We start from the raw sequence: 57,671 nt of genomic DNA on the forward strand, positions 1-57,671 counted from the left end.
CAACTCCAGTTCTCTCTGCTATCTTCTTTATCTGTTCACAGACGTATTCCAATTTTTTCGGGTCGGTTCCTGTGAGTTTGATCCGTGCCTTCTGCATTTACATCCTCCAAAAAAAAAAAAAAAATATAATATTGTGGGGGGGTTTATTTTGCTGGTACTAGGTCTATGCACATTCCAGCTGCGACTGTCTGTCCCATGTCCCTTATGGCGAATCTTCCCATGTGTGGGATGTCCTTGATCTTTTCTATTACGAGTGGCTTGGTTGGTTGTATCTTGACCACGGCAGCGTCTCCAGTTTTGAGGTAGTCTGGGTTTTCTTCTTGCACTTCACCAGTTGCTGGGTTTATCTTCTGGACGAGTTCTGTGAAGGTGCATGCGACCTGGGCTGTGTGGCAGTGGAATACTGGTGTGTATCCTACTGTTATGACCCCTGGGTGTTGTAGTACAACTACCTGGGCTGTGAATTGTTTGGCGACTGTTGGTGGCGTGTCAGGGTGCCCTGCGACGTCACCCCTTCTTATATCATTCTTTCCAACACCTCTCACATTAAATCCTATGTTGTCGCCTGGTTCGGCTTTTTCTATACGTTCATGGTGCATTTCAATGGATTTGACTTCACCACCCACACCTGGTGGCTCGAATATGACATTGTCACCTGTCTTTAGGACTCCTGTTTCGACTCTACCAACAGGTACTGTGCCCACTCCTGTAATAGAGTACACGTCCTGGATTGGTATCCTTAATGGTAAGTCCACTGGCTTTTCTGGTGGTTTTAGTTGGTCTAATGCCTCGACTATTGTGGGGCCCTTGTACCATGGTGTTTTATCACTCTTCTGGGTTATGTTGTCTCCTACGAATGCTGAGACTGCGACGAATGGAACTTCCTTAGGCTTGTAACCTACCGTCTTGATGAGTTCGCTCACCTCATCTTTAACTTCCTCGTATCTGTCTTCACTGTAATCTACCAGGTCCATCTTGTTTATTGCGACGATTAACTGGTCTATGCCGAGCGTCCTTGCGAGGAATACGTGTTCCTTTGTCTGTGGCATCACACCATCATCTGCTGCCACGACCAGCACAGCAGCATCTGCTTGGGATGCTCCTGTTATCATGTTCTTAACGAAGTCGCGGTGTCCTGGACAATCCACGATGGTGAATTCATATTTTTTTGTCTCGAACTTTGTATGTGCGAGGTCTATTGTCAGTCCTCTTTCCCTTTCCTCTGCCAGTCTATCCATAACATATCTGAATTTGTCTTCTCCTTCAGCTAGTTGCTGTTCGCTGATGACTCCTGCTTGTAGGAGAAGGTGACCTACAAGTGTGGATTTCCCATGGTCTACGTGTCCAATAAATGCCAAGTTTATGTGTTCTTTTGCTTTAGCCATAATATTACCTCCAATATTCTGTGATGATCTGAAGTTTGACCTTATCTATGATTGGGTTAAATCTCCTATATTTATTATCTTATTATATAATGTTTATGTACTTTTTTTAGCTGAGGTAATGGTCAGCACCATATGGTTCAGGTGATAGTCCTTTCCTGGTTCTTATCTCTCTTATGATCGTCTTTTGAAGTTCATCTGGTAATTTTTCAAATCCTGCATTTTCGGTAGACCAGAGGCATCTACCCTCTGTGGCTGATCTAATGTCACCTGCGAATCCGAACATTTCAGCCACTGGAACCTTAGCCTCCACCGTCACCATATCACCCTCTTGGCTCATATCTAGGATTTGACCGCGCCTGTTCTGGATTTCCCTTGTAGCATTACCCATGTACTCTTGGGGGACGTTTATGAAAACCTTCTGTATTGGTTCGAGGATCTTGGGCTCGGCCATCATCATAGCCGCGTATATAGCCCTCCTAACCGCTGGGAGAACCTGTGCAGGGCCCCTATGGACGGCGTCCTCGTGGATTTTAGCATCCATTAACTTTACTTTAACCCCCATCACCTTTTCCTTTGCAATTGGACCATTATCCACCGCACTTTCGAAACCGTCTAATATGAGTTCTTTTATCTCATCAAGGTATTGTATACCCCTGGTCATGTTTATGAAGAGGTTCTTCTCATACACATCCCACACTCTTCTAGCCTCTTCTTTGCCTAGGCCGGCTTCTATGAATTTATTCGCCATCTCTTTCCCTTTTATCCTACCCTCTTTGATCTGACCCTCCTGTATGGCCTTGAATACTGACTCTTCCAATGGTTCTATGGTTATATAGAATCTGTTATGTTTGTTGGGTGATTTGCCCTCAACCGGTCCTGCGGTGTCCATGACAGTCTCCCTGTAGACTACAATGGGCTCTGAAGTTTCTATTTCAACACCCTTTTCGTTTATCCTATAAGCGATTATCTCAAGGTGTAATTCACCCATACCAGAGACGAGGTGTTCACCTGTTTCCTCGTTTATCTCAACCTTTACTGTAGGGTCTTCTTTCGCTATCTGCCTCAGAACCTCTATAAGTTTTGGAAGATCCTTGGTATTCTTCGCTTCAACAGCTACTGTGACAACAGGCTCTGAAATGTGTTCCAGGCTCTCAAATGCTTCTATCTTCCTCTCGGTATCGCATACAGTTTCGCCTGCAACAACGTTCCTGGCGCCGGTTATAGCGACAATGTTACCAGCCGGGACAGTATCAGTGTTTATCCTCTCCGGGCCCATGTAGACTCCAACCTGTTGAACCCTGGAGGTTCCATGGGATCCTACGAGGAATATCCCATCACCCTTTTTGATGGTCCCCCCGAATATACGGCCAGTCGCCACTTCACCAGCGTGCTTATCTATCCTAACATCTGTTACCATGACTGCTAGTGGCCCATTAGGGTCTGTTTTGAGCATTGACTGGCCTTCTTCACTTTCCAGGTCTCCTTGCCATATTATAGGTACTCTGTAGGTTTGGGCTTCTGATGGGCTTGGAAGGTGTTCCACAACCATCCCAAGGAGTACCTTGTGTAGGGGGACTTTCTGGGCTAGTTCTTTTTGCCTGTCTTCTTTACAGTATTGGTATATGTCCTTGAAGGTTATGCCAGTCTCCTGCATTATAGGGACGTTTATCGCCCAGTTGTAGTAGGCTGATCCGAAGGCCACGCTCCCGTCTTCTACCCTCACCTGCCATTTTTCTTTGAATTCTTTGGGTGCCATGCTCTTGATTAGCTTGTTGACTTGGCTTATTATCTTTATGAATCTTTCCTGGAGTTCTTCTGGTTTGAGTTTTAGTTCGTTTATTAGACGATCTACCTTGTTTATGAAGAGTACAGGTTTCACGTGTTCTTTGAGGGCTTGTCTTAGTACTGTTTCTGTCTGGGGCATCACGCCTTCGACTGCGCAGACCACGACCACCGCCCCGTCAACGGCTCTCATAGCCCTCGTAACATCCCCTCCAAAGTCTACGTGTCCTGGGGTGTCTATAAGGTTTATGAGGTATTCTTTGCCATTGTAAGGGTGGACCATGGATACGTTAGCCGCGTCGATGGTTATCCCCCTTGCCTGTTCTTGTTCATCAAAATCTAGGAATAGTTGGTCGCCTGCTAGTTCTGCTGATATCATCCCTGCACCGGCTAGTAGGTTGTCTGATAGTGTTGTTTTTCCATGGTCTATATGGGCGACTATGCCTATGTTGCGGATGTAATCTGGTTTGTACATTAATTCCTTGATCTTGCTAATCATCTTAGCACGTCTACTCACTAAAATCACCTTAATGCGCTGATCTGGCTATTCTCTCTTTTTCTTCTTTCTTTTGGATTGCGAAGCTCCTTGTATCATACTCTGAGGCTAATATGATCTCCTGGGCCAGGCATTCTTCTATTGATTTTTTGGTTTTGAAGGCTGCTTGCATGGCACCCTTTGTGAGGAAGTTCAAGGATAAATCGAGTCTCCTTTGTGGGGATACGTCAACAGCGACTTGATAAGCTATACCCCCATATTTTATCCTTGTTGTCTCCTCACGTGGGGATGTGTTCTCTATGGCCTTAACTAGGACTTCTATCGGGTTCTTCTTTGTCCGCTGGTTTATTATCTCGAATGCCCTTTTAACGATCTTGTATGCCTTATTCTTTTTCCCAGTGTTCTTTTCTGTTCTCATAACCTTGTTTATTAGTCTTTCAATTATTGAAACCTTTGATTTTGCGAATTGTCTTTTCACGTGTCTTCCCATTGTATGTGGGACGAGCACCTCTTCCAGGGAAATGTATTTGGCCAGTCCCCTGTCCTCGACTTTCACCTCTTTTATCTCCCATTTGTCAAAGACTAAACTCATAAATATTACCTCACTGGTTTCTCTATCTTACCTTTAACCATTTCCTGGAGTGATACATTATTGACCTTGGTGACCTTCCAGCGGACGCCTGGAATGTCACCCATCGCCCTCCCTGCTGGGCCTCCTATACCCTCCACGATTACTTCATCGTGTTCGTCGATGAAACCGATCGCACCATCTCCAGGGGCGAATGCGGTTATCTGTTTACCGTTCTTGATCAACTGGACCCTTACACATTTTCTTATAGCTGAGTTTGGCTGTTTTGCCTCTATACCAACCTTTTCTATTACTATACCCCTTGCTTGTGGCGCTCCTTCAAGGGGGTCTGCTTTAACATCTAAGCGTAATGCTCTTCTCTTATATTGCGGGTCCTTCCATCTAAACTTTTGTCTGTCCTTTTTGAGTTTTTTTGCTGCGAAAAGTCCTGGCAAGTGTGATTCCCTCCCGAAAGATTATTTAATTATGATATTATTTATGTTATGCTGCCTCTTTGCTAATATCCTGGCCCTTTCAATATTCTGGCCCCCTCTACCTATCACTGCCCTTCTATCCTTTGGGTTTACTTCTATAGTGGCTATTTTCTCTCCGTTGTCTCTTTGGAGTATTCTTATGCTCCTCAGTTTTATGGGGGCGAATAGGTTAGCTATGAATTCAACCGGATCATCGGAGTGCTCAATCACTTCAACTCCCTTGTCAACGGCCTTCTGGACCTTGGCCACGTTACTGCCTCTTCTCCCAATCGCGAGGCCAATGTCCCCCTTTTTAACAAGGAATGTTATCTTCCCATTTTTATCATCCACTATACAATCTTTCACCATTGCACCTGTCATGCTTTCAAAGAGTGCAATGTATCTTATCTCGTTTGTAGTGAATTTTATATTCACGGAATCTACCCCACTATTTCTAGTATTGTTGAGTCACCAGGATCTTGTATGAGGAGAGTAGTGACAGTGAAGGGTTTACCACATACTGAGCCTAATTCAACGCTACTCCCATTATAAACATAGACGGGAATATTGGAAAGTTTAGCATAATATTCCACATCATCTTTTATATCCTCTGGGGCGTTTTCAGCTATTATTACCAGTTTGCCTTTACCTAGTTTCAGGTTTTGGATGGATTTCTTCGAGCCTAATATAACGTTACCTGTATCCACAGCTACTCTTATCCCTCTATCTATGTCCATTTACTTCCCCCTATCCTCTTGTTTCATTATAATGCTCACGGAGCCCGTGCCTAATGGTATGGGTTGGCCTATGATGATATTCTCTATGATACCGTTGAGGTTATCTACTTCTCCCCTTATACTGGCTCTTAGAAGGTGTTTTCCTGTTTCTTCGAAGGATGCTCTTGCAAGGACGCTCGCCTTCTCGCCGCTGACACCATGTCTTCCAATGGATTTCACCGTACCATCTGCCGTCATCATATCAGCTACTAGCATGATGTGTCTTATATCCACTGTCAGTCCCTGTTCTTCCATTGTCTTCTTTGCCTCGTGTATTATAGCGTTCCTCGCTGCTTCTATCCCTAGAACCTTCTCTATCTCATGTATGTCATTTGTCATTGTCCTGACTTTGTCAACACCATCTATTTTGGGAACAGCTCCAAGGTTCGAACCTTCAGTATGTATTACCCATTCATCTTCTTCTTTTCTGACAACCACTTTACCTATGTTTTTAACTCCACTTATTTGGTGATTGCGTACTTTATCAGCTAGAAGTCTAAGATCCCTTATGGTACGCTTTGAAGGTTCAAGTTCAAATATTAGTATATTATCATTTATTTCTACTTCCTTAAAAGCTTTTTTTACACGTTGTATTATATCCTCATAATTAAGCCGCTTTTCCTTGATTTTTTCCTCGTCCAATTCAACAACAATGTTCATCTCAGCATAATTGATATTGAAATTTTTCAGGACATCATTCAGGGTGCTTTTACCAATCTCGTTAGCAATTTTTCTCACAAATTCTTCATCATCCCTCTTATCCTCCTCAAAGTATATGTCCATTGTAGGTGTTGAAATCTTTTTACGGGCATCAACAATCTCTATAAGCCTTGGGAGGCCAAGTGTAACATTAAGCTCAGCCACCCCAGCATAGTGGAAGGTACGCATTGTCATCTGAGTACCGGGTTCGCCCACAGACTGCGCTGCAACAGTACCTACAGCCTCCCCCTCCTCTACCTTAGCCCTCTCATATGCTCGATGAGCCTTTTCTATCAATTCGCTGAGTTCATCATCATCCAACTGTTTATCCTCGGCCACCCTAGCCATCTCTGATATAAGTTTTTCTGGGAATTCAAAGTCCTTTTTTTCCACGATTTTTTTAACCTTCTCTAATGTTTCCACAAAATCACCCACACTGGGATTTTATTTACCCGCTCTAATCTCATCCACTAGTTTTTCAAGGTCCACTATTTCACCATAATCGCTTTTTGCCGGGTCGACACCATCTTCCCCATAAAGTCTCTGGACCACAATCCCCCTATTGTCGATTACCATACCATCGTCCGTCACCGTCAAGTCTTGGAGAGCGTTTACAAGTCTTCTTTGCATGTAACCGCTCTGGGCTGTTCTGATAGCAGTGTCAACAAGACCTTCTCTCCCACCCATTGCATGGAAGAAAAACTCCAAGGGGTCTAGGCCTTCCTTGTAACTTGAATGTACGAAGCCCCTCGCCTTAGCACCTAATTCACCCTTTTTGAAGTGTGGTAGGGTTCTCTTAGTGTATCCTCTTGTGATCCTGCTTCCACGCACGGATTGCTGGCCTACACATGCTGTTATCTGTGTCAAGTTGAGCATGGACCCCCTTGCACCGGTGAGGGCCATTATAACTGCATGGTTTTCTTCCATGTCAAGATATTCTTCTGCGATTTCCCCTGACTTGTCCCTGGCCTCTCCCAGAACTTGCATTATCTTCATTTCAAGGGTTTCCTCAAGTGTTCTACCAGGTAATGGTTCAAGTTCTTTGTTTTCATAGGCTTCGATTAGTCTGTCAACCCTTTTTTCAGCATTCTTTAAGTGGGCTTCTATCCTTTCTTTGGCTTCTTCTGGTATTTCCTCGTCTCTGATGCTTGTTGTGAATCCTACTTTCATTATGGCGGCTATGGCCAATCTTGTAGCCGTATCTAGGAATTCGCGGGCTTTATCAGTACCGTATTCCTTCACAATATGATCCAGTATTTTGCCTGAGAAGGCACCATACGCTTTCTCGTCTATTACCCCAGATTTTAGTTGTCCGTCTTCTATTACAACATATGCATCATATTCGCATTCTTCTTTGAGGCAATCTTCACATTTTCTACAGATTTCTGCCTTGTATGTTATGTTAAGATCATCAGGAAGTACCATGCTGAATATCTCTTTTCCAGTCCATTTTCTCCCTTTTCTGTCGGGTAATGATATTCCCGCCCTTTTCAAGAGTTGGAATGCGTCTCCTTCCTCAAATTCTGTACCTTTTCTTGTTAGGAGGTATGCTCCTGAAATGTGGTCGTGTATGCCCCCGATTATGGGTCCGCCGAATCTTGGTGAGAGTATGTGTTCTTGTACGCGCATGAGTGTCTTGGCTTCTGCGCGGGCTTCTTCTGTCTGCAGAACGTGCAAGTTCATCTCGTCCCCGTCAAAGTCGGCGTTATATGGTGGGCAGACACAAAGGTTTAAACGGAATGTCTTGTATGGTAGTACGCGGACTTCATGTGCCATCATTGACATTCTATGCAATGATGGTTGCCTATTAAATAATACTATGTCGCCGTCTTTGAGGTGTCTTTCGACGATGTAGCCTGGTTCTATTTTTTCGAGTATGGCCTCCTTTGTCTCCTCATAGATCCTTATCTTGCGGTTATCTGGTCTTATAACATAATTTGCTCCTGGATGTTTATCCGGTCCATTTTTAATATACTCTTTGACCTCATCTATGTTCCATTCGGTCACATGTACTGGTACTGTGACCTCCTTGGCTATTATCTCAGGCACGCCCACCTCATTAATGCTTATATTAGGATCAGGGGATATTACTGTACGTGCAGAGAAGTTAACCCTTTTCCCTGAAAGATTGCCCCTGAATCGTCCTTCCTTGCCCTTTAATCGTTGAGCTAATGTTTTGAGGGGTCTTCCCGACCTGTGCCTTGCTGGTGGCACGCCTGATGCTTCATTATCAAAGTATGTTGTCACATGGTATTGTAAAAGTTCCCATAGGTCTTCAACGATAAGTTGGGGCGCTCCAGCTTCCATGTTCTCCTTAAGGCGTTGATTAATCCTTAGTATGTCAACGAGCTTGTGTGTGAGATCATCCTCTGAACGTTCACCAGTCTCTAGGGTGATTGAAGGCCTTACAGTTACAGGAGGAACAGGTAATACCGTTAGAACCATCCATTCTGGCCTTGCAACCTCAGGGTTCACCCCAAGTAGCAGGGAGTCCTCATCAGTTATTCTTTCCAGCCTTTCCCTAACTTCGCTTGGAGTCAACTTATAATCGATCACGTCAAGGAGCTCCCTAAGACCCCTAATCTCCTCCAAAACTTCCATGGGCCTCATTATCTCCTTTAACTCCACCTTAAGATCTGATATTTTCTCCGGGTTCTCTTCAACTTCCCTAATTACTTTAAGAAGTTTTCCAATCTCGTCCCCGATTTCTGGTTCATCTTTCAAGGTTTTACCAAATTCTTCTAATATTTCCGTCTTTTCCTTGAGGTTCTCCAATCCAGTTACCGGGTTATCTGACCCTTCCTCTGACTCTTCGTTTAACTTTTCCAGGGATTCTATGATCTCGTCGAATGTTGATTTTCTACCGGTTTTTTCAAAGATTCTCCTGAAATTCTTAACTTCCTCTAGGGATACTCTGATCCTCTCTAGGCTCTCTTCAAGTTCTCTAGTTAACCTTTTAATCTCCGTTGATGTTAATCTGTACCTTCTTTCTAGTAATTCTATTAGTTCGGGTGATTCGAGCGTGTAACCTTCATCTAACATTTCAATTATATCTTCTAGAAGTTCTATGGTTTCATCGACTGTTAATTTGTGATCTTTTTCTACTATGGATACTGGTTTGTCTATTTTGATGTCTCCCTGGTCTTCATCACAGTGTGGGCATCTTTCACGCCTTGCAACATCATAAACTTCCTTTATAATATCTGTGAGGTTCTCCTCCCTCTCCATAGCTTCATTGAATAAGAGCGTATAATATTCTATCTCATCATCGCCTAGGAGTATCCTTCCACATTTTCTGCATGTGGATCTAAGGATCTTATGTATAGTATCAGCGAATCCGACGTGTATTACCGGCCTTGCCAAGTTTATGTGGCCGAAGTGACCTGGACAGTCCCCTCCCTTGGCGCCGCATGTTTTACATCTCAGTCCGGGGTCTATGACGCCAAGGCGTCGGTCCATCAGACCATTTTCGATAGGATACCCGTCCTCGTCATATGTGTCGGGTGTTATGATCTGAGCTACTGACATTTTCCTTATCTCATCTGGTGAAAGCAGCCCAAAGTTTATCTTGGAAATCTTTTTAAGAATGCCTTTCAAGTTTGGTCTCTCCCCTTCCATCTTTTTTTATGCCTTATCTTCTAGGATGAGCTTTGGGAATATGCAGAGGCTTTTAAGCTCGTCTAATAATAGTTTGAATGCATAGGATATCTCAACTGGGAATGATTCCGAATCTTCACAGATTGGACAATATGTTTTACCCCTTATACGATCGTATATAGCCAACATACCACACTCAGAACAGACAAGAGCCTCATACTTATCCGATTCATCCAACAGCCTCTCCTTGAGCGTTAATGCCGCGCCATGGGCTATTAGGCAGTCCCTTTCCATTTCACCAAATCTCAGACCACCTTCTCTGGCCCGGCCTTCTGTTGGTTGTCTTGTAAGTACCTGTACAGGACCCCTTGATCGTGCATATACCTTATCGGTTGTCATATGATGGAGTTTCTGATAATATGCCACTCCTATGAATATCTCTGCTTGAAGTTTTTCACCTGTAACACCATCATATAATGCTTCAACCCCGGCAGTTTCGAACCCATTGGCCTTGAGGGCCTCCTTTATATCCTCCTCTTTTTCACCAGTGAATGGTGTCCCATCAACCCTCCTAGCATCCATGCAAGCTGCTTTACCAGCCATCATCTCCAGCACCTGTCCAACAGACATCCTAGAGGGTATCGCATGGGGGTTTATGATAAGATCAGGTATTATCCCATCCTCTGTGAATGGCATGTCCTCCTCAGGTACTATGAGCCCAACAACACCCTTCTGCCCGTGCCTTGAAGCGAACTTATCACCTAACTCGGGTTGTCTCTGATCCCTTAAACGTATCTTAACCAGCCTATTACCCTCAACAGTTTCTGTGAGGAGAACAGCATCAACCACGCCCTTTTCACCATGTCTCACGGTGACTGAGGTCTCCCTCCTCCTCTCCGCAACAGTACCGAACTCATCTATCTCTTCGAGGAAACGTGGAGGGGATGTTTTACCGATTAGAACATCACCAGAGAAGACCTTTGATTCAGGGTTCACTATCCCATCCTCGTCAAGATGCCTGTAAGCACTCTCTGAACGATAACCCCTCACACCCTTCTCAGGTATTTCGAAACGATCCTCCTGGCCTCCAGGATATTTCCTCTCAGAAGCTTCATAGGATCTGAAGAATGTTGACCTTGCAAGTCCCCTTTCAAGTGAGGCCCTATTTAGGATGAGAGCATCCTCCATATTGTAGCCCTCATAGGACATCACCGCAACTACGAAATTTTGCCCTGAGGGCCTATTATCATATCCTATAACATCTATTATCCTGGTTTTCACTATGGGCTCCTGTGGATAGTGAAGTAAATGCGCCCTCGTATCTGTCCTAAGCTTATAATTGGACGCGTAAAAGCCCAAGGCCTGTTTGGTCATGCCCGCTTCCATTGTATTCCTTGGTGATGAATTATGGTTTGCGAAGGGTATGATACCGGCGCATATGCCGAGCATCGTTGAAGGGTCTATTTCAAGGTGTGTGTGCTCCTTTGTCAGTTCATCCTCTGAGATTGCAATATAAGCGTTTTCCTCCTCCTCTGCGTCTAAGTATTCTACCACACCCTCTTTTACAAGGTCGTCCCATCCGATTTCACCTTCTCTTAAAAGTTCTAGGTGTTCTTCTGTGAGGAGTGGTTTACCATCTTTTACTATTATGAGGGGTCTTCTAGCTCTCCCAGGGTCTGTGAAAATGTAAATTTCATTATTCTCAGGATAATATGTGATGTTCATCTCATGGGAGACTTCTCCTTGCCTCCTCTTTTCCCTCATCTCCTCAACAAACTCTTCAGGCTCATCACAAGTGCCTATAAGTTCTCCGTTAATATAAATCTTGGCCATTTAATGGACCCCCCATTCTAGTTTATGATCCCCATTTTTTTGATCACATCTTTTATCTCGTCTGGCTCCGCGCCCTCTGAGATTTTAACCATTAATGCAAGGTTTTTTACCAGGCCACAGTTGGGACCTTCTGGGGTTTCATTTGGGCATATTTTCCCGAATTGTGTTGGGTGGAGGTCCCTGGCTTCGAAGTGTGGCTGGCTCCGGCTTAATGGGGATACTACCCTTCGAAGGTGTGATAGCGTGCCCATGTAACTTGTACGGTCGAGCAACTGGCTTATACCTGCTCTGCCACCCACCCAGTTTCCTGTGGCGATCGCATGTTTTATATTCTCTGTGAGGACGTCTGAACGGACTGCTTGTTTCACTGAGGGCTCCTTGCCCCTTGCAAGGCTCCTTTCTAACTGGTAGGTCATGTCCCTTGTTAAACTTGTGAACGCTACCCTGAAAAGATCCTCCATAAGATCCCCCGAGACTCTTAATCTCTTGTTGGTGTAATGGTCCTTGTCGTGGGGTTCTCTTTCACCGGATATGACCTGTAATAACATTTCAGTCATCTCAGCGAGGTAAATTGCTTTATCAATCCTCTTTTCGGGTTCTGTGCCAATATGGGGTAACAAGTAACGGTCTATCACATCTTCTGCTCTTCTTATCCTGTAATCTTCTGTCATACCCTTGGCGACCCTGTTACCAATATATTTGATGGCGCTTAATATCAGGTATTCTCTACGTTCTTCCTCTTCCAATTTCTCTAATTTCTCATAGTCTATTTTGAGTTTATCAGAGGAAACTTCTATATCATCGGTGGCCACCATCTGATAGTTCAAGTCATCAGAGATGCTTGTTATGATTTCCTCGTCTGTGGCCAATCCAAGGGCCCTTAATAATATTACGAGGGGTATTTCTCCCGGGACGTATGGGAATGATATACGGAGGTACACCCCTTTCCTCCTGGGCTTTTTATATTCAACCGATATACGAGCCCTGAAACCGCTTTTTATCGATGTTACAATAGCCCTGGCCCTGTTCTCTTCGATTTCACCCATCCTTTCTAGGATGATCTTGTTTGGGGCTATCTCTTCTGTGGTTACGAGTGATCTCTCGGATCCGTTGACTATGAAGTATCCTCCAGGGTCTTGTGGATCTTCCCCTTTCTCTATGAGTTCCTTCTCATTGAGCCCGTGGAGATGACATATTTCCGATTTTAACATCACTGGTAATTCTCCAATGTAGACTTTCTCGAAATCTGGCTCTGGAGCACCCTCTTTTAAAAGTCGCATTTCAAGGCTCATATGCGCTGAATAGGTTAAGTTTCTAAGCCTGGCCTCCATTGGGAATATTTTAGTGGTGGATCCGTCAGCTTCCTTGATGAAGGGTTTCTCTATCTCAAGGGCTCCAGTCTCCACTCTATATTTTCCCTCTTCGAATTCGATGGGCTCGCTAGTATCTATTATCTCCTGTATCCTGTTATTTACAAAATCGTTGTAGGATTCAAGGTGGTGGTCTACCAGATTGTATTTGTCAAAAAACGCATCTACCAATTCCCATGCACTTTCTCTCATGGACTTCCTCCAAAAAAATATAATCTTGATCAATCTTGAACTATCCTATATGTTACAAATCTGCCCGCGGTTGGACTTTCCCTTATTATCTTCAGTATATCCCCCTCTTTCGCCCCTATAGCCTTCACTACAGGGTCGTCAGTCCTTATCCTAGGTAGTTGTTCGGCGTGGATTTTCATCTCCTCGAGGATTTTCTCGGCCTCCTCTTCGGATAAAATAACATGTTCCGGTACCAGTTGATGTTTTAATATATCCTTCTTCACAATTCATCCTCCACATGAAAAATATGGCCTAAAATCAGGGGAACGGGCCCGACGGGAATTGAACCCGCGACCACTTGGTTAAAAGCCAAGCGCTCTTCCAGACTGAGCTACGGGCCCTATGGGGACGCCCTGGCCGGGAATTGAACCCGAGTCGCGGGCTCGACAGGCCCGCATGATAGCCCCTACACCACCAGGGCAGTCTTCTAAAATGAGATTATCCCAATCTATCCATCTCACTCCCTTAAATATTTTACCCTCCATTCTATTCAGATTAAACATTTTTGATGAGACCCTAGGCACACTAACTCGGAGTGTGATTATATCTACTCCCTAGAAACGTTGAATGTTATATATTTTCTATTACGACTTATAAATATTTTCCCATTATAAAATATTTGTGGGGGGAGGTGGGGAAAAATCCCGCCTGCCGGACTTGAACCGGCAACCCTCGGATCTACAGTCCGATGCTCTGCCAAATTGAGCTAAGGCGGGTACAATAGTATATGGGACCACCCGGATTTGAACCGGGGTCTCAGGCTCCCAAAGCCCAAAGGATCGACCAGGCTACCCTATGGTCCCATTGGGATTATATGAAGCCCCGGACGGGAATTGAACCCGCGACCACGAGATTACAAGTCTCGCGCTCCACCAGACTGAGCTACCGAGGCATTCATCATATTAGGCTATTAATATTTAAATATTTTACGGTAAACACGCAATATAAAAATCTTCACTATATATACTTATGTGAGATAATATGATATAAATTTAAATATTCGGGGGATTACAGAGCACCTTAACGGCTGGTAATTCCTCACCAGCCAATAAACTTATAGCAGCCCCGCCCCCACTACTTATATGATCTATACCATCTTGGAGGCCCATTTGAACCGCTGCAGCGGCTAAATGGCCGCCGCCGACTATGGAAAAACCTGATGATGATGATATGGCATTAAGCAAGTCCTCGGTGCCTATACTAAACTCCGGGTTCTCGAAAACCCCCGCAGGACCATTTGCAACTATCATCTTAGCGTTCCTTATCTTCTCTGCATAAACCTTTATGGTTTCCAGGCCAATATCATAAATGGGAAGATCCGGGATATCCTCTATGGGCACATCCAACCTTTTATCATCTTTGCATACTGCCACGTCAACTGGTATGAGTATTTTATCCCTGAATTTTTTCATAAGCTTCTTAGCCACTTTTATAAGGTTCTTGTAGCCTCTCTTTTTTATCAGTTTCTCATTACATTTACCTATATCTATCTTAGCCGCTTTCAGGAACACGTTAGCCACAAGACCCGCGGTCAATATATAATCAGCACTATCCTTTCCCAGGACGTTCTCTATGACTTTTATGGAGTCATCGACTTTAACACCCCCGAGAACATAAACACAAGGCCTTTTAACATTTTCAAGCGCACTATATAGGATCTTTAATTCTCTTTCCATAACCCTCCCAGCGGCGGAGGGTAATTTCACCGCGAAACCTACAAGTGAGGGTTGGGATCTATGGGCTGCGGCAAACGCATCATTAATATAATAATCGATAAGTGGGGATAATTTTCTGACAAGATGAGTTTTTGCTTGGATTCTAGGCTCCCTTTTCAGGACTTCCTCTGAATAAAAACGGACGTTCTCCAAGAGTATTATATCCCCCTTTTTCATCTTTGAAATTTCCTCCCTGGCAGCGCATCCAAAAATATCCTCCACATACTTTACAGGACGCCCCAGGACATCCGATAGAACCTCCGCATGCCTTTCCAGGGTTGTGAAATCCTTTTTACCTGGCCTGCTTTGGTGGGCTAATATAACCACCTTCGCATCCATGCTCGCAAGCTCATCTATGGTCTCTGAGTGAAGTCTGAGACGTGTATCATCAAGTATTCTCCCGGTGTGCGGATCTACAGGCGAGTTTATATCAATCCTTAAAAGTACGGTTTTACCATTCAATTCAAGGTCGTCTATGGTCTTGAAATCTACTGACATTCAATGTCCACCCCCAGATTAATTTATATTCTACTTACCAGGTCCAAGAGAGCTTCACGGGGGTTATCAGCTAATATGACACCGGAAGCTAAGAGCACTCCCTCTGATCCAAGATCAATAGCCGCTTTAAAATCTTCACCTGTAGATATCCCAGCCCCACAGAGCACTTTAACATTAGGGTTTATTTTCTTAACAGCATCCACAGTCCCAGCGACCACTTCAGGTTCTGCCTTAGACACCGGGATGCCAGATCCTATAAGTTCTGGAGGCTCCACCGCCACGAAATCAGGGCCCATCGCAGCCGCAGCCGCGCTCGTATCCACATTATTTGTGCAGACTATGCTAACAAGGCCAGCCGCTTTAACCCTCTCTATTACTCTTTGGACATCTGCAAGTTTCATCCTCTTCTCTGAATGATTTATAAGGGTTCCCGTAGCCCCGGCTTCCTCCGCACATTCTAGGAGTATGCTACCAGTGTGTCCACCGGCATCTATAGGGTCGATATGTTGCGCGACCACTGGTATTTTAACCCTTTCAGCCACCCTAAAAAGGTCCATATGCTGTGGCGCGACCACAATATTAACACCAGTTTCATCAGCCACTCCTTCACAAGCACGGGCTAAATTCACAGCATTCTCACCAGTAGCTTCAATATAAGTTTTAAAATTCAATATTACAATGGGAGTATCATACTTCAATGATAAGCCTCCAAATACTTCTACCCCCAAATTTAATAGGGGGTGTAATCACTCTTTATAAAAACTATTAAATAAGCCCTCCTATTTATCTACTTTATGACCCCCTACAAGAATATATTAATATTTCAATATCATAAGTATTGGCACAATCATATGACTATCAATCCCTGATAACAAGGGAGGAGAGGGTATAACTCCTAGTGGGTTTATTGTGTGAGTATAGGTGGGTGGCTGTGTTCATTTCAAAATTCGAGAAACTCAAAAGACTGGAAAGGATGGGGTACAGATTCGTTGGTGAACATGCCCATACAGCAGTGAAAACTTGCCTGTGGACAAAAAAGAGCATATTAGATGAGGGAACATGCTACAAGCAAAAATTCTATGGTATTAAAAGCCACAGGTGCTTGCAAATGTCCCCGAGCATATTCTTCTGCCAACAAAAATGTCTTTTCTGTTGGAGAGACCTTAAATACACGAGAACAGAATGGGACGGGGACTATGACGAACCAGCGGATATAATAGATGACTGTATCAACGCACAGAGGAACCTCCTCTGCGGATTCTTCGGCAACGAAAAAGCTAACAAGAAAAAACTCCTTGAAGCACAAGAACCCAATAATGCAGCCATATCATTAGCAGGGGAACCACTACTATATCCGATGATAAATGAACTCATCAAGGAATTCCATAAAAGGAAATTCACAACATTCCTAGTTACCAACGGCATCAACTACAAGGCACTTGAAAATCTTTCAGAAGAACCCACCCAACTCTACATTTCACTAGACGCACCCTCCGAAAAAATCCACAAAAAACTTTGCCGACCACAAACAGAAAATGCATGGGAGCACCTGAACAGATCATTAGAACTACTCCCAAGTTTCAACTGTCGAAAAGTTTTAAGGATAACAGCAGTTAATGGAAAAAACATGACAAACCCAAGGGGCTACGCCACCCTCATAAAAAAAGCCCAACCAGACTTCGTGGAAGTTAAAGCCTACATGTACCTAGGATATTCACGAAAAAGATTAGAAATGGAAAACATGCCATTATTCTTCGAAGTTTATGAATTCGCAGACAAAATAGCCAAACTAACCAACATGAATATAATCGACAAATCAAAGGAGAGCAGAGTAGTACTCCTAGGCTAAGTGTGGGGGAATCCCAATGAGATACATCCTATTGGCCCTAATACTCTCAATACTATTTGTCTATGGAGCTTCAGGGCTTTCAATTACAATAGGAGAAACCACCTATAAAAATCCAGAATATAAAAAGGCTATGATGGATTATTTCCAATCAAAAACAGATAAAAGTATAAAAGATGTTAATATAGAGGTTATAAGGGCCCAGGATGTTAACAGGATATCAGAGAATGTTACAGGCGAAGTATATAATCAGGGTCAAATATTTTCATGTGCAATGGTTGACCTAGACCATGATAATCTTACAATAATCGTTGATCAGAGTAAAATAAAAAATGTAACGCCTCAAATGTATGCAAACAGTTTAAAATCCGCTGGTATAGAAAGGGGCTATGTGGTGGTGTCCTCACCATTACCAGCATCTGGAGAAGCAACTCTCCTAGGCATATTCAGATCATATGAGACCCTCATAGGGGCTAAAATACCAGATGAAGTTAAAATGGCATCCCTTAAAGAAATACACCTCCAAACCAGACTAGTAAATGAGACCGGTGAAAGTGGTGATAGCATCGCCCAACTAATCAGTGAAGTCAAAAATAGGACAGAATTTGAAAATATAAATGATACCCATAAGATAAAACAGATAGTCAGCAACACCGCGGATAAACTAGATATTAACCTCACAAGCACCCAAATAGAGGATATATCACAAGTAATCGCGAATTCACAGAAAGTACATGGACTAACCACCAACATCAAAAAGAGATTGGAAAAGGAGACACACGGTCCTAGACTAGAAGATCAATTATATTCATGGTTACAAAGCCGCTATGATTACCTAATAAGTTTACTATCCACATAAAAGGGGTTCTGAGAGATTAACATGTTAATAGCAAAGAACAACCTCCAATTCATCATAGAAGTTGCCATAATAATCCATGCCGGTGTAATAATCTTATTCAATCTAGTGGGAGTTTCCCTGAGCCTAGTCCTCTTTCTAGGCACTCTTGTCACAACATTATTCGCCCTTTTATTCTCCATCGACACCCTCCTATTAATTCTACCTTTATTCACACACCAGGAGTTCACACACCCCTTCGGCCCATTCGCAGTCCTATCATGGGTTAGTGTACTGGCAGCGTCAAATCTCTTATCAGAGGCGGGTATACGTTCAACTTCTATCAAAACATTAAATTACATCCTATTCTTCGTCATAGCAATTGCAGGGGGTTTGATGCACCGTTCATTCCTCCTTCTATGGTTCCTTGGAGGTGCGATAGGATATTATATAATGTCAAAAAGTTTCAAAAGGACTGCGCGGATAACAAGAAAATCCATCATGGGATTCGTATCAGCCCTTATAGGTGGATTCGCACTCATGGAATCCTTAGCAAGGATACTTGACATGCCAGTTTTAAGCCCACTTCTCAGGATTACCAGACTAGAAAATTATACTATCCCCAGTTTGAAGTTAGTCCTTACAAGAACAACATTTTGGGGTCATATGGTAGGCTCCTGCTATTGGAGGTCAGAATGTCTAGGCGGGGCTGATGGTTATATAACACTCCCAGTGACGCTAATCCACCAGTTAGGATTACCATATCATATCTTTTATGGCGTGCTTATCTATAAAAAGGATTATATAGATTATATGCTACCTGGTATATTTGCAGTAGCCTTTGACGCTGGATATTTCGGTCTCTTGTTCCTCTTATCATGGGTACTCATAGTAACTATCACAGGCCTTCACGTTCTTAGAATATACAGAGAGAAGAGATTGAATGGGAGTAGAAGATATCTTGGAAGGGAGGCCCTGCTTATCGGCTCTCTTTCAGCTTTTCTGACGCAGAGCATCATTGGCCTTTTCTTGTTTAATCGTTCATTTAACTCGTCAGCACTCCTTACTTATATTATATTATCGGCTTTTGTAATGGCACATTCTATAAATGTTAAAAGGAGGATATCATAGTCTCCTTGCAATTTCAACAGCCTTTGCAGCGGCCTTTTCAAGTGATGTTTCGAATGGTATCCCGGCCTCTTTGAGGATTCTCTGCCCTTCCTCTTCGTTCGTACCTGTAAGTCTTATTACGAGGGGCACATCCCTCTCAGCATCCTTCAGAGCTTCTACAACACCCTTTGCCACATCATCTGCTCTTGTTATACCACCGAGCACGTTTAGGAAGACAACATCAACCCTGGGATATGATATTACACGTTCAATCGCCTTTTTTATGATTTCTGGGGAAGCGCCACCCCCTATATCGAGGAAGGTTGCGGGTTCTCCACCTTGTAATTTTATAAGGTCCATTGCTGTTAATGTGAGTCCCGCACCATTCCCTATAACCGCTATGTTACCATCCAATTTAACAAAGGCGAATTCACTAGCCTCGTATTCCTCCTGTTCCCTGAATTCAGGGTGTCTGAAGATTGAATCATCATCTATTTCTAGCTTGGCATCAACCGCAACCAGGTTGCCCCCGGAGAGGACAAGTGGATTTATCTCTGCGAGGAGTGCATCATATTTTCTGAAGAGATTATAAAGTCTCCAGATTATGCCACCTACCTGGCTTATGAGTTTGCCCTCCATGCCCATTTTCCTGGCGATCTCCCTGGCCTCATAGGGTAAGAATTCCCCGAGGGGATCCACATAATATTTAATGATCTTTTCTGGATGTTCGCGGGCAAGTTCTTCTATTTCAACACCGCCTTCGCTACTTGCCATTATAAGGGGTTTTTTCATTGTCCTGTCAACTATAATACCAATATAGAATTCTTTTTCAATGGGGATCTTCTCCTCTACAAGGACCTTCTCCACCTTCTCCCCCCTAATCAGGGAGGATAAAAGCTCTCCACTCACCTTGTAGGCGTTTTCCGGGTTTTCAGCGAATCTTATCCCACCAGCCTTGCCCCTGCCCCCTGTGAGGATCTGTGATTTTATAGCTACTGGCTTCCCCAATCTTTTAGCTATTTTCTCAACATCTTCGGGTGTGTTGGCCACACCCCCATCTGGTGTGGGTATGCCCTCCTTTTTGAAGAGTTCCTTAGCATTATATTCATATAACTTCATCTGGGATCCCCCACTTCTAGTATTCTTTTCCCGGCTTCGAACGCTTCAAGGTTTTTCTTCTCGGTTCCGGGCGGCACACTATCCTCTATAGCCTTTTTAGCCGCCTGGTCGCTGATCACCCTAGTGGCCCGTGTGAAGGCTCCTATCATCACCATGTTAGCGACTATTGGGATGCCTATCTCCTCCTTTGCTGTTCTAGTAGCCGGGGCTCTATAATATTTTATCTTTTTTTTCTTGATGAAATCTTTTATCTCTTCTTCTTTGATCATGTCGGGGTCGACTATGAGTGTGGCTCCAGTTTTCAGATCATCCAGGTAGGTTATGAGGGCTTCATGTGACATTGCCACGAATATGTCAGGTTCGCGGACCTTTGGATAGTCTATCTCATTGTCACTTATAACTACCTCGGATCTGGATGCGCCACCCCTTGCCTCTGGACCATATGATTGTGTTTGCACGGCATGGAGTTTATCATATAAACTCGCGGCTTTCCCTATCACTATCCCGGCAAGCACCACACCCTGACCCCCGAAGCCTGCGATCCTAATCTCTCTTCTCACTCTAATCATCCCTTATAAGCTGATTTTATTGATTTGAACCTTTCACCACACTTTTCCTCGATGAGATCATAGGTTATGGTGGTTAATTCTTCCTTCTCCTCTTTTACAAAATCCCCCACGATTATTTTACCCTCCAGTTCCCTTGGCTCCATCCTCAAGGCTTTCCTCCTATTTATACTATTATCCTTCATCCAATTTAGCATCTCAACAGGGGATCTCATACGATTTTTACGGCCGAAATATGTTGGACACTGTGATAACACTTCTATAAAAGAAAATCCTTTATTTTCAAGACCTCTTCTAATGGAATTTGCGAGTTGTAATGGATGTGCGGCTGTCCACCTGGCAACATAACTGGCCCCAGCAGCCTTCACAAGCTCGGCCAAATCAAAGGGTGTTTCAAGGGCACCATAGGGTGCTGTACTACCATAGCTTCCACGTGGGGAGGTTGGACTTATCTGGCCACCTGTCATCCCATAAATATTATTGTTTATACAGATTACTGTAAGGTCTATGTTTCTCCTGGCGCCATGGATGAGGTGGTTGCCCCCGATGGCCGCCGCGTCCCCGTCGCCTGTGAAGACTACAACGTCAAGTTTGGGGTTTCCTAGTTTGAGTCCTGTGGCGAATGCTATCGGCCTTCCATGTGTTGTGTGTAGTGAGTCGCATTTCACATAACCTGGGATCCTTGATGAGCAACCGATACCAGATACTAGGACTATATTTTCAAAGTCGATATTTGCAAGTTCCATGCCTTTGAAGAATGTGTTCATTACTATGCCATTCCCACATCCTGCGCAGAAAATATGTGGGAGTCTATCCTTTCTCAGGTATTTTAGGAATGGATTTTCCAATGTCATCAGGGTCCTCCTAGATCATGGATTCTATCTTGGCTTTTATCTCATCTGGGTTATGTATTTCTCCACCCAACTTTGGGAGGAGTTCGACTTCTGCCATGCCATCAGCCGCTCTTTGAACTTCATAGAAGATCTGTCCAAGGTTCATTTCCACGACGAGTAATTTATCAGCTGTCTCGGCGACTTTTCTCACTTCATCATCTGGGAAGGGCCATGGCGTGTCTATCTTCATATAACCTACTCTTTGGCCTTTTTTTCTCAGATCCTTTACGGCTGTTGCAACGGAGCGACTAGGGGCTCCATAGGATATGGTTATGATCTCAGAGTCTTCGGTGTGGGAGTTTTTCACCCTAACTATGTCCTTTCGGTGGTTTAGTATCTTGTCACATAATCTTTTCACGAGCTTTTCATGGCCCTCGGGGTTTGAAGCATCCGGGTATCCTTTTTCGTCGTGTGTGAGTCCTGTGACTGGGATATTGTAACCTTCACCGAATGGTGGCATTGGTGTTGTCCCATTAGCATCTGCTCTGAATGGTATGAACTCTTCAGGATCTCCTTTGGGCCTTTTCCTCTTTATAATCTCCACCTTTTCTGGGATTCTTATCTTTTCTCGCATGTGGCCCACGATTTCATCAGCCATCACCATTACGGGTATCCTATACTCTTCTGAGAGGTTAAATGCTTCTATGGTGAAATCGAAGCATTCTTGGACTGATGAGGGTGCTAAGGCTATGATTTCATAGTCACCATGGGATCCCCAGCGGGCTTGCATCATGTCGCTCTGGGAGGCCATTGTGGGTTGGCCTGTGGAGGGGGAACCCCTCTGCACATCTATAACTACTAGGGGTGTTTCTGTCATGGCAGCATAGCCTATATGTTCTTGCATGAGTGAAAATCCAGGACCTGAAGTGGCTGTCATACCCTTTAGACCGCTCCAGGCAGCTCCTATCACGGCTCCTAGCGCCCCTATCTCATCCTCCATTTGTATGAAAACGCCGCCCTCTCTTGGTAAGAGCAGGGCCATCTCCTCGGCTATCTCGGTTGATGGGGTGATGGGGTAACCGGCGAAGAATCTGCACCCGGCTTTTATAGCCCCCCTTGCACATGCCTGATTCCCCTGTATGAAGTATTCTTCAACCATTTTCATCCACCGCTATGGCTTGATCTGGGCAGAATAAAATACAGATCTTGCATTTTTTACACCTATCCTCATGTTCAGGTACTGGGACGTAAACTCCCCTTTTATTTAATGTATCAGATTCTTCATAGACTTTCTCGGGGCAAAACTCTATGCATATGTTACATCCTTTGCAAAGTTCAGGATCTATACGTATCATAGGACATCTTCCCAAAATCCCTTTTATCCTATACCCTTATAATTATTATTTGACATTTAACTTTACCGGCGGGAACTCCCCGTATTGGGGGATGAAAGCCGAAAAGTTTTATATATTTAATACATTTTGTCCTCCACTAGGAGGTTGGGATGCGGTGTCCTCATCCATAGCCCTGTAAAACTGTAGGGAGGATGGGTAGGGTTTGGGACGACCTGAATTCACGCCTGTGGAGACCAAGCGTCGTTGAAGCAGGAAGCCCATCCCATTAGGGAGGGGTAGTTCACCCCACATGTGGGGGGTGTGGCTGATATAACACCTCCTATGAGGGGGTGGTATAATCCTCCCAGTCTATTAGTCTCTTATTATTCTTCTTTCACACTCTCCACATAGATGAGTGGATATTTGAGTTCATCAATGTATTTCATCCGTATAATGGCCTTAACATTCTTGAACCTTGAAGTTATCTTAACATCTAGCATTCTACCCTCAAGGGAGACATACCCAAACTCATTTTCGTCATAATCTAGGTGTATTTCAACCTTAACATCCTCTATACTCGGTTGGAGTCTTATAGAAGATTCGATAGCTGCTTTAAGCGATTCTAGGGTGTCCTGATTGACTGGGGTGCCTGTGAATTGATGGAAAAGAGCACCCATACTTATAGCACCCTCAAAAATAGCCCTCTCCCTATCAGAAAGACACTTAAAATATTCATCTAAACTACTCATAGATACCCCCCACAGAATCCCATTATATTATTTAATTCTTCAAGCTTCTCAGCTATAAACTCTGGCGGTGTTGGGAAAAAATAACCAAAAAGGAGAAAGAGGGTTAAAGCTACCGTGGCCATGAGTATGAACCTCCTCTTTTCCCTCACAGGGTAAATTCTAGTAACCAGGAGCCCCCCACCAAAGAAAGCGCCGATAATAATGAGCGCATAATACTTCTTAGGATTCTCAACCTTCAAATTCTTCTGGAATGGGCGAATCTTAACAAGATCGCATTCCACTATCAATCTTTCACTCATAGAACCGATAGGATGACAGGTTATAAGAAACAACTTATCCCCCTGAAATATTGATATCTGATACGAAGCGGGAACAATAAAAGACCTGTTCACAGTATACTCTGCCAAACCAATCCCTGGCCAATTTAGATAAACCTTATCACCCTTCTTCAATTTATCCAATTTGTAAAACGGGGACCCATACATGGTCCTATGACCAAAAAGGATGACCGTACCATTCCCGGGCTTAAAAGACATCGGCTCATGATAAACCCCATAAAAAACAGACTTATTATTAACCTCTTTGGTGAGATTAATAGAAGGAATCTCTACAATAGGTACATTAGGCTCCTCCTGTTTTATGTTAACCTCAGAAGCATAAAAACTCACCTCTATAAGAGCATAAAGGGACAATATGAACATGCCAACTATTACCAAAAATGTTGATACCCGCAATAGCCTCACCAAAATTGAAATAATGGGGGAAATTTTAATGTAATCTTGTATATGCTATAGCAGCCACTGTAACAAGAGCACCTATTAACAATGGCCCCCAAGGAGCCCCGGTCTCCCTACCAGGGACCGTCCTGTTACCAGCATACTCACCAGCAGCAGCGCTAAAATTGGACTTAAGGGGCGTGCCATAATAACTGTAACCTTCACCAGCTCCTGCAGGCCACTCATAAGTGTATACAAAATTTGAGTAACTTCTTCCGGGTATTGCAACATCCCATGCTGCCACATTGGCCCCTGGAACCGACTCATAGTCAATAAATGTAGCCTTCGGATCACTGTATGTAAGTTTTGAATTTGATGGTACAATAGGTGCCCGTACTATACCATAAACCGGCTCATTATCAACATTATAAAGGCTGAACCCAAATTTCCCAGTCCACTTCACGATCTTAAGATCAGGGTTTAACGTTTCAAGCTCATTAGGCAAAAACCATGAAGTGTCAAGGCCTGGTTCACTCACAAGAGGCCAATAATAAGTTTGGTCTTCACCAGCTCGAGTAATATAAGAAAGTTCGTCACCAAAGGGGCCAACCGCCTTTAGTTTGAATGAGACCGTCCTTGTCTGTCCCGGGTCTATTTCCCATCCATAGTCTCCGCCAAGTTCTGGGAATCTTGATTTGGCCATTTTAACTGCTGGTGGATCAGTCCAATCAATAATCCATTTTATCGTATCATCAAGATGGTCATGGTATGCTTGCCCTATCTTGAAATAATAAGGCCTATCGGCCTTGTTCTTAATTGTCACGGTTATGACCACCCAGAGGCTGTCCATTTTAAACTTGCTTTGGTATGGTTAACCCAAGTTTCCCCACCTGTTTTGTTTTGTTGTGCGAAGTTGGTTTCAGGCGCGGCGAGCGTCGAAAATAAAAAAATTGTAATTAATCCAACTAATATGTATCCTAATCTACTCATTTAAAACCCCCAAATATTATTATCCTTTTTTATCCGTAAATTCGATGCAATTCGCGGATCATCCATTCAGGCGCGTTCTGTGTCGGGACAGTCAATATTATATTGTTCATGTTCTGTATCAGGAATGGCACATCATCCCTCGGCACCTCTAATATTACAAGGTAGGTGGCGTCAAGTTCCCCAAGGTTCGCAGCCCTCTCATAATCAGATAATCTTATACCATAATTCTGTAGAATCGCCCTGATATCCTCTTCGCTCAAACCACCCGCCGCAGCTGCCCTGAGAAGCTGTTCAACATCAGTAGCTGACTTCCTCTCCATAGACATCCCAGAGCTCATGGTATTCACGGAAATATTCTGTGACCTTAAGATACTGGCATCAACAGAACCACTATCCTTCGCCCTGAGGATCGCGAGTACTGTAGCCCCACTTATCCTAGGCGTGGTCTCCTGGGAGGTAGTAGTATTGTTACCCGTCTGGTTTACGTTAAGGTATACGTCCACCATGCTACCGACACCTATAAGTCCACCAGCAGCCTGTAATCTTGATATCATAATGGGAACTGCAACAGTATCAGGAGTTTGGACCATCATATTAGCGAGTACCGTTGCATCCGCCTCATTCACTATTTTCTGCGCATCAGACGCCCTCATTATAACCCTCTTCGACGCTGACTGGTTCCCATTCTCTGTGGTATTATACACGATCATGACCCTATTGAATCTATCCTTTTTAGTGTTGATCTCCTGGGTATGGTATCTGCGCCAGGATTTAGTTGCAGGTCCGATCACATCAACTGCCAATACTTCCTCTGGTGTCTGTCCGCTGTCTATCTCGGCGAGGATCGCCTGCTTTTGCGGGTCTGTAGCAAGCGGCCCCTTAAAGTATGCATCCACTTCAGCCAATTTCTGACCTTTAGCAGCCTGGAGCGTTTCCTGGTATGGTTGATATACGAGAAAATAATATCCGCTTGCAACAATAATTATTATTATTATACCAAAGACCATGGCTCCTACAAGGGTGCGTTGATCTTCTTCCGGAATCTTTGGACGTATACCCCTACTAGGAGGCTTTTTTGGTGGTGGTGTTAAACCGGGTTTTCTCTCTGGAGGCCTCTTGGGCAGCTTTAATCTAGGTTTTTCTTCCTTTTTCCCTACTCTTAGGCGCGGTCTTGGCATGGACCTTTTCTCTGGTTTTTTCTCTGGTTTCTTCCTGGCGCCTGTAAGCTTGTCCACGAGCCCCTTCACTCTTTTCATGACATCTTTGTCGTCTCTCCTTTTTCGAAGATCTGGGGGCTTATTATTATCCCCTTTTATTTTATCTATCATCTTATATCCCTTTTTAACCCTTTTATGATAAATGGGATTAATATGTAGGCCATGACTAGGAGGAGGAGTGCTGTGGCGAATATCTTAAGTTTTGGCCCTGTAAGTATGGTGAGTATCAATAGTATAACTACTATCGCCCCGTTTTTTGCGTTAATCTTCGGATATTCTATGGAACTTATCATCATAAATGATATGATAGTTGATATTATCAGGATGATGTGTTCATTGAAAATACCACTAAGGTACAGTGAGGAAACAACGACCGCCATTACTGGTATTGGTAAGCCAATGAAGGCATCTTTTTTTACATTCGCAACTACATTGAATCTTGAAAGCCTTAATATCCCACATGTCATTATTAGGAGACTAACCCCTATATTAATGTATCGAAAAGTTGTTGTAGAATATATGAAGAGTGCCGGGGCCAAACCAAAGGAGATAATATCTGAGAGGGAATCAACATTCCTCCCGAAACCTTCATCTCTTCTTTTTATTCTACGGGCAATCCACCCATCAACGGAATCAAAAATAACCGCCAATAACATTAACTGACAAGCAACCCTCATGCCACCCTCTAATATCATTATTATTGATAAGAATCCGAGAGAAGCGTTTATAATCGAAAACAGGTCGGGAACCCCTATATAATATCGTATCCCATATTCATATCCTCTCATCGCCTATAAACCTCTTTTCCTTTTCTATGGTAGAGGGGAATCTTGCTACTATTGTCTCCCCCGCCTTGGGCTTTGATCCGATATCAACTAGAATCTCACAATCCTTGGGTATTATAAGATCTACTCGCGACCCGAAACGGATCATACCTATCCGAGTGCCAATTTTCACTCTTTCACCCACATTCACATACTGGATTATCCTCCTAGCTATAAAACCTGCTATCTGAATGACCCCCACCCTACCATATTCTCCTTCGATGACCATTAAATTTTTCTCATTTTCTGTTAAAATTTTACCCTTCGCTATTTTAAATTTCCCAGGATAATAGCTGGTGTGAATGATCCTACCTGTGATGGGGGCCCTGTTAACATGCACATCAAAAGGGGACATGAACGTGCTTATAAGAATGGCCTCATCATCATCTGTGATCTTATCCAATAGAGGATAAGAGGAGTCTATAACTTCTATCCTATCTATCTTACCGGATAAGATCCTCCCATCAGCGGCAGCCACTATTATACCCTTAGAGTTTGGCGTTTTCCGCTGCGGGTCCCTGAAAAATTGTATTATAAAGGCCAAAAATGATAGGATGAAAAATGTTATAATATAATATCCCAAGAGAAAGAGGATAATGGAAAATGTTAAAAGTATGCCAAGTTTTTTCAAGACCCCTTTCACAAACATCAGATCACCAGTCTTTTTTCTGGAACGTCACTGGTGAACTACCCCTCCCCGATGGGAGGGGCTTCCTGCTTCACCGATGAGACTTGCCCAGCTAAAGCAGGGATGCTGAGTAGAGGTCTCGTCTCCACAGGCTCAAAGGACCGTCCCAGCCCCGATTCGAGGATATCAAACCACTTTCCAGGGCTTTCTCGCTTTATTATTACTCTTTTTATCTTTCCCTTGATTTGTCTGTGTATTTTGATGCTCACTGCCCCGATTTTAGAGAGGATTAACTTGTTTCCTTCAAGCGCGGACCCTGATTGATTATAATTTATGGGTACTATTTTCCTTTGTAGCGTAATCTTCCCACTTTTTTACCATTCTTTTTCAACTGGAGAGGGCCCTGATGTTGTTCCAGAGTTGACGGTTTACCATTTGCAAGACTTTACTGTAAACTTTCTTAAGTTCAAGATTCTCCCCATACTATCAGTTTTTGCGTATCACACGGGGTTAGTTCTCGGCCTTCTGTTTTAGCCTTGTTCTTGGAGTGGGCGGTTGTAGAGCCACCTGCAAAGATCAAAGTGTTCAAGTAAGTTTCAATAGTTTTAGACGGGTAAAGACGAAACTTGTAACCGAGCACTCTTTGCTCCCCCAACATACAAATATAGTGATACTGGAGAGCATATCGCATGTCTATCAACCTATGTATCTCATAACTATAAAATGTTTTTCGGCTTTCATCCCCCAGGGGGTTCCCGCCGAAAAAGTTAAACAGGATAGAGATCGTAGGATGAGAACATTAACACATAGCAGGGACTATTCTCCGCAGTTGGTGCATAAGATGGTTAAAAAAAAGGGATACAGGAGCCCCCATGTTTCACCATCAAAAGTGGGGGATAGGACAAAGAAAAACCCAAACATCAGAATAGGAGAAATTATAATGGGGAGAAAAGCATTGAAACTATCCCCAGTTTATCCAACAATCCATTAATGACCTCAGAAAGGTTATCAATCGGATTCTAAGGAATATTAAAATTTATCCCGGTGTATTATCCGCGGTTACCCGATTCATTACCCTAAACATTCTCTGTGCTCCTAGAAGATTATATCCAGCGAACAAACAAGTATAACTGGAAGACATCTTCAAAAAAAATAACCCCCCAAGGGGATGCTAAGCGGTCAATGAAAAACGAGAAAAGGGTGCAACTCGCGGATAAACCCTAGAATAGACATCCTAGATCAGAAAAAAGCCTTTTGATAATCATCCCCAAAAGATTTTGACGAATCCTCTGGAACTGATAAAAATATATATAAAGTCTGTTAGATATTAATCTCTACACCCCATAATAGTCTAAGTTTATCAGCGGAAGCCCCCAGGGAGATGGAAGCCGAAAAATAATATAAGCCATGGAAAAAAGTTATAAATATACGGGGCTGGGACAGTTCCCAGGCCCATGAGGAAACCCTATAGTATACCAGTAAGGCTTCATCATTGAAGCAGGAAATCCCCATCCGATAGCTAGGGGGTAGTTCGCAGCTTCTCTAGATCAGTTGTGATGTGATGATAATGATAGAAAGCAAGATCAAGGCTCTTCGACAAGCAGCGCAAGTATCAAGCACCAGTTCAGGAAAGATATGGTGTGTCGCTGCGGGTAACGAGGATACGATTAACAGCGTAGCCTATGAGGCCATAGCATCAAAGGATAAGGTTAAAATACTCTTCAGAGAACATGTATCGGTTAAAGAGGCGTTTGTCAGGAAAAAATTTGATTTGATGATGCTTTATGGTGATGAGGCCAAGATACGAGATCTATCAATAATATGCAAAGAGAATGGTGGAGCATTTTTAAAGATAGCACCATATTATGTTAAAAACGAACCCCACCTCCTACTTCTCGTAGCACCAGAGAACCTGATCAAAAAATTTGTCGGCGAAGCAGAAAAGAAGAAAGCCAACCTCAAGTTAATCCTTGAGGATAAAACAACAGGTTTTATAGAAGCAGATGTTTATTTAACTGAAAAATTGCCAAAGTTTATAAAGGATATTATTGACCCATTATTTAAAGTTACAGATGTTGTCTTAACAACACTACTAATATCAGTCTCCAAGGAAGACGACGCTGAAAAGATAAAAGAAATCTCAGCCCACAATAATATATTTATTGTGGACTTCAAAGACATTCTAAAGGAGGATTAAAATGTTTTCATTTAGAAAAAAGGAAAAAGGAGAAAAAACGGAGAGCAAAACGGTCACAAACACCCTTGGTATAGACCTAGGGACTCTGAATACCGTGATAGCCAAGCCATCAGGGGATAAATTTGACATTTATAAAATACCATCAGTAGTCGCTGTGAAAAAGGACGACCCATCCTATGTCCTAGCAGTAGGTGAAGAAGCGAAAAAAATGCTAGGCAGAACACCAGAAGATATAGTGGCTGTCAGACCACTTAGAAAGGGTGTTGTGGAGAGCGTGGCACAAGCAGAAGCGCTTATAATCCACGCAATAGAAATGAGTGCAGGTGACATATCAGAGATCGACAGGATAGTTATAGGCATCCCAGGTAACGCATCAGAAGTTGAAAGGAATGCAGTTGAAGAAATCGGCAAGAGAGCAGGTGTAAAATACGTCCTAGTTATAAGCGAGGGCCTCGCAGCGGCAATAGGCGCAGGATTACCAATAGCAGAAGCCTCAGGTACCATGGTAATTGACATCGGCGCAGGATCAAGCGACATTGTCGTCATATCACTCGGGGGGATAACAGACATTGAAACAGTACGAGTCGGTGGCGACGACATAGATGAAAACATAGTAGAACTAGTTAAAGAAAAACACAACGTCGAAATAGGACTACACGAAGCCGAAAAGGCCAAAATCGAAGTTGGCATGGTCCACTCAAAAACAGAAATTGAAAACGAGAAAACCACAGTAATAGGAAAATGCATGGAAACAAACAAGCCAAAAGAGGTTGAAATAGATTCAAAACTGGTCGCTGACGCGGCAGAACCCGTCATCACAAAGGTAATAGACGCCCTCTCAAAAGTCCTTGAAAGATTATCACCCGAACTCATATCAGGAGTATACAATAGGACAATACTAGTCGGGGGCACATCCCTCCTAAGAGGACTTAAAGAAAGAATCTACGAAGAAGTGGGCATACCAGCCAAAGTATCAGAAGACCCCATGACCGTAGTGGCCAAGGGCGCAGCCATCGTCGCAGCCGAACCAAGAGCACTAGAACCAGAAGTAAGACTAAAAGCCATGAAATAATTAGCTGATCCAATGAAAATACTCGGAATCGACGAAGCAGGCAGAGGACCCGTGATAGGACCCCTAATCATAGCAGGGGTCATGCTACCAAAAGAAAAAATAAAAATCCTCGAAAAACTCCAAGTTAAAGACTCCAAAAAACTCACACCAAGAAAACGCACATACCTCGCCAAAAAGATAAAAAAAATCAGCAAATATTATATAACAAGAATAGACGCTCCAACCATAGACAAACTACGCCAAGAGGGTGTGAACCTCAACGAAATAGAAAAAAGAGCCATGGCAGATATCATCAATAAAGCCCGGCCAGACCATGCAATAATAGACTCAGTCGACATAAAACCCCAACGATTCGAAAAAGAAATAAAAAAACTGATAAAATATAAAATAAGCATCAAAGCAGAACACGGTGCCGACACAAAATATCCAATAGTCTCAGCAGCATCCATAATAGCCAAAGATCAAAGAGAACAAGAAATAGAAAAAATAAAAAAGGAATATAAAATAGAATTCGGCTCAGGATACCCCAACGACCCCCTCACAAAAAAATTCCTATCCAAACTAGACACAAAAAGACTACCAGACTTCATAAGAAAATCATGGGCCACAATAAAAAACATGCAAAAAAGTGGGGGCTTCTAAAAGATGATCACAGAACCAATAATAAATTCCATCACAACAATACTAGAAATGTTCAGAAGCGGGGGTATAATCACATACGCCATCGCAATCATAGGAATATATGGACTAGCCCTCTCCATAGAAAAAATGTATTATCTCCGCAAAATATCACGTATCAGCACCCCGGAGATCATAGGGATCGTCAACGATTCCATGGAAAAAGGAGGAGCCCTAGAAGCCCTCAGAGCCATAGGACAATACCAAAACCCAATCTCCAAGATAATCTCAGAAGCCCTTAAAATAGGCTACAGGAACAAAGCAGAAGTCGAAGATGCCATGGAAAGAGTTTTCATCGTCGAAATGAGTAACATGACCCGCGGCCTCGGCACCCTCAAGACAATAATCGAAATCACACCACTCCTAGGTCTTATAGGCACAGTCATAGGAATATGGCACACATTCAAGGTCCTTGGAGTTAACGCAGACCCCACCTCAATGGCACAAGGAATCTACATAGCCCTTATCACGACCATAGCCGGGCTCACAGTCGCAATACTACTACTACCATTCTACTCATACCTAACAAGCAAAATAGAAGCCGAAATAGATAAAATAGAACTTATAAAAAAGATGACGAACTGGAATTACGCGGTTATGAAAATCAAAGTAGAAGGAAACCTCGAAGCCGTGATGGAAGCCCTCAGAGAATCAGAGGGCATAGTTAACGTGAAACTCATCAACGAACCCGAAGCAAACATGCAAGTAGCCTTCAAACCCAGCATGCTAGAAAAGAGTATAAACAACATAATACTCGAAAAATGTAACAAGAGCGCAGATATAATAGAAAGCAGACTAAAACAATAAAATCGGTGGAATAATATTGCCCATTGACGTTGAAAGATATAAAAGGAAGATTAGAAGGGCTAATCCACGCTTCAACCTCGTCCCATTTATAGACATATTATTCACCTTACTCATCTTCCTCGTTGTAACGAGCAGCTTTCAAGGAATCAACGAAGGAACATCCTCATCCTCTGGCAAACCCGAACCTGGAGAGACTTTAGGCCCCTCAGAATATTATCTAATCCCCGTCGCCGGCTTGAAAAAGGTTATAGTTAATAACGTGGACAAATCAGAGTACATAAAAAATAGTGCAATCGCAGTCCACACACGCGTATTAGACGAGGGTGAAATAACAATAAGACCAAGGGAGGGTCTCATAATCATACAAACACCACCAGGTTTCCCGGTGGATAAAGCCGTTAAGAGTCCAGCCTAGTAAAGGTGATAAATAATGTATCTTGGTAGAATATTAGCTGTTGGAAGCAGCGAAGATGGTGTATTCGCCGCTTATAGGGTGTCGAGCAGATCATTCCCCAATAGGATTGCTAAAAAATTCGAGGACAGAATCGCCATCATCCCCAAAGAAGGTCATGAAACCGATGTCTTCAAGAACCCTTATATCGCATACAATTGCATAAGGATAGTAGGGGACACAGCAATAGTATCCAATGGTTCACATACAGATGTGATAGCTGATAAGATAAACCTGGGCATGAACATGAAAGATGCTATAACATTATCCCTACTTACAATGGACTATGAAAAGGATGAACTCAACACCCCAAGGATAGCAGCAGCCATAAAAGATGATGGTGAAGGCTATATAGGGATAGTAACATCCCATAACATCCAAGTACAGAGAGTGCCAAGTGGGAGCGCATATTACATATCCACATATGAGCATATAACACCCCGAAAAGTCAAATTCGAGGCGGAGAATGCGGATGAAGCAGCCGCCCATATAATGGGTGGGGGAGAATTCTCCAAGTTCACACACCCAGTAACCGCGGCAGCGGCTTTTAAAAGGACAGTTGAATGGGAACTTAGCACAATTTAACCAATCATATAACATTAAGGTGCCCCAATTGGAGATAAAAATCATAGGACTTTCCACAATCCCCCTTATAAAAGAGGGTGACGATCTAGCAAATATCATTATTGAAGCCTCCAAGAGGGAAGATAAAAAGATCGAAGATGGAGATATTATTGTTATCGCAGAGACCATAGTATCCAAGGCCGAAGGGAATAAAATAAACCTTAAAGGGATAAAACCCACACCAGCGGCTAAAAGATTAGCCGAGCAGACAGGTAAAGACCCGAGGTTAGTTGAGGCAATATTAAGAGAATCAAAGGATATAATAAAAGTTGGACACGATTTCATAATCTCGGAGACAAAACATGGTTTTATATGCGCAAATGCTGGTATAGATGAATCAAATGTTGAAGAGGGGATGGCAACGCCCCTACCAGAGGATCCGGATGCCACAGCAGAAAACATAAGATCCTCATTAATTGACAAATTAGGGAAGGATATAATTGTTATAATAGCCGATACCCAGGGACGTCCTTTCAGGGAAGGTGCTGTAGGGGTTGCTGTGGGCGTTTCGGGCATGAGCCCAATCTGGGATAGGAGGGGGGAAACAGACCTCTATGGTAAGAGCCTGAAAACAACAAAGATTGCAGTTGCCGATGAGATAGCATCAGCAGCCTCCATGGTAATGGGGCAAGCAAACGAAGGAATACCAATCGTCATAATAAAAGGCTATCCACATAACCATCTCAAGGCTGAAGGCACATCCAAAGACCTCCTAAGGCCAAAGGAATTGGATGTTTTCCGTTAAATGGGGAGACTTAAATGATAACTGTATTATCTGGGGGTACGGGGACTCCTAAGCTCCTCCAGGGGATGAAAGAGATTATCAACCCATCCCAGATCACTGTAATAGTTAATACGGTGGAAGATGACTATTTCTCAGGCTTATATGTCACACCCGACATTGACACAGTCCTCTACACTCTAGCAGATATTATAAACGAGGACACCTGGTACGGTATAAAGGATGATACATTCATCACACATGAAATGTTAAAAAAACTGGGATGCCCAGAACTTCTAAGGATAGGCGACAAAGACCGTGCATTCAAAATCCAGAAAACACTACTATTAGAAGATCATAGTCTCTCAGAAGCTGTAGATATCCAAAGGAAGAGCCTCGGTATAAGATCAAAGGTAATACCAATGAGTGACGAGCCCTCAGAAATAAAAATATTCACGGAGAAGGGGCCGATGAGCTTCCACCAATTCCTCATCAAAGAAAAATCCGAACCAGAAGTGTTCGACATACACTATAATATTGTCAGGCCAGCACCTGGTGTTATAGAGGCTATAAAGGATTCAGAGATGGTTATCATAGGACCATCTAATCCAGTGACTTCCATTGGCCCAATAATCTCAACAAAAGGTGTTAAAAAAGCCTTGGAGCAAGTTTCCGTAACCGCCGTATCCCCCATTGCCGGGGGAATGCCATTCAGCGGCCCCGCCGCGAAATTCATGGAAGCTTTAGGCTACGAGGTGTCTTCTATGGGGGTTTGCCAAATTTATGCAGACTTTTTAGACAAATTTGTCATTGATGAAAAGGATTCCCATTTAGAGGAAAAAATAGAAAAACTAATAAAAGAGGTTACGATAACAAACACCAAGATGGAAAATCTCAAAGACAAAATACGGTTGGCTAGAATAATTTTAGGTGAAATAGTATGATTCAAATGACCTTAATCCAAATAGATAATTATGGACCATGGACTGTAACCCCCACCCCCAGACGAGAATCAGACCTCCAAATATTACAAGCCGAACTTTACGCTGACCTCCAAAGACAATTCGCCGCAAAACAAGGACTAGTTTTTTTCATGAGATTCGATAACATGCTCGCCATAAGTAACGGCATGGACATGGAAGACCATCTAAGAATACAAGAGTCCATAGGTAACAGATACCCGATAACCGTGAGTATGGGGGTTGGAACAGCACAGACACCCTATGATGCGCAGAGGAAAGCTACAAGGGCCCTCCAGAGTCATGGTGGCGCACAATCCGAGGACAGGAAAGAAGTGCTTGCAATCGACGCTTTAGCCGATGATGAAGGTTTTGTACAAATAGCCCACATCGACATCAATGGGATAACAGAAACACTCACCGATACCATGCCAGCCTATGACACATCCTTCGTGGTTAATCGAGTACAACACTTTTTAATGAAGAAATTAATCAAAAAAGGATCGCTACTATTTTTTATAGGCGGAGACAATTTCATGTCCCCCTGTAACGGCCTAGCACCAGAAGGATTGCTCAAGATCATAAATGAGATAAAAGACGAAATAAACATCGCATTAAAAGCGGGTATAGGTAAAGCTCCAACAGCCGAAAAGGCAGCTAATTTAGCAGACCTTGCACTTGAAGAGATAAGAGGCGGTTTCACCTACGATCTAGTACATCTCATGAAGGAATGATCAATGATCCTTAAAGTATTAGCCCCCATGGCAGGTATTTCCAATGCAAGATTCTGCCTCAAACTCATCCCATATGGTTTTAACATGGTCACCCTAGGCGGCTATAACGCCGATAAACCAACAGTAATGGCCGCCAAGAAGATAATAGAAAGGGGAAGATTAGAATTCGATTTTAGCGCTGATGAATTACCATCCATAATCCAAGAGGAAGCTTCCCTAATAAAAGACAAGGCAAATGTTATGGTATCTGTCAATTTAAGGGCCGTCTCACCCGATCCAATTATAGAAATTTCAAGAATAAAAGAAGTCGATGTTGTGGAGATAAACGCCCATTGCCGCCAGATGGAACTTACAAGTATTGGCTGCGGCCAGACACTCTTAATGGACCTTGAAAGATTGGAAGATTTCACAAGAGAAGTTGTGAGAAGATCGAATTCAAAAGTTTCAGTTAAGATAAGGGGTAACATACCAGGAGTTGATGAATCAAAGGTCGCCAAGGTTTTAGATGAGAGTGGAGTAGATTATATCCATTTAGATGCTATGAAACCAGGTTTTAATTCTGCAGATCTTAAATTAGTAAATAGGGTGAGTAAAATGATAGAAAGAGCTGCTTTGATAGGTAATAATTCCATAAGGGATTTAGAGTCTGCTAGGAGAATGTTAAAAGCGGGTGCAGATGGTATATCCATTGCAAGGGCCGCTATGAACGGAAAATTACCATTTAACCTATCATTATTATGACCAAAAAAATTGGATCCTAGAAACTTTTAATATAAAGTTTAATATTTAATATAATTTAGGTTATCATATTTACCTATCCGATCCACATGAAAAAGGGTGATTTCATGGCTTTTATAACACTAGAAAATGTTACTAAAACCTTCAAGGGAATAGACGCCATTAAAAATCTTAGTATAAAGATAGAGGAAGGCACGGTGCTCGGTATTCTAGGTAGAAGTGGTGCTGGGAAATCAGTGCTCATTAACATGCTCCGTGGCATGAAAGAATATAAACCAAATAAAGGAAGGATCATATACACCGTTGCAATCTGCCCAGAATGTCTACACGTCGAACCCCCATCATATGAAGGTGAAAAATGTAAATGTGGCGCCACACTAGAATTAAAAGATATTGACTTTTGGAACACCGACAAGAAAACATTCAACGCCATCAGAAGACGAAGCGCAATAATGCTACAGAGAACCTTCGCATTATACGAAGACGACACCGTAATCGAAAACATAACAAGAGCAATACCAGAAGGCGACTACGAAGAAAAAATCTACAAAGCCCTCGAACTACTAGAGATGACCCAGATGACCCACAGGGTAACCCACGTCGCCAGGGACCTTAGTGGGGGTGAAAAACAGAGAGTTGTCCTCGCAAGACAACTTGCAAAGGACCCCATGGTCTTCCTAGCAGATGAACCCACAGGGACACTCGACCCTAAAACAGCAGAACTCGTACACGACGCCCTCATCAAAGGCGTGAAGGAAAAAGGCATAACAATGGTCATAACATCACACTGGCCAGAGGTCATAAAAGACCTCTCAGATCACCTAATATGGATTGACAAAGGAGAAATAGTCGAAGAAGGAGACCCAGAGGATATAGTGGCCAAATTCATGGAACAAGTACCCGCCCCCGAAAGAGTTAAGGAATATGAAGTTGCAGAGCCACTCATAATCATGCGAAATGTTAAAAAACACTATTACTCCATAGAACGCGGAGTAGTGAAAGCAGTTGACGGCGTAGACCTAACAGTATACGAAGGTGAAATATTCGGTGTAGTGGGCCTAAGCGGCGCAGGCAAAACAACCCTATCAAGGATACTCTTCGGACTAACAGAACCCAGCAGCGGAGAAGTATGCGTCAGACTCGGAGACGATTGGATCGACATGACAGAGAAAGGACCCCTCGGCCGTGGAAGAGTAACACCATACCTTGGCATATTACACCAAGAATACAGCCTATACCCTCACAGGACAGTTCTAGGCAACCTCACAGAGGCCATAAGTTTAGAATTACCCGCGGAATTCGCTAAAATGAAAGCAGTCTATGTCTTAAAGGCTGTGGGATTCGACGAATCCTACGCCGAAAGCTTACTAGAAAAATTCCCAGATGAATTAAGTGGTGGTGAACGCCACAGAGTCGCGCTAGCCCAGGTACTGATCAGAGAACCCAAGATAGTCATACTAGATGAACCCACAGGTACAATGGACCCCATAACAAGGGTGCATGTTGCAGATTCCATAATAAGGGCAAGAGAAGAACTAAACCAGACATTCCTAGTAATATCACACGACATGGATTTCGTACTAGACGTATGCGATAGAGCATCCCTAATGAGGGCCGGTAAAATAATCAAGACAGGAGATCCAAAAGAGATAGTCACAGAACTCACACCACCAGAAAAAGAGAAAATGTTAACAGAAGAATAATACACTCCCCTTATTCTATTAGGAGGATTGCCCTTGGGATGGGACGATGCACCTTCACACGTTTGCAGAGGCGGAGACAAAAGAGCACTAGCATTCTGCTGTCCCCCAATCAAACCATGCCCCATACTATATGCCCTAGAGGATGCAGGGTTAACACCTGAAGAATACATAGCAATAAAAGAAGAATTCGCCAAGAAGACCAGACTAGGTGAAGGCGAAGGCACCTGTTTCGGGTCCCTAGTCTGGTGCTGTAAACCATCCAAACCCTGCCCCTTCAGGGACATGGTCATGAAAAGAATAAACATGACAGTCGACGAATACATGGAACTCAAGAAAGAACTAGCCAAAAAACTAGTTGGAAGAGCCGAGATAATCGATAAAAGGGACATAAAAGCCCTCGCAGAAGCCTTCAACGTACCCATGGATGATGCGAGAAAAGCCCTAATACAAGCCAAAAACGACCTTAGAACAGCCATGAAAATACTCAGAATGAAAACCCTCGAACAGGGATGAAAAATGCCATGGACACCCTTATTCTTCAAACTGGATGGCAAAAAAGTATTCATATTAGGTTCGGGGGAAGTGGCCACTAGGAGGGCTATAAGGTTCCGAGAAGCCGGAGCCAAAGTAACGATCTGTGGAGATAACATACAACCCCATCTCAAGAAGATTGGCATCATATACAAACCATTAGAGGAAATGGAAAAACTGATCAAATGGGCGGACATCATCGTAACCGCGAGTGGAGACCCCACACTAAACGAAAAAGCAGCATCCCTCGCATCAGGCAAACTCCTAAACAGAGCCGACAAACCCCAAGACGGGAATCTGATCGTCCCAATCACATTCTCAACTGATGACGTGGAGATAGCAATATCAACCCATGGTAAAAGTCCGATAATGGCCCGTGTCATACGAGACAAGATAAAAAACCTTATAACCGAAGATGACATCCTCCAGATAAGATTACAAGATTATGCACGTCGCAAACTTAAAAAGACCATCCAAGATCAAAAAACAAGACGCAGAATACTCTACAATCTAAGCAAAGACGATAAAATCCAAGCCCACCTAAAAAATAGGAACCTGGAGGGGGCTAAAAAATATGTAGACTCCCTCCTAGAGCATGTGGGGGTATCCTAGCTGATACTGAATATTAGAGTCGACCATAAAATAGCAGACATTAAAGGGATAGAAAAAGCAGATAAAATACTCGAAAAAATCTTAGATGAACTAAAAGAGGATACAAAAGAGCACATCCCCATCAAAACATGTAACAGGATAGAACACTACCTAGTAGTCAAAGCACCCCCACAGAACATAAACCACCCAAACATAATCACAGAAAAAGGCCAAAACGCACTCAAACACCTCCTAAGGTTAGCAGCAGGATTAGAATCAATGATAATAGGCGAAGACCAGATACTGGGCCAAATAAAAGAAGCCAGGATAGCCGCACTAAAAAGGGGATCATGTGGTCCCATCCTCGACATGATCTTCAACAAGGCCGTGCACGTAGGCCAACTAATCCGTAACAAAACCCAAATAAACAAAGGATCAATCTCCATAGGCTCCGCCGCCGTAGAACTCGCAGAATCCGTACAAGGAGACCTAAAATGTAAAAAAGTCCTCGTCATCGGAGCGGGGGAAATGGGCGCACTAGTTGCAAGAGCCCTAGCAGAGAAACAATTAAAAGCCATAGTAGTCGCCAACAGAACATATGACAGGGCGGTTAAACTCGCAGAGGAACTTGGAGGATACGCAATCCAATTCGACAAATTAGACAGGGCACTCTCAGATGCGGATGTGGTTATAAGTGCAACAGCAGCCCCACACTACATACTCACCCATGAAAGAGTGAAAAAAGCCATACCAGTAGAAAGACGCGACAAAGTTACAATGATAGACATAGCAAACCCACGGGACATAGAAGAAAAAGTCAAAGAACTAGGGATAAGACTATTCAACATCGACGACCTAAGGGGTATAGCGGAAAAAAATCGCAGAAAACGCGAAAAAGAAGCCGAGAAAGCAGAGCAGATCATAGAAGAAGAACTAGAACTACTAGTCAACTCACTTAAATATAAGAGAATAGAACCCCTAATTTCAAAGATACGCAAAAACATGGAAGAAATCAGAGTAAGAGAAACAAAAAAGGCAATAAAGATGCTGGGCAAAGGAGAAGGCGAAGAAAAGATAATAGAGGATCTTACAAGGTCCATAGTAAATAAGATATTCCATGATATACTATCAAGGTTGCGTGAAGCCGCCGAAGACGACGACAAAGAACTTATAAAAGCCTGTGAAAGACTATTCAACTAACATTTTACCCAGAGTCTTCTCGATATTATACAACTGGCCCCCCATACAAAAAAAGAGAAGAAGAAACTCGATGGTCTGCTCTTATGCGAACATGTGTTTCGGCTCCCTGGCCTTTTTATTGTTATCCTTGAATACGTTTTCTATATGCTTCTCTGTTATAGTATCTGAGTCTTCAGCTATGGCCTGGTGTAGAGCATTCTTTAATATCTTCTCTTTTATGTCTCTTCCTGACATGCCCTCTGTTAATTTCACTAGTTTTTCTAGGGGATATTCTATTTCAAGTGGCATGGTCTCAGCATACCTTTTTATCATCTCCCTTCTCTCATCCTCTGTTGGGAGTGTGAATTCTATCTCTTCCTCGAACCGGCTTCTGAGAGCATTGTCTAATAATGAAGGGTTGTTGGTGGCTCCTATTGTGACTACCCCATGATTTTCGTTTATACCATCCATTTCTGTGAGGAGGGCGTTCACAATCTCTGATACATCACCCCTTATAGACTGGTACTTTCTGTCCAATCCTATTGCATCTATTTCATCTATGAATATAACTGATGGGGCTGTCTTTGAGGCGAGCTCATATAATTCATGGATTTGACGGGCACCATCCCCTACATGGTCTCCTATGAGACTTGTTGCCTTTATAAGGTATAACGGGACGTCCAGTTCATTGGCAAGTGACTTTGCCAGCATCGTTTTACCCGTCCCTGGAGTGCCATAGAATAATACGTTCCTTGGAGCCCATTCCTTGAAGTTTTCCGGATCTTTAAGATACTTCATTATGATCTTACATTTCATCTTTGCATGCTCTTGTCCTATAACATCATCCATTCTAATGTTACTTTGGACTTCATGGAAATCCTCGACGTTCTTTGTTTCTATTAATACTATGGATGTGTTCCTGTTGATCTTTGAATTATCTGGGTAGGCTCTTATAATCTTGAACGCATAATCTGGTAATAGTCTCTGGTCAAATAGGTATGAGCCTTCAGTTACCATGAACCCCTCCCATTGTTCCCTCGCATATAATTCAAAAAGTTCATTATTGATAACCTCTATTTTAGGCGTTTCAATAAGACTACAAACGAAGGGGTATCCGACTGGTTGAAGTACCACTAGTTTCGCTTTTTTCTCTGGTTTCACCACTCTAGTGGGGGTTTTTTTATCTGTGGTCTGTGAGTCATGGACGATATTACTAAATTTCACCGCATCACCGAGAATAAAATTTTTCCTTGATAAAAGGTAAGGGAACTACTAGTATATTATATTTTCCCATGTGATAGACCCCTAGGGTCTCTTTAATTTTGAGGGCGTCAAGATCTCTCTGGGGAGTCTCACAGATTATCGTATAATCCCAACCTTTTTCGATGAGAGCATAAAGTATAGGCTCTAATGGGGGTCCATACTCCTTCTCGTCTAGGCTGTGATGTTTCTTCTCCCCCTTATCCGTATATTCTATCCTAGTGTAATGGCAATGTAAATGTTTGATATCCAGGTTATCCTCTAACAGGTCAAGTATATTCATATAATCTTCAACCGTCCTGGGCGCTCCCCTCCTCCTGGCATATATGTGGGCGAAGTCTATTGTTGGCTCGAAATTATCGAACGATTGGCAGATCTCAATAATCTCGGATAGGCTCCCAAGCTGGGATCTTCTACCAGTAGTCTCCGGGGCGAAACAGAAACCTTGGATATTATATGCTTCTATCTCCTCTAAAAGCCGGCCTATGGATTCTTCACAAACTTTAAGGGCCCTTTCTTTACTTTGACCAGAATAGAAGCCGGGGTGGAATACTATCCTATAGGCTCCCATCCACTCCCCGGCCCTTGCAGCCTGGATTAACCTCTCAATGGATCTTTCACGCACATCATCCTTGGGAGAGGAAAGATTAATATAATAGGGTGCATGGATGGACACGAGGATATCATTCTCCCTAGAATCTTCCTTAATCCCCTTGGCGATCCTTTCACTTACCCTGACACCATAGGTGGCCTGGTACTCATAGGCATCAAGGTTCATGGCCCTTATATAACTGCAGACTTTACTGGATTCCCCCTTATAATCTACAGGGTTACCTGCTGGGCCTAACCTTATCATGTTGATCATCGACTCTTCAAAGGATCCCCATAGCCTTATTCGTCTTTTCTATAGACCTCTTATTATCTTCTTCAAGTTCTAGCAGGGCTCTTATCGCATCTACGCTTTCTGGTACAGCATCGGCCTCCTGGTGGACGGCTTGCATATAATATAGTTCACCATCCACTATGTTCAGGGATTCTTCCCATACAGGAATTTCATAGAGGTCGTTGCGTGGACGGCCTAACTCCCTTGCATATTCCATTATCTCTGCTGTGGATGCGAGGCCTTCACCCGCCTTCACAAGCATAACCCTAGATGTCTTGTCAAGTTCTTCTTTTATTTCTTCTATGTCAACAGGGTCTTCAAGTTCCACCATGATATTATGTTGGTGCATTAGGGTTGTGGGGACTAGTAGGGCCACTGTATTAATATTGATACCATACATGACTGTTCTGAGGTCTGGGCCGTGGTGTGATGGTACTGTTGGCGGGTTTGGCACGATAGCGTTAACCGGACCCTTTTTTACCTGGGGTGGGTCTGCTGCTCTTCTCACCATAACGGCTCTAACCTTTTTTATACCAGCGAGGTCGTCAATGGGTTTTAGTGTGCGGCAAAGGCCTGTGGTGTTACATGAGACCACCCTTGTATAATCTGCTCCTAGAGAGTCTTCATAGTTTGTGAAGGAGTTGAAGGATAATCCTATGTCCTCGTGTTTTTCTCCTCCTTGGAATATCGCCTTCACACCCTTTTCCCTGTACATTTTAAGGTTTTTAGCGCCTATGCCCTCTGGTGTGGCGTCCACTATTATGTCCGCCTCTTCTATCATGTCTTCGACTGTCCCGCTGATTTCGATCCCGGCTTCCTGGAAGAGTTTTTCCCTTTCAGGTATGCTTATATATAGGTCATAGCCTTTTTTGAGGGCCATTCTAGCCTCGAAGTCAGGTTTTGTCTTGCTCACACCCACTATCTTCATATCCTTTTGGGCGGCTACTGCATCCGCCACCCTTTTGCCTATGGTCCCATATCCGTTTATAGCTACAGAAACCATCTTTATAACCTCCCCCACCCCCATATTAATATTGGGGATGATATGTGAAAATTCTATTTTTCTGTCAAATATAATCTTTTCTTCTGGATCCCCCACCGGTGATTATTAGGTTTCTATTTCATCTAATTTTTCTGGGAGGTATGTGTCGACAACATATTCGAGGCCATATTTTGAGAATGATTGTTGTTCGGCCTTTTTACCTATCTTTAACATTTTCTTGATCTCTTTCTTCCAGAAATTGTCCCTGTAACGAGGGTCGCGTAGGAGTTCCTTTAGTCTTAGGATGTCGATGTCCTTTAGGGGGTCTGTGGGTAGATCATAGTTTATTATGTCGGTTGCTGTCACCCCGAGGAATTTGGCATCGGGGGTGGCTAGTTCGTGGTTTACATGGGCTAGTTTGGCGCTTCCTGATATTATGACCATGGCTATGTGGAATCCCCATGGGTCTCCGTCATTGCAGATGTAGATTGGGAGGTTTAGCTCCTCGTTCACCCTTTTGAGGAATCTTCTTGTCGCCCTTGCAGCCTGGCCCTTTAATCCTACTATGAGTGAATCGAATTTTTTGTAGGCTTTTTCTTGGACTAGACGATGGTACATACCCATGGTTTCGACTGCTATAACCCTTTCAACGTCGTGGTCGACGAATTCCACCTCATCAATGGTAGGTGGTATCGTATAACCTGATTTACCAGCCTTCAAGGCGTTTATTTCAATGTCGCCTTCTCGTACTGTTAATTCACCGTATACTGCCGCGCCGTCCTCTTCTGGTAGTAGTCCAAGGTCTTCTCGGGTCATCCCAAGGGTGACTTCAAGGTCTTCGCCTATTATATTAGATTCCTGTTGGTCTGCGAAGTCAACATCCCATCCCTCTGAGACGTAGTAAAGTTCCCTTAGGGTTGCTGTTTTGTTTCTCTTAACAAGGTCTTTGCAGAAGTTGGCTATGTAGAGCATCTGGGCTATCTTTTTTATCTGTTTAACATTTCCCATGGACCTGATACCATACTTTTCGCCTAGGACGTAGTGGCGTTTTTTATCATCGTATATGATATTGGATGTGCTCCTGGAGGGTACTTTTATCCTTGGCACCTTATCCTGGGTGACATCCTCTAGTATCATCTCACCTAAGCCTTTAAGTTTTTGCAATGCTATTTCTCTTCTATTCATCATTTGATTCACCTAGGAGTTCCGCCTTCGCTTTTCTCGTCACCTTCTGGAGTAAGGGTTTATAATCGGGTTTTTCCTTTTCTGCTAGGAGGGCTGCTTCCCTCATTATAATGGGGATGTATGTTTCGAAGACCCTGGCCCTTTTGGCTTCTTCCTTAGCCGCTTTCTTGGCCCTTATATGTTTTTGGAGTTTGCGGGCTACTTGCATTGTAGCCTGTCTAACCTCCTGTAATATTTCGGGTTCTGGTGCTATGCTCTGTTTTCCTGTTGAAAGGTATGGGACGTTGGTTGATACTATATTTACGAAGATTGTGAGGGGGGCATTTTCAAAGTCCCTTATACCATATCTCTTCCAGTCAAGGCTTCTAACCCCATCGGTTAGTGCGCAGCTTCCTTGGTCGAATGTGAGTGGCACGCGGTTCGCGAACCTCATTATCTCTGTTTTTCTTTGTTCACCGACGAGTCTGCCTGCATTACCTCCATATGCTACGGCTGCTTCTATTATGAATGGCACACCACCCCTATAGGTTAGGGGTCTCCTTGTGGTTGCTGCTACGAACTCTGGGTTTAGTATTTCTTTCATGCCCTTTTCTATTTGGTCTTTACCTATTGGTATGAGTCCTTTGGTTGGGGGGGCCATGAAGTCCATTTTTTTGAAGGCTTCTACTATCTCTTCGGCTTCTTCCCATGTCATGTCCTTGGGCCTTTTATTGAAATCTATGTTGGTTAGTTTTTCAAGTTCTTTGACCTTCTTTGTGGACATTCTGGAGAGTGAGCTTGTCAGCAGGCTCCTGAAGCGTCTTTTGTCGGTGTGTTTTGCCATGAATATTAGGTCGTCTGCTGTAACACCCTTTGGGTGTGGTAGTATTTCCTTTGGTAGTGGGGGTATGATGTTTGAGGCTCTTTTAAATACGTATTTTTTTCCGGTGGGGTCTGTGAATGTGATTTGGGCGTGTGGGTTTCCTATCATTGTCCTCCGGATATATTCGTAGGCTCCTTGTTCTGAGAGTGAATATGAAACTTCTTTGAAATGGAGTTTTACGCATACTCCGGTTCCATCTGGGTTGATCTCTTCTCTTTCTAGGACTAGTCCTTTGTTCTTTTTCACATCCATTTTTAGGGACATTTTCACTCCTTTAAGTTCGCCGTCTTCTTTGTATGCTGATATTATGGTGGCCGGTTTTCCTGTGGTCATCTGGGAGAGTAGTACACAGCCACTGCATCCAAGGCCCTGTTGTCCCCTTGATTGGATGTTTCTGAACTTTGAACCTGCGAACATTGTGCAGAAGACTTTGGGTATGTAGTCTTCGGGTATGCCAGGGCCATTATCTCTATGTTCTAGGATGTAGTGGTCTTTGCCAACTCTTTTCAGGTTTATTTTTATGTGGGGGAGTATGCCAGCCTCTTCGGCGGCGTCAAGGCTATTTGTTATCAGTTCATGGAATACCATGGTAAGGGATCTTATCTTACCAGAAAAACCTAACATTTGCCTGTTTTTACGGAAGAATTCTGATGCGGTGAGTTCTTGGAATTCCTCAAATAGTTCTCCTGCTTGTCTCTCCAAAAAGTAGCCTCCCTTCAACTTTTAAAATTATTTCCTATACCTATTTTATAATTTGTCCCATATATATCAAGCGATTATAAGATGAGGTTTTCAGTAATATCCTTTGAGTATTTTAAAAAGACCTTTTAGTAAATGGGTGAGTTCTTTGTTGATTTTATCTTATATTAACACCCTCTTCAAACTCTTTTATTTCCAGTTCCTGTTTCTTTTTTTCGAGGAAAGAGTACACAGACTTGTGCCTGGCCCCTCTAAGGAGCATTTCAATGGCTTCTCTTGCAACCATAAGATTTTCGAACTCACCTATTAGTGCAACGGTCTTACCATAGATCGAGATATCAACACCAGTCATGTCATGGATTATTTGACGTGTTATACCACCACGTCCTATTATCCTGCCCTTTTGTCTTGCTATGGCCTTCTTGGATTTACCCACATAATCTGGTATGTTTATAATATCAAGGGTTACATTATCATCTATGAGGCGCATGGCGATCTCTGGATTGAAACCCCTACCTATGGCCTTGACAATATTACGCGCCTTCCAAGGGGAAAGGGGATCATCAAGATTTTTATCGGGTATTATGGTCACGGCACCCGTTTCACTGTCAATATCGAGCCTGGTCTGTGTTAGTTTTTCTATACGCTCTTTGGTCGCCCCTCCTTTCCCTATGAGAACCCCTATCCTCTCTTTTGGGATTTTTAGGTATTCTTCAGTTGCCACTTGGACACACCCCCAATCTTGGGTAGGTTAATCATATTATCCTCTCCCTGATCTCCTGGGGAGTTGATGAAACACCAAAACGTTTAAAATCCCGGCTAATATTCTTAATATCCCTTTCAAGTAATTCCATTGCGATTGGATGATCAACTACAACAGCCTGTGAAATATCAATGATAACAGGCTCCTCATCAAAATTGAGGATATTAAATGCTGAAAGATCCCCATGGACTAGTCTGGCCTCCCTATATAATAACCTCATATAGTATATTATTTTATTGAACATCTCCTGGGGGTCTATGGGTGGGGCCTCCCTCAATGTTGGTGCAGGGTTGCCCTCCTCGTCACCTATAAACTCCATTATTAGGACGTTTTCCCTTGAAACAAATGGCTTTGGAACCCTAACACCATTCTCACACGCCCTTTTAAGGTTCCTGAATTCTTTGTTCACCCAAGTATGGACTATCTGCCTTTTGTTGCTCATTTTAACCTTGAAACGTGGATCGCCTTGGATATAATATTGCATTTTCCTAAAATCAGAAGTAGCGATACGATAAATTTTAACAGCAACAAAATTATCATTATCATCTAGGCCCTTGAAAACGTTAGCCTCCTTACCAGTGCTTATAACACCATCAAGGACAGCGAGATAACCAGTATTTGACAGTTTATAAAGAACTTCAAGGGTTCTTTTATCGAAAACTTCACTCGCAACACGTCTATCCTCCACGCCCTTAAGGCGCTTCTCGGATTTCAACCTTTCCAATGCGGAATCGACTTCGTGGAAGGTTCTATCCTTCTTATCAGCGGACAATTCAATCATCTACTATAAATTCAGGTAACCCCTTCTCTCAAGCCAATTAGCCTCGGTACGCGTATACCTCCATACTATGTCAGCCCTCTCATCACTTTGAAACTCCCATGGCTTCACAAGTACAACATCACCCTCCCTGATCCATATCCTCTTTTTCATCTTACCGGGTATGCGCCCAAGGCGGGTTTTACCATCACTACATATAACCTTCAACTTTCCATGACCTAGTATCTGCTCAACAATCCCGGGTATTTCACCCTTCCTAGGTATCCTAACTCTCCTAACTTCCTCTGTATTACCTTTACCCAAATAATCTCCTCCTACACTTTACATATAATCCTTTTTAGAAAAAGACAATATAATATCTCTATAACATAATATAAAATAATTATCCTAAAAAAAGGGGGAAACACCCCAAATTTTAGGGGAAGAATATTGATCCTCATAGGAATCAGGGGAGGGATCATGGGATGGGTCGTGAATTCCTAGACCTTGTAGATATATCAGAAGCTCATAGGATAATCCGCAACCTTTTCAAGGAAATTTATCACCCGCCACCGATAGAAAAAGTAAACCTAGAAAATGCATATGGGAGAGTACTAGCCCAGAATGTGAAAACTCCAATTGACCTGCCACCATTTAACCGCGCTTCAAGGGACGGATACGCCCTAAAGGCAGAGGACACATTTCACGCTTCTGAGGATAATCCAAAAACCCTAAAGTGTATTGAAGTGATAGAAGCAGGTGCCATTCCACAAAAAAGGATAAAAAGAGGATGCTGCTCACGTATAAGCACGGGAGCCCCAATACCCGAAGGCGCGGATGCCATAGTCATGGTTGAATATGCCGAAGAAGAAAACGATAACATCATAATTTATAAGAGCGCATATCCTGGTCAACACATCGCTCAAAGGGGGTTGGACATTCCAAAAAATGAGATCATTGCCTGGAAAAATTCAATATTATCACCCGAAAAGATCGGGGCGATAAGCGCAGCTGGCATATCCAAAGTGCCCGTGATAGCCAAACCAAAGATAGGTATACTCTCAACAGGAAACGAATTAATAGAACCCTCAAATGATTGGACTCCCGGAAAAATCTTCGACTCAAACTCCCACAGTATCGCGGCTGCAGTTAAAAAATGCGGATGCGAACCAAAAATCCTAGGTATTGTGAAAGACGATTACACAAAACTTCATAAGGCAATCCAAGAAGGTATCCTAGAATGTGACATCCTAATAACCTCTGGTGGAACCTCAGCCGGCGCCGGTGACATGCTCAGGGAAGTCATCGAAGACATTGGCAAAGTGATGATCCATGGGATCTCCATAAAACCGGGAAAACCCACCCTTATAGGCGAAGTCAAAGGAAAACTTGTATTTGGCCTCCCAGGTTTTCCTGTTTCCGCCCTGATAATCTTCGATGTTCTTCTACGCCCCTACCTAATGGAACTTTCAGGCAAACCACCAATAGAACATCGTAGGGTGGAATTACCACTCGCACGCAGACTACACTCATCAAAGGGTAGAATACACTACGCCCTCGTAAAAGTAAAAAATGGCAGAGCATACCCCATATTAAAGGATTCAGGTGCCATAACATCACTCGCAGACGCGGATGGTTATATTAAAATCCCCAAAAACGTTGAAATACTCGAAGAAGGCTCTAGGGTTAAAGTTTCACCCCTTTCCCCCATATGAATGCTAGAAGTTCGTCAATATCATCAAATACGAGCTTATCCTCTAATTTTTCAATGAATGGCCTGTTCACGAGTATAACCGGGATCCTAAGATCCTCAGCAGCCTTCACCTTCTCCATTAGCCCCCCAGTTTCCCCACTCTCCTTCGTGATCACGGCGATTGCATTGTATTCCTTCATAATTTCCCTGTTAAGGGCCCTTGAAAAAGTTCCCTGCATTGCTATTATCCGCTCTCCGGGTATGCCCATCCTATAACATGCCTCTATAGAACGTGGATGGGGTAAAACCCGGACCACTATCCTCTCTCTTCCAATCTCATCGATAACATCCTTAAGTGTTGAAACACCAGCCAAATGTAGGATATTACCATCCTCATCTTCCAGGATCTTAGCCGCCACCCGCCCAGCCCCCTTAAAGGAGTCAACCCTCAAAATATCCCCATCTAATTCTGGGGTTGGCCTCTCAAAACGGATATAATATGTTGAAGCCTCCTCAGAGGCTCTGATAGCGTTTTCAGTTGCTTTCACCGCGAAGGGGTGGGTTGCATCTATTATCATATCAACCTTTTCAATCTTAAGAACCTGGACTAATCTTATCCTGTTAAGGGCCTCTGTTATTATCTTATCCGCCCCAGCGGCCTTGGCTAGTCTACCACCATAATCCGTGGTGGTGGTGGCTATTATCCTATGATCCGTGGATTCTTTAAGTTTTTTTATTATCTTCACGGCATCGTGGGTTCCTGCCATTACGAGGATGTTCATAATCTTCTCCTCTTATCAATCCACCGGATTATCGCCTCATGTACTAATATTAATGAAGCCGCCAATATTATGAGCATCCAATCCATGATCGAAATCGCCCGCGTCCTGAATATGCTCTGTAATGGTGGCAGATATATAACAAATAATTGTAGTATGAATGATGTTGCAATGGCAAAAAAGAGCAGTTTATTTGAAAATCCATTCTGTGATTTACAATTAAATACGTTGAAGATCTGGAACATTACAAATGTTGTGAATGCTATTGTACTTGCCCTGGCATCCCCAGTGGATAACTTGTACATGTAGATGGCTAATGTGCCTATCGCCATTATAATACCAGCTAATACTATCCGGAGCAGGTTCCTCTGGGGTAGTATATCCTCTTTTTCCGGTTTCCTTGCCATTATATCCTTCTCTGGGGGTTCGACTCCCAGTGATTGTGCCGGGGGCCCGTCCATGATAATGTTTATCCAGAGGATCTGGATGGGATTGAATGGGAGGGGAATGTTCATCACAGAAGATGATACTATGGTGAGGATGGCGCCGACATTCGTTGAAAGCTGGAATTTAACAAAACGTCTTATATTATCGAATATTGTACGCCCCTCCTTCACAGCTTTTACGATGGTGGCGAAGTTATCATCCTGAAGGACCATGTCAGAGGCTTCCTTGGCAACATCCGTACCACTCCCCATAGCAACGCCAATAGCCGCTCTTTTAAGTGCTGGAGCGTCGTTAACACCGTCTCCTGTCATCGCAACTACATGACCGCGATTTTGGAGCGTTTCAACAATCCTAACCTTCTGTTGGGGGAAGACCCGCGCATAGACTCTTATATCCTCTACAATAGACTCAAATTCCTCATCACTAAGCTTGTCTAGTTCTTCACCAGTGATGGCCTCACCATCCTCCATTAGCTTTAATTCCTTGGCAATTGCAACTGCAGTATCCTTATGATCCCCGGTTATCATCACAACTTTTATACCAGCCTTTTTACAAACTTCTATGGCCTCAGCAGCCTCTTTCCTGGGGGGGTCCATCATACCAACAAGACCGACGAAGATAAGATCCCTCTCAAGATCCTCCCCATCATCTAGGCCATCAAGTGGCTTATATGCTAGTGCAAGCACTCTAAGGGCCTGGGATGTCATCTCATCCAATTTCTTCTTCCAATATTCTAAATCAGCGTCGTTGAATCTTCTTATTTTGCCCTCTTCTTCGATGTAACCTGTTCTCTCCAGGATTATCTCAGGCGCTCCTTTAATAAACAAGTAATATCCTGAGGTGGAGGAGTGTATGGTGCTCATTCTTTTACGTTCGCTGTCAAGTGGTATTTCCTTTATCCGTGGATATTCTTCCTCAAGTTCCCCCTTTATGTAACCCTTATCCCTCGCAAAAAGGAGTAGTGCAGCATCTGTAGGATCGCCTATAACCTTGTCATTGGAAAAACTTGCATTATTACAGAGCGCGCAAACTTCCAATGCCCTGTTCTCGGAAGTTAATAATGATTTTCTCACTCTCATCTTGTTGAGGGTTAGTGTGCCGGTTTTGTCAGTGCAGATGAAAGTGCAGGATCCCAAGGTTTCTACTGCGAGTAGTCTTCTTATAATGGCATTGTTTCTTGCCATTTTTTGCATGCCAAGTGCGAGGGTTAGTGTTAAAATTGCTGGGAGACCCTCTGGCACAGAGGCCACCGCAAGAGAAACGGCAGTCATGAAAGTTTCAACAATATTTATACCCTTTAAAAATTGGAGGATGAAAACTATAGAACATACAATGACTGCTATGAGTCCCAGGCTCTTCCCTAGACGCGATATCTTCTCCTGGAGTGGTGTTTTACCTTCTTCTTCTTGGATCATCCCCGCTATTTTACCTATGGATGATTCCATTCCAACAGCTACTACAACACCTTTACCCCGCCCCGAGACCACATTTGAGTCCATGTAGGCGATATTATCCCCTTTATCACTCACCTCATGGGTTTTATGGACTGGTATTGACTCGCCGGTGATTATCGACTCGTCTATCCTAAGTTCGGATGTTTCGATGAGTCTCAGGTCTGCCGGTACATTATCGCCTTCCTCTATAATCACAAGGTCGCCTATGGTTAATTCACGCGCGGGTATCCTTTTAATTTCACCATCCCGTATTACAACAGCTTCGGTGGCGATTAGACTCTTAAGTTTTTCCATAGCCTTCTCGGCACGATATTCTTGCATGAAGCCTATAATAGCGTTTACAACAACAACAAATAATATTACCATGGCATCTAGGAAATCGCCTATAAAATAGGAGACTAAAGCTGCTACGATTAATAATATTATCAGGACATCCATAAACTGGTTCAGGAATAATCTGATCGGCCCTTCCTTTTTTTCTTCGACCAATTCATTTTCACCATACTCTAAAAGGCGTTTCCTGGCCTCCTCTGAACTTAGACCATCCTTGAACGTGCCAAGCTCTTCTAGGACCTTCTTGGCTTCCATACGCTCCCATTTCACCCTAGATATCTCCTTCGGCTTGGTTGGTATTCGTAAAAGAAACTTCTTTTATAATTTATAAGATTCATGTCCATTATAGGAGGTTCTGTGACTAGTGGTCTTATTAAAAGTTTAGCTTTGACCTTATCTGCTACTTTTATAAGGGGTTTGTGTAATTCCATTGGGGGTCTTATCGAGTATATTAACCTGGCGCCCTTATATATTTCCCATCTAGGATTCGTAATATCATCCTCTATTATATAGGGGTGGGAAGGTTTAATATCTGTTAGGATCAGATCAATCATTGAATATTCCTGAAGATACTCTGCAACTTTGAAGAATCTTCCAACGCCCACTTCCACAACCTTATCATTTGGGTTGCATTCTTGTATTATATATGATGCAAGGTCTTCCCACATACATATCACGGAGACAAGGATGATGATTGTAAGGGAATTCAAGCCACAAGATCTTAAAAGGGTGATGGAAATCGAGAGCATGTCCTTTGATGAGCCCTATCCCCCACAGCTTCTACGTTACCTTTATGATATAGGGGCTGGTTTTCTCGTTGCCCAAGAAGATAATATGGTTGTAGGGTATATTATATTTTGGATAAGATTTGAAAATGAAGGACATATCATATCACTAGCAGTTGATAAAAAATATCGTCGCAGAAAATTCGGAACAAGGCTTGTACAAGCGGCAATAGACGCCTTTGAAAGGTTTGGTGTTAATGTTATTAAATTAGAGGTTAGGGCGAAAAATAAAGGGGCTATAAAATTTTATAAGAGCCTAGGGTTTAAAGAAGAAAATAGGATACCACACTATTATGAGAACGGCGACGATGCAGTGGTGATGAAAAAAGAATTATAAAACTGGTGATTTAATGGTTAGAGAAGCTAAACTTGCCCTGGAGGATGGAACCCTACTCAGGGGTGAGGGTTTCGGTTTCGAAACGGTTAAAAGTGGAGAAGTCGTATTCGCGACTGGTATGACAGGCTATGTTGAAGCACTCACCGACCCCTCATATAAGGGCCAAATTTTAATGTTAACATATCCACTCCAGGGAAACTATGGCATATCCAGTAGATGGTACCAATCAGATGGTATAAAAGCAGAGGGGCTTATCGTAAGGGAAGAATGCAAAAAGCCATCACATCACATGGCAGAAAAGACGCTCTCAGACTTCCTAGAAGAATATGAGATCCCAGGTATAAGTGGTGTTGATACAAGGGCCCTAACAATAAAAATAAGGGAAAAGGGGACCATGAAGGGTGCTCTGGCTACTGAGGATATTGAAGATGATGAACTTATAAGATTAGCCATAGAACAACCAGACATACGCGAATTAGACCTTGTAGATAAAGTCTCCGTAAAGGAACCCAAAGTTTTGCATGAAGAATACAACGACAGGATCGCCATAATAGACTGCGGGACAAAAAACAATATCATAAAAGCCCTCCTGGAAAGAGAGGTTAGCGTGGCCCTTCTACCATATAATACAAGTCCAGATAAGATACTAGAATATGACCCTGACGCCATACTAGTATCAAACGGTCCTGGAGACCCAACAAGGGTTAAAGAGGCTATAGAAACGGTTAAAAGATTATCAGAGAGGCTCCCGATATTCGGGATCTGCTTCGGTCAACAGATAATAGCACTAGCATTCAACGCGAAAATATACAAGATGAAATTCGGACACAGGGGAGCCAACCAACCAGTCAAAAACCTAGAAACGGGAGAAGTCGCTATAACATCACAAAACCACGGCTTCGCAGTAGATCCGAAATCAATAGACGAAAAGAGTATCAAGATAACCCACCTGAACCTTAATGATGGGACAGTCGAGGGGATACAACATAGAGAACTCCCCATCATGGCCGTCCAATACCATCCAGAAGCCGGACCAGGACCACACGACACCTATAAAATCTTCGATAAATTCGTGGAGATAATGAGGGAATATTAAAGGGGATCGCCAGATGCCGAGGGATAAAAGCATAAAGAAGGTGCTTATAATAGGCTCGGGGCCAATCCAGATAGGACAAGCAGCCGAATTCGATTACTCAGGCTCCCAAGCATGTAAAGCCCTGAGAGAAGAGGGTGTTAAGACAATACTAGTCAATTCAAACCCTGCAACAATCCAAACAGACATGGAAATGGCCGATAAAGTCTACATTGAACCATTAACGCCAGAGATAGTGGCCAAGATCATAAAAAGGGAAAAACCAGACGCCCTACTCCCAACAATGGGTGGGCAGACAGGCCTAAACGTTGCAACAGGCCTAGCACAAATAGGGGCGCTAGAAGATGTTAAAGTCATAGGCTCGTCCATAGAAACAATAAGGAACGTTGAAGACAGAGACTTATTTGACAATCTCATGAAAAAGCTTAACGAGCCAGTACCCAAAGCTAAAGCCGTTGAATCGGTCGAAGAGGCCTTAGAGGCTGTTAAAGAGATAGGGTATCCTGTTATTGTTAGACCAGCATTCACACTAGGAGGTACCGGTGGAGGCGTGGCCCACAACCCAGAAGAACTCAAAGAAGTGGTTACAAGAGGCCTTGAAATGAGCTTCATAAACCAAGTCCTCATAGACCAATCAGTCCTAGGCTGGAAAGAATTCGAATACGAGGTTATGCGGGACAAAAAAGACACGTGTATCATAGTATGTAACATGGAAAACATAGACCCCATGGGCGTACATACAGGTGAGAGTATAGTTGTTGCACCAGCCCAGACACTAACTGACGAAGAAAACCAGAAACTCAGAGACGTATCCCTCAAGATAATAAGAGCCCTTAAAATCGAAGGAGGATGCAACATACAATTCGCAGTACACCCCGAAACAGGAGAATATAAAGTCATCGAAGTGAATCCACGGGTAAGCAGGAGCAGCGCCCTAGCATCCAAGGCAACAGGCTACCCCATAGCCAAGATAGCTGCCAAAATCGCCATAGGCCTCACACTTGACGAGATACAAAATGATATCACAAAAGAGACACCAGCATCATTCGAACCAACCATAGACTATGTAGTGACCAAAATACCCCGCTGGCCATTCGACAAATTCAGGGACATAGACAGGCACATTGGAGTACAGATGAAATCCACCGGGGAAGTCATGGCCATCGGCAGGACACTGGAAGAATCCCTACATAAGGCTATAAGATCCTTGGACATTGGAAGACATGGCTTCGAAGAAGTTCCATTCACACCAGCCGACCTTGCCAATCCCACAGATGAAAGACTATTCCAAGTATACACAGCACTAAAAAATGGGATGAGCATCAATAAAGTCTATAAGCTTACAAAGATTGACAAATTCTTCCTATACAAGATACTTGAGATAATAAAATTTGAAAAAACCCTCAAAGAGGACGGGCTAAGCCTTGAAACATTAAAGAAAGCTAAAAGGTTAGGTTTTTCAGACAAGAAAATAGCCCAACTTACAAGTTTAAAGGAGAAAGAGGTACGTAAACTGCGCAGGAAGCATAATATAAAACCAGTATATAAGATGGTTGACACCTGCGCCGCCGAATTCGAGGCCAAAACGCCATACTATTACGGATCCTATGACATGGAAGATGAAGTGGAAGTTTCAAAGAAACCAAAGGTCCTGATAATAGGATCAGGGCCCATAAGGATAGGCCAGGGCATAGAATTTGACTATTGTTGTGTACATGCGACCATGGCCTTCAGAGAGGAAGGATTCGAGACAATAATGGTAAACAACAACCCAGAAACAGTAAGTACAGACTATGACATATCAGATAAACTCTACTTCGAACCCCTAACCCTAGAAGATGTACTGGCCATAATAGACAAAGAAAAACCAGACGGGGTTGTGGTCCAATTCGGGGGCCAAACATCAATTAACCTAGCAGTTCCACTCGCAAAGGAAGGAGTAAAGATACTTGGAACACCCCACGAGAGCATAGACAAGGTCGAGGACCGTGAAAGATTCACAAAGGTACTGGAAAAACTGAACATACCCCAAGCCCCCTATGGTATAGCAAAATCATTCGAGGATGCCAGACGCGTAGCTGAAAAGATAGGATACCCAGTACTCGTAAGACCCTCCTATGTTTTAGGTGGAAGAGCGATGGAAATAGTCTACGACGAAAAAGAACTTGAAGAATACATGGAAGA

At 43.2% G+C, this 57,671-nt stretch carries 58 protein-coding genes and 5 tRNA genes (2 of these 63 only partly in view); 22 read left to right on the forward strand and 41 right to left on the reverse strand.

The features are described 5' to 3' along the window. The 19 genes from rpsJ to tpiA form a co-directional block, all read right to left on the reverse strand. Positions 1–97: the beginning of a 30S ribosomal protein S10 gene (gene rpsJ, locus MTTB_RS01915; RefSeq protein ID WP_248564846.1), read on the reverse strand. 212 nt of this gene lie to the left of the window's left edge; 97 of the gene's 309 nt are visible here — the first part of the coding sequence; it begins with the start codon at positions 95–97; its stop codon lies beyond the left edge, outside the window. 46 nt (positions 98–143) lie between these two features. Further along, complete coding sequence (gene tuf, locus MTTB_RS01920; RefSeq protein ID WP_248564847.1) at positions 144–1,385, reverse strand: translation elongation factor EF-1 subunit alpha; 1,242 nt, start codon at positions 1,383–1,385, stop codon at positions 144–146. A 106-nt stretch (positions 1,386–1,491) separates the two neighbouring features. Beyond that, entirely contained in the window at positions 1,492–3,684 is a 2,193-nt protein-coding gene (locus MTTB_RS01925) for an elongation factor EF-2 (RefSeq protein ID WP_248564848.1), read from the reverse strand. A 10-nt stretch (positions 3,685–3,694) separates the two neighbouring features. Then, complete coding sequence (rpsG, locus tag MTTB_RS01930; RefSeq protein ID WP_248564849.1) at positions 3,695–4,255, reverse strand: 30S ribosomal protein S7; 561 nt, start codon at positions 4,253–4,255, stop codon at positions 3,695–3,697. A 5-nt stretch (positions 4,256–4,260) separates the two neighbouring features. After that, positions 4,261–4,686 carry a 30S ribosomal protein S12 gene (locus tag MTTB_RS01935; protein WP_112093553.1) on the reverse strand — a complete coding sequence of 142 codons (426 nt, stop codon included), beginning with the start codon at positions 4,684–4,686 and terminating at the stop codon, positions 4,261–4,263. A 21-nt stretch (positions 4,687–4,707) separates the two neighbouring features. After that, on the reverse strand, positions 4,708–5,139 hold the full coding sequence (locus MTTB_RS01940; protein WP_248564850.1) for a NusA-like transcription termination signal-binding factor: 432 nt from the start codon (positions 5,137–5,139) through the stop codon (positions 4,708–4,710). Positions 5,140–5,144: 5 nt separating this feature from the next. Next, a complete protein-coding gene (locus MTTB_RS01945; RefSeq protein ID WP_248564851.1) occupies positions 5,145–5,441 on the reverse strand; it encodes a 50S ribosomal protein L30e in 297 nt (98 codons plus the stop codon). Continuing rightward, a complete protein-coding gene (gene rpoA2 / locus MTTB_RS01950) occupies positions 5,442–6,602 on the reverse strand; it encodes a DNA-directed RNA polymerase subunit A'' (protein ID WP_248564852.1) in 1,161 nt (386 codons plus the stop codon). A 21-nt stretch (positions 6,603–6,623) separates the two neighbouring features. Next, positions 6,624–9,776: a DNA-directed RNA polymerase subunit A' gene (locus tag MTTB_RS01955; protein WP_248564853.1), complete on the reverse strand. Its 3,153-nt coding sequence runs from the start codon at positions 9,774–9,776 to the stop codon at positions 6,624–6,626. Between the two features lie 27 nt (positions 9,777–9,803). Next, a complete protein-coding gene (gene rpoB / locus MTTB_RS01960; protein ID WP_248564854.1) occupies positions 9,804–11,609 on the reverse strand; it encodes a DNA-directed RNA polymerase subunit B in 1,806 nt (601 codons plus the stop codon). 17 nt (positions 11,610–11,626) lie between these two features. Beyond that, positions 11,627–13,171 (reverse strand): DNA-directed RNA polymerase subunit B'', encoded by a 1,545-nt coding sequence (locus MTTB_RS01965; protein ID WP_248564855.1) that lies wholly within the window; start codon positions 13,169–13,171, stop codon positions 11,627–11,629. A 29-nt stretch (positions 13,172–13,200) separates the two neighbouring features. Continuing rightward, positions 13,201–13,434 carry a DNA-directed RNA polymerase subunit H gene (locus tag MTTB_RS01970; RefSeq protein WP_248564856.1) on the reverse strand — a complete coding sequence of 78 codons (234 nt, stop codon included), beginning with the start codon at positions 13,432–13,434 and terminating at the stop codon, positions 13,201–13,203. A gap of 43 nt (positions 13,435–13,477) precedes the next feature. Next, positions 13,478–13,551 (reverse strand) — tRNA-Lys (locus MTTB_RS01975). An 8-nt stretch (positions 13,552–13,559) separates the two neighbouring features. Then, positions 13,560–13,631 (reverse strand) — tRNA-Asp (locus tag MTTB_RS01980). Between the two features lie 221 nt (positions 13,632–13,852). Further along, a tRNA-Tyr gene (locus tag MTTB_RS01985) sits at positions 13,853–13,926 on the reverse strand. Between the two features lie 12 nt (positions 13,927–13,938). Then, positions 13,939–14,013 (reverse strand) — tRNA-Pro (locus tag MTTB_RS01990). 15 nt (positions 14,014–14,028) lie between these two features. Beyond that, a tRNA-Thr gene (locus tag MTTB_RS01995) sits at positions 14,029–14,102 on the reverse strand. A 100-nt stretch (positions 14,103–14,202) separates the two neighbouring features. Next, the gene (locus MTTB_RS02000; protein ID WP_248564857.1) at positions 14,203–15,423 is read right to left on the reverse strand and encodes a phosphoglycerate kinase; all 1,221 of its coding nucleotides are present in this window, start codon (positions 15,421–15,423) and stop codon (positions 14,203–14,205) included. A gap of 23 nt (positions 15,424–15,446) precedes the next feature. Then, entirely contained in the window at positions 15,447–16,121 is a 675-nt protein-coding gene (gene tpiA, locus MTTB_RS02005) for a triose-phosphate isomerase (protein WP_248564858.1), read from the reverse strand. A 233-nt stretch (positions 16,122–16,354) separates the two neighbouring features. Between tpiA and twy1 the strand changes: the two genes are divergently transcribed. The 3 genes from twy1 to MTTB_RS02020 are packed head-to-tail and all read left to right on the forward strand — an operon-like array spanning position 16,355 to position 19,235. Beyond that, the gene (gene twy1 / locus MTTB_RS02010; RefSeq protein ID WP_248565243.1) at positions 16,355–17,272 is read left to right on the forward strand and encodes a 4-demethylwyosine synthase TYW1; all 918 of its coding nucleotides are present in this window, start codon (positions 16,355–16,357) and stop codon (positions 17,270–17,272) included. Positions 17,273–17,288: 16 nt separating this feature from the next. Continuing rightward, positions 17,289–18,128, forward strand: coding sequence for a DUF1002 domain-containing protein (locus MTTB_RS02015; protein ID WP_248564859.1), 840 nt, complete (start codon positions 17,289–17,291; stop codon positions 18,126–18,128). Between the two features lie 21 nt (positions 18,129–18,149). Further along, positions 18,150–19,235, forward strand: a complete 1,086-nt coding sequence (locus tag MTTB_RS02020; RefSeq protein ID WP_248564860.1) for a hypothetical protein — start codon at positions 18,150–18,152, stop codon at positions 19,233–19,235. Here the strand turns inward: MTTB_RS02020 and sucC are convergent. From sucC to MTTB_RS02075, 11 genes are all read right to left on the reverse strand, one after another. Then, entirely contained in the window at positions 19,230–20,333 is a 1,104-nt protein-coding gene (sucC, locus tag MTTB_RS02025) for an ADP-forming succinate--CoA ligase subunit beta (protein WP_248564861.1), read from the reverse strand. The genes MTTB_RS02020 and sucC overlap by 6 nt on opposite strands. Continuing rightward, positions 20,330–20,893: a 2-oxoacid:ferredoxin oxidoreductase subunit gamma gene (locus MTTB_RS02030; RefSeq protein WP_248564862.1), complete on the reverse strand. Its 564-nt coding sequence runs from the start codon at positions 20,891–20,893 to the stop codon at positions 20,330–20,332. Before MTTB_RS02030 ends, sucC begins: the two co-directional genes overlap by 4 nt. Before the next feature lie 5 nt (positions 20,894–20,898). Next, complete coding sequence (locus MTTB_RS02035; protein WP_248565244.1) at positions 20,899–21,756, reverse strand: 2-oxoacid:ferredoxin oxidoreductase subunit beta; 858 nt, start codon at positions 21,754–21,756, stop codon at positions 20,899–20,901. A gap of 7 nt (positions 21,757–21,763) precedes the next feature. Beyond that, positions 21,764–22,891 carry a 2-oxoacid:acceptor oxidoreductase subunit alpha gene (locus tag MTTB_RS02040; protein WP_248564863.1) on the reverse strand — a complete coding sequence of 376 codons (1,128 nt, stop codon included), beginning with the start codon at positions 22,889–22,891 and terminating at the stop codon, positions 21,764–21,766. Beyond that, positions 22,884–23,087 (reverse strand): 4Fe-4S dicluster domain-containing protein, encoded by a 204-nt coding sequence (locus MTTB_RS02045; RefSeq protein ID WP_248564864.1) that lies wholly within the window; start codon positions 23,085–23,087, stop codon positions 22,884–22,886. The genes MTTB_RS02040 and MTTB_RS02045 overlap by 8 nt, the downstream gene beginning before the upstream one ends. 362 nt (positions 23,088–23,449) lie before the next feature. Continuing rightward, positions 23,450–23,815, reverse strand: a complete 366-nt coding sequence (locus tag MTTB_RS02050) for a dihydroneopterin aldolase family protein (protein WP_248564865.1) — start codon at positions 23,813–23,815, stop codon at positions 23,450–23,452. Further along, positions 23,812–24,549 carry a sortase domain-containing protein gene (locus MTTB_RS02055; protein WP_248564866.1) on the reverse strand — a complete coding sequence of 246 codons (738 nt, stop codon included), beginning with the start codon at positions 24,547–24,549 and terminating at the stop codon, positions 23,812–23,814. Before MTTB_RS02055 ends, MTTB_RS02050 begins: the two co-directional genes overlap by 4 nt. 34 nt (positions 24,550–24,583) lie before the next feature. Further along, positions 24,584–25,354: a hypothetical protein gene (locus MTTB_RS02060; RefSeq protein ID WP_248564867.1), complete on the reverse strand. Its 771-nt coding sequence runs from the start codon at positions 25,352–25,354 to the stop codon at positions 24,584–24,586. A 196-nt stretch (positions 25,355–25,550) separates the two neighbouring features. Next, complete coding sequence (locus tag MTTB_RS02065; protein ID WP_248564868.1) at positions 25,551–26,849, reverse strand: DUF515 domain-containing protein; 1,299 nt, start codon at positions 26,847–26,849, stop codon at positions 25,551–25,553. After that, positions 26,846–27,526 (reverse strand): archaetidylserine synthase, encoded by a 681-nt coding sequence (locus MTTB_RS02070; RefSeq protein WP_248564869.1) that lies wholly within the window; start codon positions 27,524–27,526, stop codon positions 26,846–26,848. The genes MTTB_RS02065 and MTTB_RS02070 overlap by 4 nt, the downstream gene beginning before the upstream one ends. Further along, a complete protein-coding gene (locus tag MTTB_RS02075) occupies positions 27,513–28,211 on the reverse strand; it encodes an archaetidylserine decarboxylase (protein WP_248564870.1) in 699 nt (232 codons plus the stop codon). Before MTTB_RS02075 ends, MTTB_RS02070 begins: the two co-directional genes overlap by 14 nt. A gap of 820 nt (positions 28,212–29,031) precedes the next feature. Between MTTB_RS02075 and MTTB_RS02080 the strand changes: the two genes are divergently transcribed. The 15 genes from MTTB_RS02080 (at position 29,032) to hemA (ending at position 41,196) form a co-directional block, all read left to right on the forward strand. Further along, positions 29,032–29,181: a hypothetical protein gene (locus MTTB_RS02080; RefSeq protein WP_248564871.1), complete on the forward strand. Its 150-nt coding sequence runs from the start codon at positions 29,032–29,034 to the stop codon at positions 29,179–29,181. A gap of 570 nt (positions 29,182–29,751) precedes the next feature. Then, positions 29,752–30,387, forward strand: coding sequence for a hypothetical protein (locus MTTB_RS02085; protein WP_345894010.1), 636 nt, complete (start codon positions 29,752–29,754; stop codon positions 30,385–30,387). 1 nt (position 30,388) lies between these two features. Continuing rightward, positions 30,389–31,459, forward strand: a complete 1,071-nt coding sequence (locus MTTB_RS02090) for a rod shape-determining protein (RefSeq protein ID WP_248564872.1) — start codon at positions 30,389–30,391, stop codon at positions 31,457–31,459. Between the two features lie 12 nt (positions 31,460–31,471). After that, on the forward strand, positions 31,472–32,101 hold the full coding sequence (rnhB, locus tag MTTB_RS02095; RefSeq protein ID WP_248564873.1) for a ribonuclease HII: 630 nt from the start codon (positions 31,472–31,474) through the stop codon (positions 32,099–32,101). A 3-nt stretch (positions 32,102–32,104) separates the two neighbouring features. Further along, positions 32,105–32,944, forward strand: a complete 840-nt coding sequence (locus MTTB_RS02100; RefSeq protein ID WP_248564874.1) for a MotA/TolQ/ExbB proton channel family protein — start codon at positions 32,105–32,107, stop codon at positions 32,942–32,944. Between the two features lie 16 nt (positions 32,945–32,960). After that, the gene (locus MTTB_RS02105; RefSeq protein ID WP_248564875.1) at positions 32,961–33,359 is read left to right on the forward strand and encodes an ExbD/TolR family protein; all 399 of its coding nucleotides are present in this window, start codon (positions 32,961–32,963) and stop codon (positions 33,357–33,359) included. A gap of 15 nt (positions 33,360–33,374) precedes the next feature. Continuing rightward, positions 33,375–33,980, forward strand: a complete 606-nt coding sequence (locus MTTB_RS02110) for an IMP cyclohydrolase (protein ID WP_248564876.1) — start codon at positions 33,375–33,377, stop codon at positions 33,978–33,980. 19 nt (positions 33,981–33,999) lie between these two features. Then, positions 34,000–34,764 carry a coenzyme F420-0:L-glutamate ligase gene (locus MTTB_RS02115; protein ID WP_248565246.1) on the forward strand — a complete coding sequence of 255 codons (765 nt, stop codon included), beginning with the start codon at positions 34,000–34,002 and terminating at the stop codon, positions 34,762–34,764. A 14-nt stretch (positions 34,765–34,778) separates the two neighbouring features. Continuing rightward, the gene (gene cofD, locus MTTB_RS02120) at positions 34,779–35,684 is read left to right on the forward strand and encodes a 2-phospho-L-lactate transferase (RefSeq protein WP_248564877.1); all 906 of its coding nucleotides are present in this window, start codon (positions 34,779–34,781) and stop codon (positions 35,682–35,684) included. Further along, on the forward strand, positions 35,681–36,433 hold the full coding sequence (locus MTTB_RS02125; protein WP_248564878.1) for a GTP cyclohydrolase III: 753 nt from the start codon (positions 35,681–35,683) through the stop codon (positions 36,431–36,433). The genes cofD and MTTB_RS02125 overlap by 4 nt, the downstream gene beginning before the upstream one ends. A gap of 3 nt (positions 36,434–36,436) precedes the next feature. Further along, the gene (locus MTTB_RS02130; protein ID WP_248564879.1) at positions 36,437–37,174 is read left to right on the forward strand and encodes an MJ0144 family RNA dihydrouridine synthase-like protein; all 738 of its coding nucleotides are present in this window, start codon (positions 36,437–36,439) and stop codon (positions 37,172–37,174) included. Positions 37,175–37,278: 104 nt separating this feature from the next. Further along, the gene (gene atwA / locus MTTB_RS02135) at positions 37,279–38,874 is read left to right on the forward strand and encodes a methyl coenzyme M reductase system, component A2 (protein ID WP_248564880.1); all 1,596 of its coding nucleotides are present in this window, start codon (positions 37,279–37,281) and stop codon (positions 38,872–38,874) included. A 33-nt stretch (positions 38,875–38,907) separates the two neighbouring features. Continuing rightward, positions 38,908–39,387 carry a methanogenesis marker 9 domain-containing protein gene (locus MTTB_RS02140; protein WP_248564881.1) on the forward strand — a complete coding sequence of 160 codons (480 nt, stop codon included), beginning with the start codon at positions 38,908–38,910 and terminating at the stop codon, positions 39,385–39,387. A gap of 3 nt (positions 39,388–39,390) precedes the next feature. After that, positions 39,391–40,017, forward strand: a complete 627-nt coding sequence (locus tag MTTB_RS02145; RefSeq protein WP_248564882.1) for a precorrin-2 dehydrogenase/sirohydrochlorin ferrochelatase family protein — start codon at positions 39,391–39,393, stop codon at positions 40,015–40,017. Further along, positions 40,018–41,196 carry a glutamyl-tRNA reductase gene (hemA, locus tag MTTB_RS02150; protein WP_248565247.1) on the forward strand — a complete coding sequence of 393 codons (1,179 nt, stop codon included), beginning with the start codon at positions 40,018–40,020 and terminating at the stop codon, positions 41,194–41,196. An 81-nt stretch (positions 41,197–41,277) separates the two neighbouring features. Here the strand turns inward: hemA and MTTB_RS02155 are convergent, their stop codons facing one another. The 8 genes from MTTB_RS02155 to eif1A all read right to left on the reverse strand — a co-directional run bounded on the left by MTTB_RS02155 (position 41,278) and on the right by eif1A (position 48,890). Next, the gene (locus MTTB_RS02155) at positions 41,278–42,399 is read right to left on the reverse strand and encodes an AAA family ATPase (RefSeq protein WP_248564883.1); all 1,122 of its coding nucleotides are present in this window, start codon (positions 42,397–42,399) and stop codon (positions 41,278–41,280) included. A gap of 4 nt (positions 42,400–42,403) precedes the next feature. Beyond that, positions 42,404–43,300, reverse strand: a complete 897-nt coding sequence (locus MTTB_RS02160) for a TIM barrel protein (RefSeq protein WP_248564884.1) — start codon at positions 43,298–43,300, stop codon at positions 42,404–42,406. Between the two features lie 7 nt (positions 43,301–43,307). After that, entirely contained in the window at positions 43,308–44,321 is a 1,014-nt protein-coding gene (locus MTTB_RS02165; protein WP_248564885.1) for a phosphorylating glyceraldehyde-3-phosphate dehydrogenase, read from the reverse strand. Positions 44,322–44,426: 105 nt separating this feature from the next. Then, on the reverse strand, positions 44,427–45,485 hold the full coding sequence (locus tag MTTB_RS02170) for a DNA topoisomerase IV subunit A (protein ID WP_248565248.1): 1,059 nt from the start codon (positions 45,483–45,485) through the stop codon (positions 44,427–44,429). Next, positions 45,478–47,049, reverse strand: coding sequence for a DNA topoisomerase VI subunit B (gene top6B, locus MTTB_RS02175; RefSeq protein ID WP_248564886.1), 1,572 nt, complete (start codon positions 47,047–47,049; stop codon positions 45,478–45,480). Before top6B ends, MTTB_RS02170 begins: the two co-directional genes overlap by 8 nt. A gap of 154 nt (positions 47,050–47,203) precedes the next feature. Continuing rightward, complete coding sequence (locus MTTB_RS02180; RefSeq protein WP_248564887.1) at positions 47,204–47,770, reverse strand: KH domain-containing protein; 567 nt, start codon at positions 47,768–47,770, stop codon at positions 47,204–47,206. 31 nt (positions 47,771–47,801) lie between these two features. Continuing rightward, complete coding sequence (locus MTTB_RS02185; protein WP_248564888.1) at positions 47,802–48,590, reverse strand: serine protein kinase RIO; 789 nt, start codon at positions 48,588–48,590, stop codon at positions 47,802–47,804. A gap of 3 nt (positions 48,591–48,593) precedes the next feature. After that, the gene (gene eif1A / locus MTTB_RS02190) at positions 48,594–48,890 is read right to left on the reverse strand and encodes a translation initiation factor eIF-1A (RefSeq protein WP_112093591.1); all 297 of its coding nucleotides are present in this window, start codon (positions 48,888–48,890) and stop codon (positions 48,594–48,596) included. A 161-nt stretch (positions 48,891–49,051) separates the two neighbouring features. Here eif1A and MTTB_RS02195 point away from each other — a divergent pair, with 161 nt between their 5' ends. Then, positions 49,052–50,281: a molybdenum cofactor synthesis domain-containing protein gene (locus MTTB_RS02195; RefSeq protein WP_248564889.1), complete on the forward strand. Its 1,230-nt coding sequence runs from the start codon at positions 49,052–49,054 to the stop codon at positions 50,279–50,281. Here the strand turns inward: MTTB_RS02195 and cobK are convergent. From cobK to MTTB_RS02210, 3 genes are read right to left on the reverse strand one after another with little or no spacing between them, the layout of a single operon-like run. After that, on the reverse strand, positions 50,253–51,041 hold the full coding sequence (cobK, locus tag MTTB_RS02200) for a precorrin-6A reductase (protein ID WP_248564890.1): 789 nt from the start codon (positions 51,039–51,041) through the stop codon (positions 50,253–50,255). The two genes, MTTB_RS02195 and cobK, sit on opposite strands and share 29 nt — an antisense overlap. Then, positions 51,038–53,527 (reverse strand): calcium-transporting P-type ATPase, PMR1-type, encoded by a 2,490-nt coding sequence (locus MTTB_RS02205; RefSeq protein WP_248565249.1) that lies wholly within the window; start codon positions 53,525–53,527, stop codon positions 51,038–51,040. The genes cobK and MTTB_RS02205 overlap by 4 nt, the downstream gene beginning before the upstream one ends. 11 nt (positions 53,528–53,538) lie before the next feature. Further along, positions 53,539–53,940 carry a UPF0146 family protein gene (locus MTTB_RS02210; protein ID WP_248564891.1) on the reverse strand — a complete coding sequence of 134 codons (402 nt, stop codon included), beginning with the start codon at positions 53,938–53,940 and terminating at the stop codon, positions 53,539–53,541. A gap of 22 nt (positions 53,941–53,962) precedes the next feature. Between MTTB_RS02210 and rimI the strand changes: the two genes are divergently transcribed. The 3 genes in view from rimI to carB are tightly spaced (at most 13 nt apart) and all read left to right on the forward strand, a layout consistent with a single transcriptional unit that may run on beyond the window. Further along, positions 53,963–54,394, forward strand: coding sequence for a ribosomal protein S18-alanine N-acetyltransferase (gene rimI / locus MTTB_RS02215; protein WP_248565250.1), 432 nt, complete (start codon positions 53,963–53,965; stop codon positions 54,392–54,394). Positions 54,395–54,407: 13 nt separating this feature from the next. Further along, positions 54,408–55,490 carry a glutamine-hydrolyzing carbamoyl-phosphate synthase small subunit gene (carA, locus tag MTTB_RS02220; protein ID WP_248564892.1) on the forward strand — a complete coding sequence of 361 codons (1,083 nt, stop codon included), beginning with the start codon at positions 54,408–54,410 and terminating at the stop codon, positions 55,488–55,490. Positions 55,491–55,503: 13 nt separating this feature from the next. After that, positions 55,504–57,671 carry the 5' portion of a carbamoyl-phosphate synthase large subunit gene (gene carB, locus MTTB_RS02225; protein WP_248564893.1) on the forward strand. Its footprint extends 1,009 nt past the window's final position, so the window shows 2,168 of its 3,177 coding nt (coding positions 1–2,168); the start codon lies at positions 55,504–55,506; its stop codon lies beyond the right edge, outside the window.

Origin of the sequence: Methanothermobacter tenebrarum (genome assembly GCF_023167465.1) — an archaeon.
GTDB lineage: Archaea > Methanobacteriota > Methanobacteria > Methanobacteriales > DSM-23052 > Methanothermobacter_A > Methanothermobacter_A tenebrarum.

Excerpts from the sequence above, each read along its gene's own strand:
- tuf (WP_248564847.1), bottom strand. The coding sequence starts at position 1,385 with ATGGCTAAAGCAAAAGAACACATAAACTTGGCATTTATTGGACACGTA.
- rpsG (WP_248564849.1), bottom strand. The coding sequence starts at position 4,255 with ATGAGTTTAGTCTTTGACAAATGGGAGATAAAAGAGGTGAAAGTCGAG.
- MTTB_RS01945 (WP_248564851.1), bottom strand. The coding sequence starts at position 5,441 with ATGGACATAGATAGAGGGATAAGAGTAGCTGTGGATACAGGTAACGTT.
- rpoB (WP_248564854.1), bottom strand. The coding sequence starts at position 11,609 with ATGGCCAAGATTTATATTAACGGAGAACTTATAGGCACTTGTGATGAG.
- MTTB_RS01965 (WP_248564855.1), bottom strand. The coding sequence starts at position 13,171 with ATGAGAGAAAGTGCATGGGAATTGGTAGATGCGTTTTTTGACAAATAC.
- MTTB_RS02000 (WP_248564857.1), bottom strand. The coding sequence starts at position 15,423 with ATGTCAGTAGATTTCAAGACCATAGACGACCTTGAATTGAATGGTAAA.
- MTTB_RS02015 (WP_248564859.1), top strand. The coding sequence starts at position 17,289 with ATGAGATACATCCTATTGGCCCTAATACTCTCAATACTATTTGTCTAT.
- MTTB_RS02020 (WP_248564860.1), top strand. The coding sequence starts at position 18,150 with ATGTTAATAGCAAAGAACAACCTCCAATTCATCATAGAAGTTGCCATA.
- sucC (WP_248564861.1), bottom strand. The coding sequence starts at position 20,333 with ATGAAGTTATATGAATATAATGCTAAGGAACTCTTCAAAAAGGAGGGC.
- MTTB_RS02040 (WP_248564863.1), bottom strand. The coding sequence starts at position 22,891 with ATGGTTGAAGAATACTTCATACAGGGGAATCAGGCATGTGCAAGGGGG.
- MTTB_RS02045 (WP_248564864.1), bottom strand. The coding sequence starts at position 23,087 with ATGATACGTATAGATCCTGAACTTTGCAAAGGATGTAACATATGCATA.
- MTTB_RS02050 (WP_248564865.1), bottom strand. The coding sequence starts at position 23,815 with ATGAGTAGTTTAGATGAATATTTTAAGTGTCTTTCTGATAGGGAGAGG.
- MTTB_RS02065 (WP_248564868.1), bottom strand. The coding sequence starts at position 26,849 with ATGATAGATAAAATAAAAGGGGATAATAATAAGCCCCCAGATCTTCGA.
- MTTB_RS02070 (WP_248564869.1), bottom strand. The coding sequence starts at position 27,526 with ATGAGAGGATATGAATATGGGATACGATATTATATAGGGGTTCCCGAC.
- MTTB_RS02075 (WP_248564870.1), bottom strand. The coding sequence starts at position 28,211 with ATGTTTGTGAAAGGGGTCTTGAAAAAACTTGGCATACTTTTAACATTT.
- MTTB_RS02080 (WP_248564871.1), top strand. The coding sequence starts at position 29,032 with ATGGTTAAAAAAAAGGGATACAGGAGCCCCCATGTTTCACCATCAAAA.
- MTTB_RS02085 (WP_345894010.1), top strand. The coding sequence starts at position 29,752 with ATGATAATGATAGAAAGCAAGATCAAGGCTCTTCGACAAGCAGCGCAA.
- MTTB_RS02090 (WP_248564872.1), top strand. The coding sequence starts at position 30,389 with ATGTTTTCATTTAGAAAAAAGGAAAAAGGAGAAAAAACGGAGAGCAAA.
- rnhB (WP_248564873.1), top strand. The coding sequence starts at position 31,472 with ATGAAAATACTCGGAATCGACGAAGCAGGCAGAGGACCCGTGATAGGA.
- MTTB_RS02100 (WP_248564874.1), top strand. The coding sequence starts at position 32,105 with ATGATCACAGAACCAATAATAAATTCCATCACAACAATACTAGAAATG.
- MTTB_RS02110 (WP_248564876.1), top strand. The coding sequence starts at position 33,375 with ATGTATCTTGGTAGAATATTAGCTGTTGGAAGCAGCGAAGATGGTGTA.
- cofD (WP_248564877.1), top strand. The coding sequence starts at position 34,779 with ATGATAACTGTATTATCTGGGGGTACGGGGACTCCTAAGCTCCTCCAG.
- MTTB_RS02125 (WP_248564878.1), top strand. The coding sequence starts at position 35,681 with ATGATTCAAATGACCTTAATCCAAATAGATAATTATGGACCATGGACT.
- MTTB_RS02130 (WP_248564879.1), top strand. The coding sequence starts at position 36,437 with ATGATCCTTAAAGTATTAGCCCCCATGGCAGGTATTTCCAATGCAAGA.
- atwA (WP_248564880.1), top strand. The coding sequence starts at position 37,279 with ATGGCTTTTATAACACTAGAAAATGTTACTAAAACCTTCAAGGGAATA.
- MTTB_RS02145 (WP_248564882.1), top strand. The coding sequence starts at position 39,391 with ATGCCATGGACACCCTTATTCTTCAAACTGGATGGCAAAAAAGTATTC.
- MTTB_RS02160 (WP_248564884.1), bottom strand. The coding sequence starts at position 43,300 with ATGATCAACATGATAAGGTTAGGCCCAGCAGGTAACCCTGTAGATTAT.
- MTTB_RS02165 (WP_248564885.1), bottom strand. The coding sequence starts at position 44,321 with ATGGTTTCTGTAGCTATAAACGGATATGGGACCATAGGCAAAAGGGTG.
- MTTB_RS02170 (WP_248565248.1), bottom strand. The coding sequence starts at position 45,485 with ATGAATAGAAGAGAAATAGCATTGCAAAAACTTAAAGGCTTAGGTGAG.
- MTTB_RS02185 (WP_248564888.1), bottom strand. The coding sequence starts at position 48,590 with ATGATTGAATTGTCCGCTGATAAGAAGGATAGAACCTTCCACGAAGTC.
- MTTB_RS02195 (WP_248564889.1), top strand. The coding sequence starts at position 49,052 with ATGGGTCGTGAATTCCTAGACCTTGTAGATATATCAGAAGCTCATAGG.
- cobK (WP_248564890.1), bottom strand. The coding sequence starts at position 51,041 with ATGAACATCCTCGTAATGGCAGGAACCCACGATGCCGTGAAGATAATA.
- MTTB_RS02205 (WP_248565249.1), bottom strand. The coding sequence starts at position 53,527 with ATGGAAGCCAAGAAGGTCCTAGAAGAGCTTGGCACGTTCAAGGATGGT.
- MTTB_RS02210 (WP_248564891.1), bottom strand. The coding sequence starts at position 53,940 with ATGTGGGAAGACCTTGCATCATATATAATACAAGAATGCAACCCAAAT.
- rimI (WP_248565250.1), top strand. The coding sequence starts at position 53,963 with ATGATTGTAAGGGAATTCAAGCCACAAGATCTTAAAAGGGTGATGGAA.
- carA (WP_248564892.1), top strand. The coding sequence starts at position 54,408 with ATGGTTAGAGAAGCTAAACTTGCCCTGGAGGATGGAACCCTACTCAGG.